This is a genomic window from Streptomyces sp. NPDC039423 (assembly GCF_055598725.1).
On sequence record NZ_JBVKAH010000009.1, the window covers coordinates 169,870 to 224,545 of the forward strand.

54 protein-coding genes and 2 pseudogenes (2 of these 56 running past the window's edge) are annotated in these 54,676 nt (G+C 73.8%); 29 read left to right on the plus strand and 27 right to left on the minus strand.

The features are described from left to right. Together ACZ7LK_RS26670 and ACZ7LK_RS26675 are read left to right on the plus strand one after the other, a co-directional pair. Positions 1-170, plus strand: partial view of an ArsR/SmtB family transcription factor gene (locus ACZ7LK_RS26670; protein WP_392277164.1) — the end only. 196 nt of this gene lie to the left of the window's left edge; the window shows 170 of its 366 coding nt (coding positions 197-366); the start codon falls outside the window, past its left edge; its stop codon occupies positions 168-170. After that, the gene (locus ACZ7LK_RS26675) at positions 167-661 is read left to right on the plus strand and encodes a GNAT family N-acetyltransferase (protein WP_392277165.1); all 495 of its coding nucleotides are present in this window, start codon (positions 167-169) and stop codon (positions 659-661) included. Before ACZ7LK_RS26670 ends, ACZ7LK_RS26675 begins: the two co-directional genes overlap by 4 nt. Before the next feature lie 81 nt (positions 662-742). Here the strand turns inward: ACZ7LK_RS26675 and ACZ7LK_RS26680 are convergent, their stop codons facing one another. From ACZ7LK_RS26680 to ACZ7LK_RS26690, 3 genes are read right to left on the minus strand one after another with little or no spacing between them, the layout of a single operon-like run. Continuing rightward, positions 743-1,801 (minus strand): ArsO family NAD(P)H-dependent flavin-containing monooxygenase, encoded by a 1,059-nt coding sequence (locus ACZ7LK_RS26680; RefSeq protein ID WP_471143817.1) that lies wholly within the window; start codon positions 1,799-1,801, stop codon positions 743-745. Beyond that, positions 1,798-2,592: an aquaporin gene (locus ACZ7LK_RS26685; protein WP_469464134.1), complete on the minus strand. Its 795-nt coding sequence runs from the start codon at positions 2,590-2,592 to the stop codon at positions 1,798-1,800. Before ACZ7LK_RS26685 ends, ACZ7LK_RS26680 begins: the two co-directional genes overlap by 4 nt. 37 nt (positions 2,593-2,629) lie before the next feature. After that, positions 2,630-2,944: an ArsR/SmtB family transcription factor gene (locus ACZ7LK_RS26690; RefSeq protein WP_392277168.1), complete on the minus strand. Its 315-nt coding sequence runs from the start codon at positions 2,942-2,944 to the stop codon at positions 2,630-2,632. Between the two features lie 225 nt (positions 2,945-3,169). On the opposite strand from ACZ7LK_RS26690, the gene ACZ7LK_RS26695 reads away from it, so the two are divergent. Then, complete coding sequence (locus ACZ7LK_RS26695; RefSeq protein WP_471143819.1) at positions 3,170-3,589, plus strand: arsenate reductase ArsC; 420 nt, start codon at positions 3,170-3,172, stop codon at positions 3,587-3,589. Positions 3,590-3,824: 235 nt separating this feature from the next. On the opposite strand, the gene ACZ7LK_RS26700 is transcribed toward ACZ7LK_RS26695, so the two are convergent. After that, positions 3,825-4,688 (minus strand): alpha/beta fold hydrolase, encoded by an 864-nt coding sequence (locus ACZ7LK_RS26700; protein ID WP_471143821.1) that lies wholly within the window; start codon positions 4,686-4,688, stop codon positions 3,825-3,827. A gap of 385 nt (positions 4,689-5,073) precedes the next feature. Here ACZ7LK_RS26700 and ACZ7LK_RS26705 point away from each other — a divergent pair, with 385 nt between their 5' ends. Then, positions 5,074-5,559 carry a hypothetical protein gene (locus tag ACZ7LK_RS26705; RefSeq protein WP_471143823.1) on the plus strand — a complete coding sequence of 162 codons (486 nt, stop codon included), beginning with the start codon at positions 5,074-5,076 and terminating at the stop codon, positions 5,557-5,559. 152 nt (positions 5,560-5,711) lie between these two features. Here the strand turns inward: ACZ7LK_RS26705 and ACZ7LK_RS26710 are convergent, their stop codons facing one another. Continuing rightward, positions 5,712-5,897, minus strand: a complete 186-nt coding sequence (locus ACZ7LK_RS26710; protein WP_392277172.1) for a DUF1737 domain-containing protein — start codon at positions 5,895-5,897, stop codon at positions 5,712-5,714. A gap of 31 nt (positions 5,898-5,928) precedes the next feature. Further along, a complete protein-coding gene (locus ACZ7LK_RS26715; RefSeq protein WP_471143824.1) occupies positions 5,929-7,119 on the minus strand; it encodes an FAD-dependent monooxygenase in 1,191 nt (396 codons plus the stop codon). Positions 7,120-7,226: 107 nt separating this feature from the next. Between ACZ7LK_RS26715 and ACZ7LK_RS26720 the strand changes: the two genes are divergently transcribed. The 3 genes from ACZ7LK_RS26720 (at position 7,227) to ACZ7LK_RS26730 (ending at position 9,335) form a co-directional block, all read left to right on the plus strand. Next, the gene (locus ACZ7LK_RS26720) at positions 7,227-7,943 is read left to right on the plus strand and encodes a TetR/AcrR family transcriptional regulator (RefSeq protein WP_471143826.1); all 717 of its coding nucleotides are present in this window, start codon (positions 7,227-7,229) and stop codon (positions 7,941-7,943) included. A gap of 208 nt (positions 7,944-8,151) precedes the next feature. Further along, positions 8,152-8,661 carry a DinB family protein gene (locus tag ACZ7LK_RS26725; protein WP_392277175.1) on the plus strand — a complete coding sequence of 170 codons (510 nt, stop codon included), beginning with the start codon at positions 8,152-8,154 and terminating at the stop codon, positions 8,659-8,661. A gap of 494 nt (positions 8,662-9,155) precedes the next feature. Then, complete coding sequence (locus tag ACZ7LK_RS26730) at positions 9,156-9,335, plus strand: hypothetical protein (RefSeq protein ID WP_469464140.1); 180 nt, start codon at positions 9,156-9,158, stop codon at positions 9,333-9,335. 152 nt (positions 9,336-9,487) lie between these two features. On the opposite strand, the gene ACZ7LK_RS26735 is transcribed toward ACZ7LK_RS26730, so the two are convergent. Both ACZ7LK_RS26735 and ACZ7LK_RS26740 read right to left on the minus strand, forming a co-directional pair. Next, positions 9,488-9,904 (minus strand): CBS domain-containing protein, encoded by a 417-nt coding sequence (locus tag ACZ7LK_RS26735; RefSeq protein ID WP_392277178.1) that lies wholly within the window; start codon positions 9,902-9,904, stop codon positions 9,488-9,490. Between the two features lie 295 nt (positions 9,905-10,199). After that, positions 10,200-10,640, minus strand: coding sequence for an ATP-binding protein (locus ACZ7LK_RS26740; protein ID WP_471143828.1), 441 nt, complete (start codon positions 10,638-10,640; stop codon positions 10,200-10,202). Between the two features lie 210 nt (positions 10,641-10,850). On the opposite strand from ACZ7LK_RS26740, the gene ACZ7LK_RS26745 reads away from it, so the two are divergent. After that, positions 10,851-11,216 carry an STAS domain-containing protein gene (locus ACZ7LK_RS26745; RefSeq protein WP_392277180.1) on the plus strand — a complete coding sequence of 122 codons (366 nt, stop codon included), beginning with the start codon at positions 10,851-10,853 and terminating at the stop codon, positions 11,214-11,216. A gap of 27 nt (positions 11,217-11,243) precedes the next feature. On the opposite strand, the gene ACZ7LK_RS26750 is transcribed toward ACZ7LK_RS26745, so the two are convergent. Beyond that, positions 11,244-12,230 carry an aldo/keto reductase gene (locus tag ACZ7LK_RS26750; RefSeq protein ID WP_471143831.1) on the minus strand — a complete coding sequence of 329 codons (987 nt, stop codon included), beginning with the start codon at positions 12,228-12,230 and terminating at the stop codon, positions 11,244-11,246. 130 nt (positions 12,231-12,360) lie between these two features. On the opposite strand from ACZ7LK_RS26750, the gene ACZ7LK_RS26755 reads away from it, so the two are divergent. After that, positions 12,361-13,230, plus strand: coding sequence for a hypothetical protein (locus ACZ7LK_RS26755; protein WP_471143832.1), 870 nt, complete (start codon positions 12,361-12,363; stop codon positions 13,228-13,230). Positions 13,231-13,386: 156 nt separating this feature from the next. On the opposite strand, the gene ACZ7LK_RS26760 is transcribed toward ACZ7LK_RS26755, so the two are convergent. The 4 genes from ACZ7LK_RS26760 to ACZ7LK_RS26775 form a co-directional block, all read right to left on the minus strand. Beyond that, a complete protein-coding gene (locus ACZ7LK_RS26760) occupies positions 13,387-14,586 on the minus strand; it encodes an NAD(P)/FAD-dependent oxidoreductase (protein WP_392277183.1) in 1,200 nt (399 codons plus the stop codon). Between the two features lie 133 nt (positions 14,587-14,719). Then, the gene (locus ACZ7LK_RS26765) at positions 14,720-15,664 is read right to left on the minus strand and encodes an RNA polymerase sigma-70 factor (RefSeq protein ID WP_471143834.1); all 945 of its coding nucleotides are present in this window, start codon (positions 15,662-15,664) and stop codon (positions 14,720-14,722) included. Positions 15,665-15,835: 171 nt separating this feature from the next. Next, entirely contained in the window at positions 15,836-16,150 is a 315-nt protein-coding gene (locus ACZ7LK_RS26770; protein WP_392277185.1) for a hypothetical protein, read from the minus strand. Positions 16,151-16,361: 211 nt separating this feature from the next. Beyond that, positions 16,362-17,345 carry a helix-turn-helix transcriptional regulator gene (locus ACZ7LK_RS26775; protein ID WP_471143836.1) on the minus strand — a complete coding sequence of 328 codons (984 nt, stop codon included), beginning with the start codon at positions 17,343-17,345 and terminating at the stop codon, positions 16,362-16,364. Between the two features lie 62 nt (positions 17,346-17,407). Here ACZ7LK_RS26775 and ACZ7LK_RS26780 point away from each other — a divergent pair, with 62 nt between their 5' ends. Next, positions 17,408-18,658 carry an epoxide hydrolase family protein gene (locus ACZ7LK_RS26780; protein ID WP_471143837.1) on the plus strand — a complete coding sequence of 417 codons (1,251 nt, stop codon included), beginning with the start codon at positions 17,408-17,410 and terminating at the stop codon, positions 18,656-18,658. 134 nt (positions 18,659-18,792) lie between these two features. Here the strand turns inward: ACZ7LK_RS26780 and ACZ7LK_RS26785 are convergent, their stop codons facing one another. Further along, positions 18,793-19,749, minus strand: a complete 957-nt coding sequence (locus ACZ7LK_RS26785; RefSeq protein WP_469464147.1) for an ArsR family transcriptional regulator — start codon at positions 19,747-19,749, stop codon at positions 18,793-18,795. A 79-nt stretch (positions 19,750-19,828) separates the two neighbouring features. Between ACZ7LK_RS26785 and ACZ7LK_RS26790 the strand changes: the two genes are divergently transcribed. Beyond that, complete coding sequence (locus ACZ7LK_RS26790; protein ID WP_471143838.1) at positions 19,829-20,899, plus strand: alpha/beta hydrolase family protein; 1,071 nt, start codon at positions 19,829-19,831, stop codon at positions 20,897-20,899. Between the two features lie 57 nt (positions 20,900-20,956). Further along, complete coding sequence (locus ACZ7LK_RS26795; protein WP_392277190.1) at positions 20,957-21,379, plus strand: VOC family protein; 423 nt, start codon at positions 20,957-20,959, stop codon at positions 21,377-21,379. A gap of 119 nt (positions 21,380-21,498) precedes the next feature. Here the strand turns inward: ACZ7LK_RS26795 and ACZ7LK_RS26800 are convergent, their stop codons facing one another. Further along, positions 21,499-21,876 carry a hypothetical protein gene (locus ACZ7LK_RS26800; protein ID WP_471143840.1) on the minus strand — a complete coding sequence of 126 codons (378 nt, stop codon included), beginning with the start codon at positions 21,874-21,876 and terminating at the stop codon, positions 21,499-21,501. A gap of 110 nt (positions 21,877-21,986) precedes the next feature. On the opposite strand from ACZ7LK_RS26800, the gene ACZ7LK_RS26805 reads away from it, so the two are divergent. The 3 genes from ACZ7LK_RS26805 to ACZ7LK_RS26815 all read left to right on the plus strand — a co-directional run bounded on the left by ACZ7LK_RS26805 (position 21,987) and on the right by ACZ7LK_RS26815 (position 25,458). Further along, a complete protein-coding gene (locus tag ACZ7LK_RS26805) occupies positions 21,987-22,613 on the plus strand; it encodes a TetR/AcrR family transcriptional regulator (protein WP_471143868.1) in 627 nt (208 codons plus the stop codon). A gap of 169 nt (positions 22,614-22,782) precedes the next feature. Continuing rightward, positions 22,783-24,099, plus strand: coding sequence for a PP2C family protein-serine/threonine phosphatase (locus tag ACZ7LK_RS26810; protein WP_469464150.1), 1,317 nt, complete (start codon positions 22,783-22,785; stop codon positions 24,097-24,099). A gap of 480 nt (positions 24,100-24,579) precedes the next feature. Then, entirely contained in the window at positions 24,580-25,458 is an 879-nt protein-coding gene (locus tag ACZ7LK_RS26815; protein WP_469464151.1) for an AraC family transcriptional regulator, read from the plus strand. A 45-nt stretch (positions 25,459-25,503) separates the two neighbouring features. Here the strand turns inward: ACZ7LK_RS26815 and ACZ7LK_RS26820 are convergent, their stop codons facing one another. Together ACZ7LK_RS26820 and ACZ7LK_RS26825 are read right to left on the minus strand one after the other, a co-directional pair. Further along, entirely contained in the window at positions 25,504-25,764 is a 261-nt protein-coding gene (locus tag ACZ7LK_RS26820; protein WP_392277195.1) for a hypothetical protein, read from the minus strand. Between the two features lie 78 nt (positions 25,765-25,842). Then, positions 25,843-26,283 (minus strand): MarR family winged helix-turn-helix transcriptional regulator, encoded by a 441-nt coding sequence (locus tag ACZ7LK_RS26825; protein WP_469464159.1) that lies wholly within the window; start codon positions 26,281-26,283, stop codon positions 25,843-25,845. A gap of 143 nt (positions 26,284-26,426) precedes the next feature. Here ACZ7LK_RS26825 and ACZ7LK_RS26830 point away from each other — a divergent pair, with 143 nt between their 5' ends. Next, positions 26,427-28,544 carry an MMPL family transporter gene (locus tag ACZ7LK_RS26830; RefSeq protein ID WP_471143843.1) on the plus strand — a complete coding sequence of 706 codons (2,118 nt, stop codon included), beginning with the start codon at positions 26,427-26,429 and terminating at the stop codon, positions 28,542-28,544. On the opposite strand, the gene ACZ7LK_RS26835 is transcribed toward ACZ7LK_RS26830, so the two are convergent. The 4 genes from ACZ7LK_RS26835 to ACZ7LK_RS26850 form a co-directional block, all read right to left on the minus strand. Then, positions 28,541-28,885, minus strand: coding sequence for an STAS domain-containing protein (locus ACZ7LK_RS26835; protein ID WP_469464153.1), 345 nt, complete (start codon positions 28,883-28,885; stop codon positions 28,541-28,543). The two genes, ACZ7LK_RS26830 and ACZ7LK_RS26835, sit on opposite strands and share 4 nt — an antisense overlap. Before the next feature lie 118 nt (positions 28,886-29,003). Beyond that, positions 29,004-30,257 carry a PP2C family protein-serine/threonine phosphatase gene (locus tag ACZ7LK_RS26840; RefSeq protein ID WP_471143845.1) on the minus strand — a complete coding sequence of 418 codons (1,254 nt, stop codon included), beginning with the start codon at positions 30,255-30,257 and terminating at the stop codon, positions 29,004-29,006. After that, positions 30,257-31,060 carry an alpha/beta fold hydrolase gene (locus ACZ7LK_RS26845; protein WP_471143847.1) on the minus strand — a complete coding sequence of 268 codons (804 nt, stop codon included), beginning with the start codon at positions 31,058-31,060 and terminating at the stop codon, positions 30,257-30,259. The genes ACZ7LK_RS26840 and ACZ7LK_RS26845 overlap by 1 nt, the downstream gene beginning before the upstream one ends. A 207-nt stretch (positions 31,061-31,267) precedes the next feature. Beyond that, positions 31,268-32,224: a quinone oxidoreductase family protein gene (locus ACZ7LK_RS26850; RefSeq protein WP_392277200.1), complete on the minus strand. Its 957-nt coding sequence runs from the start codon at positions 32,222-32,224 to the stop codon at positions 31,268-31,270. A gap of 454 nt (positions 32,225-32,678) precedes the next feature. Here ACZ7LK_RS26850 and ACZ7LK_RS26855 point away from each other — a divergent pair, with 454 nt between their 5' ends. The 3 genes from ACZ7LK_RS26855 (at position 32,679) to ACZ7LK_RS26865 (ending at position 36,204) form a co-directional block, all read left to right on the plus strand. Continuing rightward, complete coding sequence (locus ACZ7LK_RS26855; protein WP_471143849.1) at positions 32,679-34,742, plus strand: RICIN domain-containing protein; 2,064 nt, start codon at positions 32,679-32,681, stop codon at positions 34,740-34,742. Between the two features lie 113 nt (positions 34,743-34,855). Beyond that, entirely contained in the window at positions 34,856-35,494 is a 639-nt protein-coding gene (locus tag ACZ7LK_RS26860; RefSeq protein WP_392277202.1) for a hypothetical protein, read from the plus strand. 314 nt (positions 35,495-35,808) lie between these two features. After that, positions 35,809-36,204 carry a VOC family protein gene (locus tag ACZ7LK_RS26865; protein WP_471143851.1) on the plus strand — a complete coding sequence of 132 codons (396 nt, stop codon included), beginning with the start codon at positions 35,809-35,811 and terminating at the stop codon, positions 36,202-36,204. A 94-nt stretch (positions 36,205-36,298) separates the two neighbouring features. On the opposite strand, the gene ACZ7LK_RS26870 is transcribed toward ACZ7LK_RS26865, so the two are convergent. After that, on the minus strand, positions 36,299-36,532 hold the full coding sequence (locus ACZ7LK_RS26870; protein ID WP_392277203.1) for a hypothetical protein: 234 nt from the start codon (positions 36,530-36,532) through the stop codon (positions 36,299-36,301). 448 nt (positions 36,533-36,980) lie between these two features. On the opposite strand from ACZ7LK_RS26870, the pseudogene ACZ7LK_RS26875 reads away from it, so the two are divergent. The 3 genes and pseudogenes from ACZ7LK_RS26875 to ACZ7LK_RS26885 form a co-directional block, all read left to right on the plus strand. Beyond that, a pseudogene (locus tag ACZ7LK_RS26875) lies at positions 36,981-37,262 on the plus strand (DUF6817 domain-containing protein); the annotation flags it as partial. A 270-nt stretch (positions 37,263-37,532) separates the two neighbouring features. Continuing rightward, positions 37,533-38,441: a ketopantoate reductase family protein gene (locus ACZ7LK_RS26880; protein WP_471143869.1), complete on the plus strand. Its 909-nt coding sequence runs from the start codon at positions 37,533-37,535 to the stop codon at positions 38,439-38,441. Between the two features lie 163 nt (positions 38,442-38,604). Next, the gene (locus ACZ7LK_RS26885; protein ID WP_471143853.1) at positions 38,605-39,555 is read left to right on the plus strand and encodes an SCO6745 family protein; all 951 of its coding nucleotides are present in this window, start codon (positions 38,605-38,607) and stop codon (positions 39,553-39,555) included. 16 nt (positions 39,556-39,571) lie between these two features. On the opposite strand, the gene ACZ7LK_RS26890 is transcribed toward ACZ7LK_RS26885, so the two are convergent. After that, positions 39,572-40,621 carry an aldo/keto reductase gene (locus ACZ7LK_RS26890; RefSeq protein WP_392277205.1) on the minus strand — a complete coding sequence of 350 codons (1,050 nt, stop codon included), beginning with the start codon at positions 40,619-40,621 and terminating at the stop codon, positions 39,572-39,574. A 239-nt stretch (positions 40,622-40,860) separates the two neighbouring features. Here ACZ7LK_RS26890 and ACZ7LK_RS26895 point away from each other — a divergent pair, with 239 nt between their 5' ends. Next, entirely contained in the window at positions 40,861-41,751 is an 891-nt protein-coding gene (locus ACZ7LK_RS26895; protein WP_392277206.1) for an SDR family oxidoreductase, read from the plus strand. Positions 41,752-41,889: 138 nt separating this feature from the next. Here the strand turns inward: ACZ7LK_RS26895 and ACZ7LK_RS26900 are convergent, their stop codons facing one another. Together ACZ7LK_RS26900 and ACZ7LK_RS26905 are read right to left on the minus strand one after the other, a co-directional pair. After that, positions 41,890-43,470 (minus strand): M4 family metallopeptidase, encoded by a 1,581-nt coding sequence (locus tag ACZ7LK_RS26900; protein WP_469465016.1) that lies wholly within the window; start codon positions 43,468-43,470, stop codon positions 41,890-41,892. A 485-nt stretch (positions 43,471-43,955) separates the two neighbouring features. Then, the gene (locus ACZ7LK_RS26905) at positions 43,956-44,966 is read right to left on the minus strand and encodes a ketopantoate reductase family protein (protein ID WP_392277207.1); all 1,011 of its coding nucleotides are present in this window, start codon (positions 44,964-44,966) and stop codon (positions 43,956-43,958) included. A 217-nt stretch (positions 44,967-45,183) separates the two neighbouring features. Between ACZ7LK_RS26905 and ACZ7LK_RS26910 the strand changes: the two genes are divergently transcribed. The 6 genes and pseudogenes from ACZ7LK_RS26910 (at position 45,184) to ACZ7LK_RS26935 (ending at position 49,986) form a co-directional block, all read left to right on the plus strand. Then, positions 45,184-45,882 (plus strand): class I SAM-dependent methyltransferase, encoded by a 699-nt coding sequence (locus ACZ7LK_RS26910; protein ID WP_471143855.1) that lies wholly within the window; start codon positions 45,184-45,186, stop codon positions 45,880-45,882. 74 nt (positions 45,883-45,956) lie between these two features. Further along, positions 45,957-46,811 (plus strand): DMT family transporter, encoded by an 855-nt coding sequence (locus ACZ7LK_RS26915; RefSeq protein WP_392277209.1) that lies wholly within the window; start codon positions 45,957-45,959, stop codon positions 46,809-46,811. A 276-nt stretch (positions 46,812-47,087) separates the two neighbouring features. Further along, positions 47,088-48,506 (plus strand): D-glucuronyl C5-epimerase family protein, encoded by a 1,419-nt coding sequence (locus ACZ7LK_RS26920; RefSeq protein WP_469465008.1) that lies wholly within the window; start codon positions 47,088-47,090, stop codon positions 48,504-48,506. 277 nt (positions 48,507-48,783) lie between these two features. Beyond that, the gene (locus tag ACZ7LK_RS26925) at positions 48,784-48,990 is read left to right on the plus strand and encodes a hypothetical protein (RefSeq protein ID WP_392277211.1); all 207 of its coding nucleotides are present in this window, start codon (positions 48,784-48,786) and stop codon (positions 48,988-48,990) included. A 92-nt stretch (positions 48,991-49,082) separates the two neighbouring features. Beyond that, a pseudogene (locus ACZ7LK_RS26930) lies at positions 49,083-49,392 on the plus strand (dienelactone hydrolase family protein); the annotation flags it as partial. A 123-nt stretch (positions 49,393-49,515) separates the two neighbouring features. Then, positions 49,516-49,986, plus strand: a complete 471-nt coding sequence (locus ACZ7LK_RS26935; protein WP_392277222.1) for a hypothetical protein — start codon at positions 49,516-49,518, stop codon at positions 49,984-49,986. A 96-nt stretch (positions 49,987-50,082) separates the two neighbouring features. On the opposite strand, the gene ACZ7LK_RS26940 is transcribed toward ACZ7LK_RS26935, so the two are convergent. Then, the gene (locus ACZ7LK_RS26940; RefSeq protein WP_471143856.1) at positions 50,083-52,101 is read right to left on the minus strand and encodes a hypothetical protein; all 2,019 of its coding nucleotides are present in this window, start codon (positions 52,099-52,101) and stop codon (positions 50,083-50,085) included. Next, positions 52,098-54,676, minus strand: partial view of a vWA domain-containing protein gene (locus ACZ7LK_RS26945; protein WP_471143857.1) — the 3' portion only. 1,351 nt of this gene lie beyond the right edge of the window; only the last 2,579 of its 3,930 coding nucleotides appear in the window; the start codon falls outside the window, past its right edge — the gene reads right to left on this strand; it ends in the stop codon at positions 52,098-52,100. Before ACZ7LK_RS26945 ends, ACZ7LK_RS26940 begins: the two co-directional genes overlap by 4 nt.

Consider the following 54,676-nt stretch of genomic DNA (forward strand, 5'->3'; position numbering starts at 1 on the left):
ACATCTCCGACGTCGGCGTCTCCCAGCCCACCGTCTCCCACCACCTGAAGAAGCTGCGCGAGGCGGGGCTGCTGTCCTCCGAGCGGCGCGGCACCTGGGTCTACTACCGGGTCGAGCCCGCGGTGCTCGCCGCCATGGGACAGATCCTGACCCGCGCGGCCGCCGTATGAGCATCACCATCGCGCCGCTGGCCGAAGCACACGCGGATCAGGTCCTGGGGATCTACCAGGCCGGGATCGACGAGGGCAATGCCACCTTCGAGACCAGCGCCCCCACCTGGCAGGTGTTCGAGGCGGGCAAGCTGCCCGAGCACCGCTTCGCCGCCGTCGACGACGACGGCAAGGTACTGGGCTGGGTCGCGGCGAGCGCGGTCTCGGACCGGTGTGCGTATGCGGGCGTGGTCGAGCACTCCGTCTACGTCCACCCCGCCGCCCGTGGGCAAGGGGTCGCCATGCAACTCCTCACGGCACTGATCGGCTCGACGGAGGCCGCGGGAATCTGGACCATCCAGTCCGGCATCTTCCCCGAGAACCGCGCGAGCCTCGCCCTCCATCAGCGGGCCGGCTTCCGGGTCATCGGCACCCGCGAGCGCATCGGCCGCCACCACGGCGTGTGGCGAGATGTCGTACTCCTGGAACGCCGCAGCCCCGCCATCGACTGACGAGGCCCCAGCGGCTCGGATTCATGGTCTGCCTCGCGGGCATGGCCGTGATCATGTACGCGCCGCCACTGAGTACGGCCCTCATGGCGTGAGCAGCGAGGCGATCTCGCGGGCGGCGTCGCGGGCGGGACGGCCGACACCGATGAGGGTGGCGGAGGCGGGGCCGGTCCAGTCGCCGTAGCCGAGCAAGTGCAGGCGCGGTTCGTCGACGGACCGGGTTCCGGCGGTGGCGATGTGGCCGCGCGTGCCGCGCAGGCGCATGGAGGTGAAGGGGGCGAGGGCGGGGCGGAAGCCGGTGCACCAGACGACCGCGTCCGCGTCCGCGGTAGTGCCGTCGGCCCATTGCACCCCGGTTTCGGTGAGGCGACTGAACATCGGCTTCGCGTGCAGGAGACCGGCGTCCCGGGCCGCGCGGACCGGAGGCACGGCGACGATGTCGCCGAGGGAGGCCACGCCGCCCGTGTCGGTGCGGCCGGCGTCCAGCGCCTGGCGGCGGGCCGTCGCGGCGTCGAAGAGCGCCCGGCCGTCGATGTCGTCCGCGAGGTAGCGGGGCGGGCGCTGGGTGACCCAGGTCGACTCCGCCGTCCCCGCGAGGTCGGCCGCGATCTGGGCGCCCGAGTTGCCGCCGCCGACCACGATCACCCGCTGCCCGGCGAACTCGGCGGGACTGCGGTACTGCACGGTGTGCAGCTGGCGACCGGTGTACTCGCGTCGGCCGGCCACGGCGGGCAGGAAGGGACGGGTCCAGGTACCGGTGGCGCTGATGACCGCCCGGGCCCGCCAAGGGCCGCGATCGGTCTCCACCCGCAGAAAGGGGCCGTCGCGGTGGACGGCGTCGACCGACACGCCCCGCTGGACCGGCAGGTCGTAGCGCTTCTCGTAGTCGGCCAGGTAGTCGACGACGTGGGCGGCGTCCGGATAGAGCTCGCCCGGTTGGGACGGCATGAGCCGCCCGGGCAGGGACGAGTACTGGGCCGGGGAGAAGAGGCGCAGGGACTCCCAGGTGTGCTGCCACGCCCCGCCGGGCGCCGTCCGGGCGTCGAGGATGACCTGCTCGATGCCCAGGCGGCGCAAGTGGTAACCGGCGGCGAGCCCGGACTGGCCGCCGCCGATCACCACCACGTCCGTGCGCTGCGTCATGTCGAGGGCGTTCCGTTGTCCGTCTTGCCGCGCATGAAGATGACCGCCACCAGGGCCAGGCCCGCTGCGACGCCGATGAGCTGCATGGCGATGAAGCCGGGCACAGAGGCCGGGGCGATGCCCGCGAAGGTGTCGGTGAAGGCGCGGCCGATGGTGACGGCCGGGTTGGCGAAGGAGGTGGAGGAGGTGAACCAGTAGGCGGCGCCGATGTACGAGGCGACGGCGACGGGCGCGAAGCGGAGCCTGTCGGTGCGGGCCAGGCCGAAGATCAGCAGGATCAGCCCGGCCGTCGCCACGACCTCGCCGAGGAGGAGGTTCCCGGCGGAGCGGTCCTGGGTCGACCACTTGACCAGCGGCTCACCGAACATCGCGTCCGCCAGGATCGCGCCCGCGATCGCACCGACGATCTGCGACGGCACGTACACGGCCGGCTCGCGGACGGTGACGCCGGCGCCGCCACGGCGGGCGGTCCACCATTCGGCCAGGGTGACGGCCGGGTTGAAGTGCGCTCCGGAGACCGGCCCGAGGAGCGTGATGAGGACGCCGAGCCCGAAGACCGTGGCGGTGGAGTTGGCCAGCAGCTGCAACGCCACGTCGTCGGTGAGGTCGGCGGCCTGGATGCCGGAGCCGACCACCACCGCGACGAGAGCGGCCGTACCGACCAGCTCGGCGGCCGCGCGGGCGACCAGCGGGGCTCTGGGCGGGGTGGCGCCGGGCGCCGGGCGCGGAGCGTCGGCGGTTATGGCGGACTCCGCGGCGGGGGCGGTGTCGGCGGGCACGGTGGCGGTCAAGGCAGGTTCTCCTCGGGCAGGTGAGGCAGGATGCGGGTTAGGGGCAGGCCCGCTTGAGGTTCGCTTCCGCGGTGGCCCGCGCGGTCCGAGCGAGGTCGGCGAACTGACCGGCGAGGGCTTCGACGACCTCCGGGCACAGGCGGTAGTAGATGTACCGGCCGCATGGCTCCGTCTCCACGACCCCCGCTTCCCGCAGCACCCTCATGTGGTTGGAGAGGTTCGTCTGCTTCGCGCCCGTCTCCTCCACCAGGTGGGTGGTGCAGAGCGTCTCGCGGGCGAGCAGGGTCACGATCCGGAGCCTGAGGGGGTCGGCCAGAACCCGCATCAGATCAGTGTCGACTGACGTCATCATGGGCTGATACTGTCACATCAGTCGAGGCTGACACCAGCCTGCACTGACCTGTGCGGTTCCTTGAACGGGATCGCCATGCCCACGCCCTCCTCGCCCAAGGAGCGGGCGAGCGCGTCACCGTCTCCTCCGCGGGCGCCCGCCCCGCAGACGAGGTGGCGGCCGCAGCTCGCTCCCCAGCAGCCCCACGCATCCCCACCGCAGTCGCCTCACCTCAAGGAAGAACAGATGTCCTCCGCTCCTGCCGCCTCCGTCCTGTTCGTCTGCATCCACAACGCGGGCCGCTCCCAGATGGCGGCCGGGTTCCTGCGCCACCTCGCCGGCGACCGCGTCGAGGTCCGCTCCGCCGGCTCGATGCCCGGCGAGCAGATCAACCCCTCCGCAGTCGCCGCCATGGCCGAGCTGGGCATCGACATCTCCGACCAGAAGCCGAAGGTCCTCACCCCCGAGGCCGCCCGGGCGTCGGACTACATCATCACCATGGGCTGCGGCGACGCCTGCCCCTACTTCCCCGGCAAGACCTACCTCGACTGGCAGCTCGAGGACCCGGCCGGCCAGGGCGTCGAAGCCGTCCGCCCCATCCGCGACGAGATCGAGAACCTTGTCGAGGGCCTGATCGCCGAGATCGACGCCAAGCCGAAGGCCTGAGGCACCTGACGTACCTTTCGCCGGCCGGTCGCGTGCCCCTGGCACGCCGAAGGCCGCACCCGGGGGCGGCCGACGGTGGCGGCCAACGCTCCCGCAGTGCCGGCGGTGCCCCCGCCGGCCGCGCTGCCGACATGGCGATCGAGGCACGTGTTACCGAAGGTGGCATTGCCGAGTCCCGACAGCGCGCGGCCGCGGCGGCAGGGCGTGATGCTCCTTGCGGCGGGGGGGCCGGCGCCTACCGGCCCTGGAGGAAGTCGACGAGGGCGGAGGCGAGGGCCTCGGGTGCCTCTTCGGCGACGTGGTGGCCGGAATCGATGCCGTGTCCGCGTACGTCGGGAGCCCAGCGGCGCCAGATGGTGACGGGGTCGCCGTACAACTGCTCCAGGTCGTCCCGGAGCGACCAGAGGACCAGCGTCGGACAGGTGATGCGCCGGCCGGCTTCGCGGTCGGCCTCCTCGTGGCGGCGGTCGACGGTGAGGCCGGCACGGTAGTCCTCCAGCATCGCCCGCACCACGTCCGGGTCGCGGACGGCCCGGCGCCATTCGTCGTGGTTCTCCGGTCCCATGACCGTGGGGTCGCCGTGGTACCAGCCGTCCGGGTCGGCGGTGATGACGCGTTCGGGAACGTCCGGCTGGGCGAAGAAGAACCAGTGCCACCACTGGGTGGCGAACTCGACGGTGATCCGCGACAGATGCTCCGTCAGCGGCAGGCAGTCCACGAAGGCCGCCCGCGGGACGGCCTCGGGGTGGTCGAGCGTGAGGCGCAGCGCCACGCTGCCGCCCCGGTCGTGCCCGGCGACGGCGAACCGTTCGTGTCCGAGGTGGCGCATCACGGCCACCACGTCCCCGGCGACCGCGCGCTTGGAGTATCCGGCGTGGTCGGCCGTGAATCGTGGTCCTCGGGAGCGGCCGTAACCCCGCAGGTCCGGGCAGACGACGGTGTGCCCGGCCGCGACGAGGCGGGGCGCGACCCGGTGCCACGTCGCCGACGTACGGGGATGGCCGTGCAGGAGCACCACCGGTGGCCCCTCCCCGCCGAAGCGGACGAAGACGGACGCCTCTCCGACGTCGATCCTCGTCTCCTCGAAGCCCTCGAACACCGCGGCCTCCCTCGGGCTCGTCCCCCGCGCACCGGCTCCGGCCGGCCGGCGGAGCCGGTTCTCCCTGTTCCCCGGTCGGCGACGGTCATGCGTACCGCCGCCCCGGGAAGCGGGCGGAGGGCCGGGGGCCAGGCCGCCACCGGCCGCGCGGAGGGCGGGCGGTCAACCACGGCGGTACCGCGGAAGTTGCAGGAACCGCCCGCCTACGGCCCGGGGTTGCGCACGAGGTCAACCCGGTGCCGGATGCCGCCGGGGCCGGGCGTCCGTAGTTTCTTGACCAGCACCACGGCGCCCGGCCGACCACCGCGGCGCCACACGGACCACGGGTCGACACGGGGTACCCAACGGGGGGCCCGGCCAGTGGTCCAGGAAGGAAGAAGACACCATGCACGCACGCAAGAGCCTCGCTCTCGCGACGGCCACGGTGGCCCTGGGCTCCGGCCTCGCGCTGGCGGCACCCGCCGCCCAGGCGGAACCGGCGCACCAGCCGGTCCTCGCCGAGCGGGCCGTCGCCGCGGCCGCCCCGGCCAACGCCGCCAACGCCGCCGCGGCCAAGGCGAGCTGGCACCTGATCTGGGGGCCGAAGAGCCACGCGCCCACCAAGTACTGGGCCACGCCCGACTTCGTTCCGCGCAGCAGCACGCTCGGGGTGAACGCGCGCTGCTGGAACGGCGGCGACGGCACCAAGTACAAGATCGACATCGTCCGCACCCGCGACAAGAAGGTCGTCAAGAAGGGGGGCTGGGGGTACTGCTCCGGCAACTGGATGACCGTCAAGACCGCCGCGGCGAACGGCACCGCGTACTACATGCGCATCTACCTGAAGGGCCGGGCGCACACCGTCGAGGCCAAGGCCTACTACTACCGCTAGCGGCGGCCATGCGGCTCCGGCCGTAGGCGCCCGGGCTCGCGAGCGACCGCATGAAAGCGGCGGCCCGGCACCCTCCTCGGGGTGCCGGGCCGCCCGCCGTACGCGACACGGCGGAGCAGCGGCCCGTGGGCCGGCGGTTCCTCCGGGTATCCCTAGGGACGGGCCGGCCAGATCACGGCCTGCGCGACGATGACGCTCTCACCGTTGAAGGTGACGGCGGGGCTTCCGTGCAGCTCGTAGCCGAGACCGAGCGCTTCGCTCACGCGCCGGCAGAAGTCGGCGTCGTCGGGGCCCGTCAGCACGCGGTAGAGGGGGAGTCCGTCCGGGGGTGTGGTCATGGCGGGCAGGATCGCACACGCGCTCGTCCCGTCACGCGCCGACCCGGCCGAGCTCGGTCTCGTAGTCGGGCAGGGCGATGGTGCTGACCTTCTGACCCTCTTTGAGCATCCGGTCCATGACGAAGCGCCGGCGCAGCAGGCCGTTGCGGATGCGGAGACCGCGCGTGGTCGCTGGGGCGAGGAACGCGCCGGTGCGGTCGCCGCCCTTCTGGCAGCGCCGGGCGTGGCGGCGGAGCCGGTGCTCGTAGCGGGCGAAGGCCGTACGGTGGTCGCCGCGGGACAGGGCCAGTTCACCGGCCAGCACATAGGCGGCCACCACTCCGGTCCCGGTGCCCATGCCTCCGATGGTGGCACCGCAGGCGGCGTCTCCGACGAGGCCGATCCGTCCGGTGGACCAGGTCGGCACGTCCACCCGGCTGATCGAGTCGAAGTACAGGTCCGGGGCGTCCCGGAGGGAGTCGAGCAGCCGGGGCACCTCCCAGCCGAGGCCGGTGAAGGCATCGGCGACCAGGGCCTTCTGCTGCGTCACGTCCTGGCGGTCGTAGGTGAGCCGAGGCGCGGCGAAGACGAAGAAGGCGCCGGCCTTCGCCGGGTCCCGGTGGTCGCCCCCGACGGCGGCGAGCCGGCCGGGGGCGTTGTACCCGACCGAACCCGGGGCGGCGCCGAGGTGGTTGGGCAGCCGCCAGGTGGCGGCGTAGTGGCCGAGGTGGCGGACGAACCCTTCCTCCGGGCCGAACGCGAGCCGGCGCACGGTGGAGTGCAGTCCGTCCGCGCCGATCACGAGGTCGAACGCGCGCGGCGCGCCGTGCCGGAACGTGACCTCCACTCCCCCGCCGGTCTCGGTGAGTCCGGTGACCGAGTCGCCGAACACGTACTCGGCGTACGGGAGGCTGTGCCGGTGGAGCAGACGGGCCAGGTCGCCGCGGAGCACCTCCACGTCTCCCCCGGCGAACTCGGCCGGCAGGCGCAGCAGTTCGCGCCCGTGTTCGTCGACGAACGTCATCGGGCTGCCGCCGGTCTCGATGCGGCGCAGCTCGGCGAGCAGTCCCATGCGCGCCAGCACGGTCAGGTGGGTCTCTCCGCGGAAGTCGACGGCCTGGCCGCCGTCGCGCAGGACCGGCGCCAGTTCGACCACCGTGGGCTCGAAGCCGAAGCGACCGAGCCAGTACGCGAGCGCCGGGCCGGCCACCCCGGCACCGGAGATGAGCACGCTCTTCGCCATCAGGAACCACTCCCCCGTAAAACTGTGTCCGTCGGACACTGATGATGGATGTGTACGGTAGACGCAGTTTTTGGAGCGCGCAAGACCGGACAGAGGAGCGGCGACAGGTGAGCGACGAGCGGAGCGAGGCCGTACGACTGCTCTGGGGCCCGCACACCAAGCCCTCACGCGGCCCCCGGCCGGCTCTCGACCTGGACCGCATCGCGCGGGCCGGCATCGAGGTCGCCGACGCCGAAGGGCTGGCCGCGGTGTCCATGCAGCGGGTGGCCGGGCTGCTCGGCGTCACCAAGATGGCCCTCTACCGCTACATGCCCGGCAAGGCCGAGCTGGTCGCGGTCATGGTGGAGACGGCGATCGACGAGCCCCCGCCAGGGAAGGGACCGCGTCAGGAGTGGCGGGACCGCCTGGGTGACTGGGCCCGTCACCTGGCCACCGTCTTCCACCGCCACCCCTGGCTGCTCGACGCCACCGTGGGCCCCAGGGTCATGGGCCCACGGGAGCTGGGCTGGATGGAGCAGGCCCTCGCCGCCCTGGACGGCACCGGCCTCACCGGCGCCGAGCGCATGGACGCCGTCGTCCTGCTCGCCGGGCATGTGCGCGGCATCGCGCTACAGGCCCGCGCCACGGGCCCGGCGGGCAGCCCCGAAGCCCGATTCGCCGCCACGCTCGGGCAACTGATGCGCACCCACGGCGAGCGCTACCCCGCTCTGACCGCCGCCCTCGCCTCGGCCGCCCGATCCGGCGGCCAGGACCAGGCGCTGGAGTTCGGCCTGCACCGCATCCTGGACGGCCTGGGCCTCCTCATCACCGAGAGGTCGGACTGACACCGCTGCCCGCGGCCGCGAGCACCCCCGCCCCGAAGCCTCCCGGGCTCGTACGATCGAGGGCCCCCGGCCCGGCCGGACACGCCGGCGCTCCGCTCACGGTGGCCGCAACGACCCGTGGCCGAATGTCACTTGGCCGGTCCCCGTGGGAGGCGGGCATTCCGGTGCCGGGTGCCGGGGTGGGGGGTGGGCGGCTTATCGTGGCGGCATGGTTGTGCATCCGTCGGCGGAACCCGCCGTCTTCCACGCGGCTCTCCGCGATCAGTTCGAGGCGTTCCTCGATGAGCACCGGCTCGCGCTGCACGACAGCCTGGACGGGCTGACCGAGGAACAGGCGCGCCGGTCGCTGGTGGCGTCGAAGACCACGCTGTTGGGGCTGGTCAAGCACGCCACGGTCGTCGAGAAGGTGTGGTTCGACGAGGCCGTCACCTGCCGGTCCCGCGCCGAGATCGGCATCCCCGAGACACCCGACGAGTCCTTCGACCTCGACGAGAGTGACACGATCGCCTCGATCCAGCGGGCCTACCGGGAGGCGTGCGAGGCATCGCGGCGGAGGACGGAGGGGCTGACGCTGGACGACCTTGTGCGGGGCAACCGGCGGGGTCCGCTGCCGCTGCGGTGGGTGTACCTCCACACGCTGCGTGAGCTCGCCCAGCACTGCGGTCATGCCGACATCCTCCGCGAGCAGGTGCTCGGGGGTCCGTCGCACGGCGGCTGAGCGGCGGTCATACCGGCGGTATCGGCAAGGTGGCGATCGTGCGTCGGGACGGGGCCGTGGCATCGCCCGGGGCCCCGTCGTCGTGTTGCGGCAGGCATGAGTCCTCTCAGCCACGTGGTACTGGACGGCGCCTACCGGCTCGACGCCGACGGCCGGCCCTGCTCGCACTGGCCGGCCCGCTGTCCTCCGGCGGGTTCCGCGACAGGGCCGCGGAGCCGCCTCCCTCCGGCGGCCGGGAGACCGGCGGGGTGGCGGTGGGGCCGGCCGCACCCGTGCCGGGCCGCCCATGACGGCCGTCCGGGCCGAGGGAGGAGGCCGGAGCTTTCCGGCCATCGATGCCGCGCCGCCGCATGCCTCACGCGTTCCGGGGAACCAGAACCTCGACCCGAGCTCGGCCGACCCATCCCCCGACCGTCGCCGAGCACCACCCGGCCCCGTCGCTCCCCGAGCGGCGGGGCCGTACGGCGTGCCGGGAACGGCGTACGGCACGGGTGGTGATGCGGTCCGCCGAGACGGAGGTGGCGGACTTCGCCGTGGACTGTCCGGAGGGGGCCGTGGGCGTCCGGTCCGTGACCATGGACCCCGGTGTCGTACGTCCCGGGTCGTTCACCGTGGGCGTCGACGCTTCCGGCGACACCGTGCGCTGGGCGCCGACGGTCACTCAGCCGGAGTAGTCGCCGTCCGAGCGGGCGGCCCCGGCTCCGGCTCCGGCTCCGGCTCCGGCTCCGGCTCCGGCTCCGGCTCCGGCTCCGGCTCCGGCTCCGGCTCCGGCTCCGGCTCCGGGGCGGCGGGCAACGCCCTCGCCGCCCCGTACCGGGCGCGCGGCTCAGTCGGAGGACAGGGCCTGGAGGAGGTCGCCGACCTTGGGGTCGGGCAGGGCCCGGGCGACGTCGGCCTGGGCGACGATGCCGACCAGGCGGTGGCCGTCGATCACGGGCAGGCGGCGGACCTTGTGTTCGGTCATCGTCCGCAGGATCTCCTCGGCGTCGTCGTCGGCCCCGATGGTCACCGCCTCGCCCTGGGCGAGCTCGCCCGCCTTGACGGTGCCGGGGTCCTTGCCCACGCCGAGGACCTTCACCACGATGTCCCGGTCGGTCAGCATGCCCTTGAGCTTGTCGTCCGTGCCGCAGATCGGCAGGGCGCCGACCCCGAGCCGGACCATCTTCTTCGCGGCGTCCAGCACCGTCTCCTCGGCGCCGACGCATTCGGCGCCTTCGGTCATGATTTCGCGAGCGGTGGTCATCCGGCATCCTCCCTGGTGCAGTGGTGGTCCGTCGTGTACCGGTGTTGCCCGGCCGGCCGGTCGACGCGGCCCGGGCGCAAGACAGGTGCCCTCTGCGCATCGCTTGTAACACCATCGACCGGTCATCCACTCGCGGGCGGGAGCGCGCCGGGGTAGGTGGCGGACACCTGCCGTCCACCGGTAAGGACCGGTACGGTCACGCGCCCGGGAGGGGCGGACACCGGCCGGCCGCCCGGTCCGGGCGGGGGCGGCCGGTCACCCGGAAGGGGCGGACATCGGCCGTCCGCCGGGCCGGTTACTGGGGGCCGCGTCCGGAGAGGGCGCCCCCGGGGTCGTCGGGCAGGGCGATCCGGGCGGTGATGCGCTTGCCGACCGGATCGCGCTGGGCCTCGAAGCCCTGGGCGATGGCCATGACGATCTCCAGGCCGTGCTGCCCGACCCGGCCCGGGTCGGCGGCGCGGGCCACCGGCAGGACCGGATCGCTGTCCCAGACGACGACCTCCACCAGGTCCCCGGCGATCCGCAGCTCCATCAGCACCGGGCCTGGCGCGTACTTGCGGGCATTGGTGACCAGCTCGCTGACGACCAACTGGGTCAGGTCCATGGCACGGGCCGACACCGGCAGCCCGTGCTCGGCCTGCACGCGGGTGAGGAAGGCCACCGCACGGTGGCGTGCCTCAGCGATGCACGAGCCGTCCCCTTCCAACGCGACGACGTCCCGGAGGATATCGGGCATCACGCCTTCACCGTCCGCGGCTGACTCCACTGGGTCCACAACCGTTCCCCCATTCACGCCGCGCTCCTACCCGCGAAGGCGCCCCCCATACATACGCCACCACGTTCCGGGGTAGGCACCCGCAGTGGGTGCATGCCTTACCTCGTCGTGGCAGGCTATCGGTGCACGTCATGACCCGAGTCCGGACCAGCGAACACGGTTGAGGAATCTGTGACACACACCCCCGAAGCAGCCCAGCCCGGTCGGCTGTCGATCGACGCCGGTGATATCGACGGTGTCCGGGTCGTGGCCGTGCACGGCGAGATCGACCACACCGTCCGTGACACCCTCACCCATGAGCTGATCCGGTTCGAGCCCGCGGCGAGGCCCCGGACGGTCATCGACCTCAGTGACGTGTCGTTCATGGATTCGAGCGGCATCAACGTCCTGATCGCCGCCCACCGGGCCGCCACGAAGGCCGAGGGCTGGCTGCGCCTCGTCGGCCCGCAGGGTCCGGTGCTCCGTGTCATGGAGCTGGTCGGCATCAACACCGTCATCCCCTGCTACCCGAGTACGCGCCACGCCCTGGACGCCTGACCAGCCGGCCAGGCCAGGCGCCTGGGGTCAGGCGTCGACGAAGGCGAGGCCGGCCGCGTCGTAACGGGGGCCCGCGATCCGGCCCGGCGGGACGGCGGCCTCGATGGCGGCGATGTCCTCGGGGGTGAGCTCGACGGTCAGTGCCGCCAGGTTCTCCTCCAGGTAGCGCTGCCGTCGCGTACCGGGGATCGGCACGACGTCGTCCCCCTGGTGCTGCAACCAGGCCAGGGCGAGCCGGCCGGCGCTGACCCCCTTGGCGGCGGCGAGCCCGTCCAGCCTGGCGACGACGGCGGCGTTCCGTTCGATGTTGCCGTCGGCGAAGCGCGGCTGGGTGCGTCGTACGTCGGTCTCGTCCAGCCCAGCGACCGAGGTGTACCGGCCGGTCAGGAAGCCTCGGCCGAGCGGGGAGAACGGAACCAGTCCGATGCCCAGTTCGCGGCAGGTCGGGACGGTCTCCGCCTCCAGATCGCGGGTCCACAGCGACCATTCGCTCTGGAGCGCGGCGATCGGGTGCACCGCGTGCGCCCGCCGGATTGTGCCCGGGCCGGCCTCGGACAGCCCGAGGTGGCGGACCTTACCCTCCCGTACCAGCTCGGCCATGGCTCCGACGGTCTCCTCGATCGGTACCCGTGGGTCGACCCGGTGCTGGTAGTAGAGGTCGATGTGGTCGACCCCGAGCCGGCGCAGGGACGCCTCGCACGCCTGCCGTACGTAGGCGGCGTCGCCCCGGATGCGGGTGGGCTCGCCGAGGCGGTTGGCGAAGCCGAACTTGGTGGCGAGCACCACGTCGTCGCGGCGTCCGGCGACGGCCCGGCCGATCAGTTCCTCGTTGTGGCCGGCGCCGTAGAAGTCGGCGGTGTCGAGCAGGGTCACCCCGAGTTCGAGGGCGCGGCGCAGGGTCGCGATCGACTGCTCGTCGTCCGTGGCGCCGTAGCCGTGGCTCATGCCCATGCACCCCAGGCCCTGGGCGGAGACCTCCAGAGCGCCGAGGCGCCGGGTGGGGACGTCGGTCATGCTGCTGCCTCCTGTGTCGGTGTCCTGAACGGTGCTCAGGACGCTAGGTGTTGAAGCGCACTCCATGTCAACGCCGCCGGTCCGGCACCCGGACCGGGGTGGCGACCGCGGGCGGGTGCACACTGGCCGTATGACGCGGACGACCAGGACGAGGACGACCAGCGCGACCAGGGCGACCAGGGCGACCAGGGAGCCGTCGGCGGGGACCGGGCTCGTCCTCGCCGTGCCGGGAGGCGGGCCCGTACCGCCGCCGTTGCGCTTCGAGCGCCCGTCCGAGGAGCGGCTGACGCTCCGTCAAGGGGCCCGTACGTTGTTCGACGGCCGGCTGGAGGGGGAAGGGTGCTGCCGCCATCTGCGGCTGCGCCGGCTGCCCGGTCATCGTTCACCGCTGCCGCCGCTGCGCGCCGAGGAGTCGCGGTCCCGTACCGACTGGACGCACCGGTACGCGCGGTGGCTGGAGGAATCGGCGTACGGGCCGCTCACCGAGGGGCGTTGGGGGCTGACCCGCCGCGGCGTCTTCCCGCCGGGCGTCTGGACCTCGGACCTGGTCCGGGACTGGCCGCGCGCCACGCTCGAACTGTTCTGCGGGGGCGGCTGGCACGGCGTCCTGCCGTTGCGGCCGCTGTCCGCTCCCGACGCACCTCGTGTGAAGGCGTACCGCAAGCACGTCCGCGAGGGCACCCTCGCACCCGTCCTGCTGTGGTGGGTGTCGTTCCTCGACGGCTGGGTGGTCCTCGACGGCCACGACCGGGCCGCCGCGGCACTGGCGGAGGGTGCGGAGCCGGAGGGCGTGGAACTGGCGCGGCTGCCGGACGACGCGGAGTGGCGGCGGGAGGACGCGGAGTTGGCCGTGGCGTACGAGGAACGGTGGGCCGCCCAGGCCGCCCGCCACCCGGACGAGCGGCAGCGGGCGGCCCTGGAGCGCGGACACGCCGACGCGGTGGCCGCCCTGCCGTACGAGGCGGCCGCCACGCCGGTGTTCGACGCCGCCCGGGACTGACGGCCACACTCCACTGCCCGTGTCCGCGCCGGTGGAGTCCATCTCCGTGGAATCCGCCCCCGTGGAGTCCGCGGACGGCCCGGCCCTGGGCCGGCCCGGCCCTGGGCTCGTGTGGCGCGGGCGCCCCGGCCGACGGGACCCGCGCCTCCGCGTGCGTCAGGCCGAGACCCGCACCGCCGCGCCCGTCCGGGCACCGTCCCGTACCACCCGTCGGCGACGGCTCGGCAGGCCCATCGTCGGATGGGCGACGCCCCAGGCCGCGCCCTTGCAGACCAGCTCCTTGTACGTGGCGGCGAACCGCCCGGTCAGGGCGGCGCTCACGGCGCGGTCGTCGGCGGTGACGTACTGGATGAGCCCTTCCCGCCGGCCCAGCGAGATGCACTGGTTGAAGTAGCGCACCGGGATGCTCGGGACCTTGCCGCCGGTCAGGCGGGCCGCGATGGCGTCGGCGGCCTGCCAGGCGGTGGGGACGCCCGAGGCGCAGGACATGCGCAGGGGCTTGTCGCCGGGGCCGATGACGAGGGCGGCGTCGCCGACGGCGTACACGTCCGGGTGCGAGACCGAGCGCATGGTCCTGTCCACCACGATCTGGCCCGTGGGGCCGGCCTCCAGGGTGGTGGCGCCCGCGAGGGGGTGGACGGCGAAGCCGGTGGTCCACACGGTGACGTCGGCCGGGACGGCCGTGCCGTCGGCGGTGGTGATCCGGTCGGCCTCCACGGCGGTGACGTCCGTGTGCTCGTGCACGGTGATGCCGAGCGTGCCGAAGACCTTGCGCAGGTACCCGCGGCCCTTGTCCGAGAGCCAGTCACCGAGTCCGCCGCGGGCGACGAGGGAGACGGCGAGGTCGGGGCGGGTCTCGGCGATCTCGGTCGCGGCCTCCAGGCCGGTGAGTCCGCCGCCCACGACGACCACGGGCCGTCCGGCCTCCAGCCCCGCCAGGCGCTCGCGCAGCCGGAGCGCCCCGGGCCGGCTCGCGACCTCATGGGCGTGCTCGACGACTCCGGGAACGCCCTGGTCGTTCCAGCCGCTGCCGAGGGCGTAGACCAGGGTGTCGTACGCCAGTTCCTCGGCACCGCCGTCCGCGCCGGCGACGGAGACGGCCTTGCGGTCGACGTCGATCCCGGTGACCGTCCCGAGCCGCAGCCGGACGCCGGTGCCCGCGAACATCTCGTCGAACGGCCGGGGCGTGAGGTCCTGGCCGGCCGCGAGCTGGTGCAGCCGGACGCGCTCGACGAAGTCGGGCTCGGGGTTGACGAGGGTGATGGTGACGTCGTCGCGGTGGAGCCGCTTGGCGAGCCGGCCGGCGGCGGTCGCTCCGGTGTAGCCGGCGCCGAGGACGATGATGCGGTGCTGCATGTTCCTGCTCCTGTCTGCGGGTCCGCCCCTTGTCTTGCGCGGTGTCGCCCCTTGAACCGGGCAGCCCGCCGATTCCTGACAGGAACGCGATGTGAAGCACCTCACACCCGCCGGCCGGCGTCCGGGGCGGCGGTCAGAAGGCGTGGAAAAGGGGTTCTCCGTGTTCGGCGGACGCCCACACCTCGGTCGCGCGTTCGAGCTTGTCGGGGTTGACCTGGCTGCGGAAGGCGACGATGCCCTCGGCGGTGACCTGCGGGCACAGGACGCCGATGACCCGGCCGTCGAGGACCACCACGACGGCGGGGGCGCCGTTGGCGCGCGCGAGGTGGATCGCGGGCGACCCCCCGACCAGGACGCGCTTGGCCTTGCTGGGCTTGAACAGCCCCCGCATGAACTTCGCGACGGCGGACGCGCCTTCGAACGCCTTGGTGCGGGCCGGGACCTTTCCGCCGCCGTCCCCGACCGCGATGACGTCGGCGGTGAGCAGCCGCACGAGCGGTTCGGTCCTGCCGGTGGTGGCGGCCGTCAGGAACTCCTCGACGATCCGCCGGGCCGCGGCCTCGTCGATCTCGGCGCGGGCCTTGCCGTCGGTGATGTGCTTCTTGGCGCGGTGGTACAGCTGCTGACTGGAGGTCTCGGTGATGTCGAGGATGGCGGCGATCTCCCGGTGCGGGTAGTCGAAGGCCTCCCTCAGCACATACACCGCCCGCTCGCTGGGCGACAGCCGTTCCATCAGGGTGAGCACCGCGTACGAGACCGACTCGCGCTGTTCGGCGGTCTCGGCCGGCCCGAGCATCGGGTCGCCGTCGAGCAGCGGTTCGGGGAGCCACTGGCCCACGTAGCTCTCGCGCCGCGCGCGGGCCGAAGTGAGCTGGTTCAGGCACAGGTTGGTGAGGACCTTGGTCAGCCACGCCTCGGGCACCTCGATGCGCCCGACGTCGGCGGCCTGCCAGCGCAGGAACGTTTCCTGTACGGCGTCCTCGGCCTCGCTCGCCGAGCCGAGGAGGCGGTAGGCGATGGCGTCCAGACGCGGCCTCGCGGCCTCGAACCGGTTCACGTCCTTCATGGTCAGCGGCATGCCCGGATCCTAGCCGGGCGCGGCCGGACACGGTCGGGCCGCCGGGGTCCCGGCCGGGCGCGGTCGTGGTGGGGCACCACGGATCCGGTGGGGCGCGTCCGTGCCGCCGGGGCGCGCCGGGACGTGGCCGGGCGGCTCGGTCCCGGTGGGGATCGTGCCGGCCGGGCGGGTTCAGTCCTCGTCCAGCGCGGCCAGGCCCTCGCGCCAGCGTGCGCGCCGCTCCGCCTCGCTCTGCTCCCACCACGGTGCGCCGCGCTCCCCGAGCGCGACCTTCGCGGTGTGCACCCGGCTGCGGGCGGCGCCCTCCGCCCGCGGGTCGCCGGCCCGCCTGGCCGCGCCGACCGCACGCCGGGCGGCCATCAGATGGGCGCGCAGCCGCGCGGCGGCGTCCTCCGGGATCGCCGGGTCGGTGGCCCGCCAGCGGCGTCCGCCGATGATGACGTGGTGCCCGTCGGGCGTGCGGGGCGGTGGCTGTTCGTGCGTCACCGTTCCCACTGTGCCAGCGCCCGCGGCGGCCGGCGGGATCCGGACGGTCCGCCATGCCCGCAGGGGGCTTCGGCCGCCGTTCCGTGGTCTCCTTCGGCGCCCCGGGTCGTACGTCCGCGGGGCTCCCGCACCGCGGAACCGGTGGTCGCACGGGCACACTCCGCCACCCTGACCAGTTGCTCCTCGCCCCGGGCCGCCCTGTGACCGGTGGTCAGGAACCCGTCCTCGGGCCCGTCGACCGTCGTACGGCATCGAGGCAGCGGGTGGCCTGCGCGCGAAGGGCTTCGGCGAGTTCGGCCGGGGCGTCGACAAGGGTGAAGCCGGTATCCACCGAGGTGATCATCCAGGCGAGGTCGCGGGCGGTGTCGGCCCCCAGGTGCAACAAGCAACTGCGGGCGTCGACCGGCTCGATGACCCCCATGCCGGGCCAGACGCGGTCGGCGACCTCGGTGGCGGATTCGTGCAGCATGACAGTCGCCTGGCAGGGCCATGCCTGCGCGGACAGACGGCGGGCCAGGTAGGCGGCCACGTCGTTGCCGGGGAGTTCGCGAGGGGTGAACCGCGGGCCGAGCGGAGTGCGGGGGACGAGCCGGTCGACGCGGAAGGTGCGCCAGTCCGCGCGGTCGGTGTCCCAGGCGACCAGGTACCAGTGACGGTCGAAGATCACCAGGCTGTGGGGCTCGACCGAGCGGATGCTGGGTCCGGCATGCGGGCTGGTGTAGTCGAAACGCAACCGCTCATGCCGGCGGCATGCCTCGGCGATCACCATGAGGGTGTCCGCGGAGACCCCGGGGGCGGGGGCCGTGCCGGCCCGGACCGTGGCGGCATGCAGGGTGCCGACCCGGTGCCGCAGCCGGGAGGGCAGCACATGCTCCAGCTTCGTCAGGGCACGCAGGGCGTGCTCCTCGATTCCCGCGACCGAGCTGTCGGCCCCGGTACGCAGACACACGACGACGGCCACGGCTTCCTGATCGTCGAGCAACAGCGGTGGCAGCTTGGCCCCGGCGCCCAGCCGGTAGCCGGCTGTGCCCTGGGTCGCGTGGACCGGGTAGCCGAGGTCGCGCAGACGCTGGACGTCACGGCGCAGTGTGCGCCGGCTGACGCCGAGACGCTGGGCGAGCTCGGTCCCGGACCACTCGCGAGGGGACTGCAGCAGGGACAGCAGTTTCAGCAGCCGCCCGGAGGTTTCGATCATGGCCCCAGAGTGCCGCAGCCTTAGGAACGGAAGTGACCTAAGGATTCCGTAGCGTCACCGCCATGACCGACACGACCCCTGATCTCCGACCGTTCCGTATCGATGTCCCGCAGGACCAGCTCGACGATCTCCGGTCCCGCCTTGCCGCCACCCGCTGGCCGGACGAGCTGCCCGGTGTCGGCTGGAGCCGCGGCGTCCCGCTGACCTATCTCCAGGGTCTGGCCGAGTACTGGCGGACCGCTTACGACTGGCGGGCACACGAGGCAGCGCTCAACGCGTTCCCCCAGTACCTGACCACCATCGACGGGCAGAACGTCCACTTCCTGCATGTACGGTCTCCCGAGCCGGGCGCCACGCCACTGATGCTGCTGCACGGCTGGCCCGGGTCGGTGGCGGACTTCCTCGACGTCATCGGCCCGCTGTCCGATCCGCGGGCCCATGGCGGCGATCCCGCGGACGCCTTCGACCTGGTCATTCCCTCACTGCCGGGGTTCGGCTTCTCCACGCCGCTGGCGGGGCCGGGAATGGACTCGGCCCGCATGGCAGCGGTCCTCACCCGGTTGATGTCCCGTCTGGGCTACACGCGTTACGGCGTTCACGGTTACGACACCGGATCGTGGGTGGCCCCTCGGATGGGCGAGCAGGACCCGGAGCACGTCATAGGGATCCACGTCAGCGCCATGATCACGTTCCCGGTCGGGGAAGAGGGCGAGACGGACGGCCTCACCGAGGCCGAACAGCGTCGCTGGCAGGCCATGCAGGACTTCAACGACGGATATCTGCAGTGCAACTCCAAGCGTCCGCAGACGGTGGCCTACGCCCTCACGGACTCGCCGGTCGGTCAACTGGCGTGGGTGGTGGAGAAGTTCAAGGAGCTCACCGATCCGGAGGACGGGCTGCCCGAGGACAGCGTCGACCGGGACCGCGTCCTGACCGAGGTCTCCCTGTACTGGCTGACCGGCACCGCCGCCTCGGCCGCCCAGATCTACTACGAGGAGATTTCCGCGAACACGTGGGGTGAGGGTGATTGGGCGGCCGGCGACCCGGGCACCGGTTCGGACACCGCAGACACCGCGCACGACTCCGGGTGGGGCGACGGACAGGACGACCGGGCCGCCGGTCAGCGCGGAACAGTGCCGACCGCCGTGCTGCTCTCCACCCATGACGTGACCATCCGCCGCTGGGCCGAACGGGACCACAACATCGTCCGGTGGACCGAACTCGACCGCGGGGGCCACTTCCTGGCGATGGAAGCCCCGGGCTCGCTCATCGACGACGTACGCGCGTTCTTCGCCACGCCCCCATCGCGGTAGGCGGGGATGCCCATGGGCCGCGTACGCTCATCCTCTGTCGCAGCGCGGTAGGTCGAGGCACCTCCTCCGCGAGCGCGGTCAGGCACGTCACCGGCGTGGCGGGGCCGGCTCCGTCCCGTGGCGGACCCCGGCGGTCAGGCGCCCGCGACCAACGCGCCGAGGGCGGTGCGCCGGTGAGTGACCGAGCGGCCCGTGCGGGTCGTCGTCACCATGCCGGCCGATCTGAGCGCCGCCGCGTGGGACGAGGCCGTCGCGGTGCTGACGTGGAGGGCGCGGGCCAGGGACGTCGTGGTGTGAGGCTCGGCGAGGAGGCGCAGGGCCTCCAGCCGGGTGCGGCCCAGGACGGCGGCCGGGCTCCCGGCGGGGACGGCCGGGCGCCCCGCGATGAGCGGGAGCCCGGGACCGGCCGGGTACGTCAGGACCGCGGGATGGCCCGGGGTGTCCTGAAGAAGCGGGCCCGCCGGGTGGTGGAAGGTGGGCAGCAGGACCAGGCCGTGCCCGTCGAGGCGGACGTCGCGGTCCGGCGCCGCGCCGGGCCATTCCCACACACCCTCGTGGAGCCGGCTGCCCGGGGCCAGGCCGGTCAGCGTGGCGGCCACACCGTGCTCGGCGACCGTCAGTGCGTAACGGGTGAACTCCGCACGGTGCAGGTCCTGTACGACGGACCAGACCGGGGCGAGGACCGTCTCGTACGCGGCACGCTGAGCGTGACGCAGGGTGCGCCAGGCCGTCTCGTCACCCGCGTGCAGGCCGCGGATCCAGCGAGGCGCGGGCATCGTCCCGTAGACCCGCTCCAGCTCGGAGCGGACCAGACCGGGGCCGGTGGCGCGGATCCGTTCGAAGCTGTTGGCCATGGTGTCGCCGAGGACGTCGAGGAAGGAGGGCGGGCGGCCCGCCGGAACCAGGTCGGCGAGCGGGTCGGACGAGGCCGGGAGGGAGCGCAGGACGCGGCCGCGCCACGGCGCGAACAGCGGCCCGCCGTGCTGGGCCACGGCTGTCGTCAGAGCGGCGTGGAGCTCCTGGAGCGGCGCCGGGCGGGGTGCGAAGCGGATCCGGGCGAAGTCCTCGGCGGTGAAGTGGATTCGCAGCACCCTCACAGCTCCTCGTCCAGCCTTTTGGCCAGGGCCTGAACCTTCGCCTCGTGACGGCTCCCGCCCCAAGGATGTTCGTATGATTTCTCGACGCACTCTTGTGAAAGGCACCCTATGCGGGAGTGCCGCCGTCCTGCTGCCCACGGCTGCGTCCGCCTCCGGTGACGGCTCGGTCCTCCGCCTGCCCGCGCCCGCCGGCCCGCACCCCGTGGGCATGCGGACGGTCCATCTCACGGACCCGGCCCGTACCGACCCTTGGGTGGGCGGCGTGCGGGAGTTGATGCTGACCGTCCTGTACCCGGCCCGATCGGTACGCGGCTTCACCCGGGCCCCGCAGCTCACCCCGGACGAGGCCGGGGTGTTCGCCGCGTACGCGCCGCGCGTCCGTCCGGGACTGCCGGAGCCGGGAGCGGTGGACTGGGGCGCGGTCCTCACCCACGGGTACGTGGGCGCGCCGCCGCTGCCCGGACGTCGACCGGTACTGGTGTACTCGCCCGGCGGCGGTGACTCCCGCACGCTCGGCACGACCCTCGCCGAGGACCTGGCGAGCCACGGCCGCGTGGTCGTCCTCGTGGACCACCCCGGTGACGCTTCTCAGGTGGAGCTGCCCACCGGGATGCGGACGACCGTGCTGACCGGACCGCCGGACCCGGCGACCTTCCGCACGATGGTGGACACCCGGACCGCGGACCTCCGCCTGGTCCTGGACCGGCTCGGCGACCTGCCGCTCGCACCGTTCATGGACTCCCGCCGGGTCGGGTTGTACGGGCACTCCGCAGGCGGCACGGCGGCGGTGTACGCGGCCCGTGGCGACCGCCGGGTCGGCGCGGTGGCGAACCTGGAGGGCTATCTCGACCTGTACCCGCCGGTCGGCATCGATCGGCCGCTGCTGCTGTTCCGCACCGACGGTTTCGAGGGCGCCGCCCGTATCGAGGCCTCGTGGACGGGCCTCCCCGGCCGCCGCGTGCTGCTCCCCCACGCGAACCACTGGGCGTTCACCGACTACGGCTCCCTCGTCGCACGGCTCCGGTCCGCCGGTCTTGTGACAGCGGCAGCCCGAGCCGCGCTCACCGGCACCGGCGACCCGGCGGTGACACTCGCTCATGTACGGAGCCGGGTGGGGGCCTTCTTCGCCCACCATCTGCGGTAACGGAACCAGGGCCTGCGTCGAAGTCCGGCTCATCCGATCTTGTGGCAAGATCGCGAGATGCTTCGACTAACCGACTTCATCATCGATTGCCCGGACACGATGAAGCTGGCAGGCTTCTACTCCGAGGTGACGGGGCTCCCGGTCAAGGAGGGCAGTAACGAGAACTGGGCCGGCATCCGGTTCGGCGAGATCGAACTGGCTTTCATCCAGGTGGAGGACTACCGCGCCCCGCAGTGGCCCGACCCCGAGCATCCCAAGCAGTTCCACCTCGACTTCGAGGTCGACGACCTCGAGGCCGAACAGCGCCGCGTCCTGGCTCTCGGCGCGACCCTGCGGCGGGACTGCACCGAGCCCGACGGCTACGGCTTCCGCGTCTACGCCGACCCCATCGGCCACCCCTTCTGCCTCTGCCGCAACAAGGGTGTCATCTGGACCGATCAGGGCCTCATCTGGCCTCAGCGTGAGCAAGGCACGGTGTGAGTGAGCTGAGCGGCGGCGTGGCCTGATCGGGAAGGAGTGGAGGTCTCCGGTAAGGGTTCATCGACCAGGAAGAACCGGACACCGGAGACCTCGTGGCCACCTCAGCGGTGACGCGGCGGTCAGTCCTTCGCGTGGTTGTCCGAGGCCGGCGGCACGGGGGCGGCGGCCAGCAGCAGCGCGGCGAACACCAGGGGGGCGGCTGCCTGGTACCCGATCCACACTTCGCCCCCAGTACCGCCCTCCCGCCATGCCACCAGTAAGCCGACGAGCGCCGTCAGCACCCAGCCACCGTCGTAGGCGACCATGAGCCGCATGTGGGTGCGGATCGGGCGGCTGCGCACTGACGTGATCTCGATCCCGCCGCCGATCAGCAGGGCGACACCGGAGACGACCATCAGCCAGGTGGACACCCCCAGCAGATCGCCGAGCCAGGAAGCGCCCATCACGTAGGCGGCACCGAGCACCACCTTGCAGACACCGTCGGCGGTGACCCCCATCAAGCCACGCGTCGCTGACGATGTCACAGCCTGGGCCTCAGTCATGAGCGTTCCTCCCTGCGCCGGTCCAACTCCCGTAACTTCATTACTAGAATAATGGAATTATGAGAATGACGAGAGCCGAGACCAAGGAACGCAACCGCCGCGCCCTGCTGGATGCCGCCCTTCACGTCGTCTCACGGGATGGGCACCGCGCCAGGCTTGACGAGATCGCCGAGGAGGCCGGCCTCACGACCGGCGCCATCTACTCACTGTTCGGCAGCAAGGGCGGCCTGGTGGCCGCCCTGGTCACCGACTACCTGCGGCCGCACTACGAGGAGATCGAGCAGGCGCTTCCCCCCGGGATGGATCTCCTGGAAGCGGTTGACGCCCTCGCCCGGTACTACCGGCGCAGTTGTGACGCCTCGGCCGCGACCTCCGCCCTGTCGTTGCAGATCACCCTGCTGGACATGGCCCTGCACGATTCCGCACTCGGTGCCCGGCTCGCCGCGTCCGTCCGGACGCAGGAGAGCCACCTGATCGCCTTGTTCACCGGTCGATCGCACTACGGGAAGGCGGTGACGTCGCATCAGGCGCAACGTCTGGTCACCGCGCTCAGGGCCCTGTTCGTCGGTCTCACGCAGGGCGTCATCCTCGGCCTCGCCCCGGACGCCGACGAGCAGTACTTCGCCGACACCGCCCGCGCCCTGGCGTCCGGCGCGACCCTCATCGAGAGGGATGCCGACGTCCCTGGGTGATGCGGCGGCGTCGGTTCGGAGTCGAGCCGCCCCCTGGGGCCTTGTGCCGGACCCGGGTGCCCCAGCGGTCGAACCGCAGGATGTCGGCGGGCGGTCCGGGCGCCACCCGGGGGGTGGATCTGCCCGCGGGAACGAGGCGGGCCCGGCCGTGCCGGGAAGGGATGGGGGCATGGATCGCTTCGAGGTCGACGAGGTGGTGCAGCAGGCACTGGACCGGCTCACCCTGCTGGCGGAGACCACCACCGCCATGACCAGCACTCTGGACCCTTACGAGGGAGTGCAGCGGGTGTGCCGCATCGTCGTGCCGCAACTGGCCGACTGGTGCGCCGTCGACCTGCTCGAGGACGACGGCCGGGCGCACCGGGTGAGCGTGGTCCACCGCGACCCGGAGATGCTGCCGGTCGGGGGCCTGGCGGGGCCGCTGCCCGAGGTCCCCGAGGCCCCCTCGGGGCCGCTGGCCCGTGTCCTCGCCGGCGCGGGTCCCCTGCTGCTGACCGCCGACGACCTTCCCGTCCCCGGTATGCCGGCCGACACGCCGCCCGCCCTGCAACTCGAACTGTTCGACCAGTTGGGGGCGCACACCGCCGTCGTCGCCCCCGTGCGCGCCCGCCGGCAGGTGCTGGGCGCGCTGACCATCGGCCGTACCGCCGAGCGCGCCCCGCTGACCCTGGAGGACCTCGCCACCGTCGAGGACCTCACCCACCGCGTGGCGCTCGGGGTCGACAACGCCCGCCTGTACCGCGAGACCCAGCACATCGCCGAACGGCTCCAGCGGTCACTGCTGCCGACCCTGCCGAAGACCGGCCCCCTCCAGCTTGCCGCCCGTTACGCGCCGGCCGCCACGACCGCCGAGGTGGGGGGTGACTGGTACGACAGCTTCCCCCTGCCCAACGGCAGCACCACGATGATCATCGGGGATGTCACCGGCCACGACCTGCGGGCCGCGATCACCATGAGCCAGCTACGGAACATGCTGCGCGGCATCGGCTGCGACCGTCAGGAGCCACCCGGGCACATCCTGCGGCGCCTGGACATGGCGCACCACAGCCTCTACCCCCACTCGACCGCCACCTGCCTGTACTCGCTGCTGGACCAGGACGACGAAGGGAGGTGGACGCTCTCGTACTCCAGCGCCGGGCATCCGCCGCCGCTGCTGATCACCTACGAGGGCGACACCCGCTTCCTGAAGGACGGTCAGGGGCTGCTCCTGGGGGTCGATCCCCGGGTGGAGCGCCCGCACGCCACCGCGCGGCTGCCCGCCCGGTCCACCGTCCTGTTGTACACGGACGGCCTCACCGAGCGCCGGGGCGAGGACCTCACCCACGGCATGACCCGTCTGCGCCAGCACGCCGCCGCGCTCGCCCGCCAGCCGGTGCACACCTTCTGCGACGAACTGCTCGCCGGCCTGGCCGCCGACCACGCCGACGACGTCGCCCTGCTGGCGGCCAGGCTGCCACCGGACCCGCTCCGCCCACGAGCGGACTGACCCGTCGTGCGGCCGTCCGCCCGGATCCGCGTGCCCGGACGCTCATGCCGCAACGGCACGCCCGGCGTCGTACGCCGTCGCCTGCCGCGCCGTCACCCGGTCGGCGCAGTGTGCCGCGGGAGGGGCCGGGCAGGCGCGGTGTCAGCGGGCCGGCCCACTCCTCCGTGCCCGTGGTGCGGGAAGTGCCGCAACCGGTGTCCTGGGCGGTTGCGGCACGCCCTCCTCAGCCCCGGCCGGGACCGCCGGGGGCGCTCCGTACCGCTCCGCCGCCGTGCCTCGCATCCCGCCTTCCGCCCCCGCCCTCCGTTCCGTTGCGTCCCCCGGCCACACCGCGCGGCGGGGACACCGGCAGGATCGTCGTGCGGGCCCGGAGGGAGGGCCCCGCCGCAGACCGGCAGCCGACCCGACCGGGCGCGGGATGCCGGGTCCGATGGGACACGTGCCGCCCGGCGTGGTGGCACCGAGTAAGGAGGGCCGGGAGTGCTGGAGCGGCTCAACCAGGCCATGGGGCACATCGAGGACCGCCTGGACCAGGTGCTCGACGTGGCCGCGGTGGCGCGTGTCGCCGCCACGTCGGAGTACCACCTGCGCCGGATGTTCTCCGCGCTCGCGGGCATGCCGCTGTCGGAGTACGTCCGGCGCCGGCGGCTCACCGTCGCGGGCGCCGAGGTGCTCGCGGGGCGCGAGCCGCTGCTGGACATCGCGGTGCGGTACGGGTACGGGTCGGGCGAGGCGTTCGCGCGGGCGTTCCGCGCCATGCACGGTGTGGGCCCGGGTGAGGCCCGGCGCACCGGTGCCGCGCTCGTCTCCCAGCCCCGGCTGTCGTTCCGGCTCACCGTCGAGGGGAACAGCAGCATGCGCTACCGGGTGGTGGACCGGCCGGCCTTCACCGTCGTCGGCCCGAGGGCCCGGGTGCCCCTGGTGCACGCCGGGCCCAACCAGGCGATCATCGACTTCGTCCGGGGGATCGACCCGGGGACCCTCAAGCGGCTGGAGGAACTGTCCGACCAGGAGCCGCGCGGCGTCGTGGCGGTCTGCGACGACCTCGACCCCAGCCGCGCCGAGGGCACCGGGCTCGACTACTACCACGGGGTGATCACCTCGGCGCTCCCCTCCGCGCCCGGCCCCCGGGGCACCACGGCCCTGCCCGTGCCGGCCGGCACGTGGGCGGTGTTCACCACCTCCGGTCCGGCACCCCGGGCCATCCAGGAGCTGTGGCGGGACGTGTTCGTGGAGTGGTTCCCCTCCAACCCGTACCGCGGTCGCCCCGGCCCGGAGATCCTGCGCGTCCGCCCCTCCCCGGACGGGGCGTCGGCCGAAGCCGAGCTGTGGCTGCCGGTGGAGCGGGAGGCGGGCTGACCGAGTCGCCGGTTCCGGGCCGCGTGTTCGGCCCGCGGGGCCGGTTCAGGTGACCGTGACGCGCAGGACGTACCGCTCGCCGGTGCTGATCGCCTCGGCCTGTTCGAGCAGGTCGGCGTGGCTGAACTCCAGCAGCGCCCGGTCGGCGGCGCGGCGCAGCAGGGGCACGATGTCGGCGGGGGGCCTGCCCCGGTGGGTGTCGGCGAGCTCGGCGAAGGCCCGCTGGTAGGGGGCGCCGTACGAGGCGCCGGCACTGTCGGCGAGCAGCCGGTCCAGGTGCTGCCTCTCCACACTGATCTCGCCCATGGCCCGCTCCTGTCCTCCCGGGGCCCGGCCGTTCCGCGCCCACGTCCTCGACGGTACGAGGGGGGTCTGACAACGGGGCTAGAGCGGGCCGTCCCCCCGGACGCGGGTGAGTTCGCTGTTCATGGCGGCGAGGAACCGCACCACCGTGTGCAGCTCCTCGTCGCTGAACCTGCCGCGCGCGGCGTCGGTGGCCCGGGCCAGGGGGGCGAAGAACGCGCGGGCCACCTCCCGGCCGCGCGGTTCGTAGCGCAGGTGGACCACGCGGCGGTCGGTGGCCTCGCGCACCCGGCGGATGTGGCCCGCCTTCTCCAGGCGGTCGAGGCAGGCGGTGACGGCGCCGGAGGTCAGCCGCAGGTGTTCGCGGAGCACCCCGGGGGTGACGGGCGGCCGTGCGGAGGTGCCGTCGAGCGGGTCGGGGGCGGCTCCGTCCAGGATGAGGATCAGCGCCTGGACGTCGGTGGGGTGCAGCCCGTAGGTCTGGGCGAAGTCGTGGGCGATCCGGTCGAACTCGGACGTCATCCGGCGCAGGAGGACGGCGAAGGTCTGCAGGTCGGTGGGCTCCACAGCCTTACCCTACAGAAATCTCAATCATTGAGATTCTTGGGCCTCGAGACGGGTAGCCGGGCCCAGGACCGGCGGATCCCTGTGGTGGAGGACTTCTCATGGCAGCTCGACCGGGTCGTTGGCGATGGCTCGCCCCCGTTCTGGCCGTTCTCGTATGGCTCGTGGCCGGCGCGGCGCTGGGCCCGTACGCCGGCAAGCTCGGGGAGGTGTCCACCAACGACCGGGCCGCCTTCCTGCCGGAGGGTGCGGAGTCGACCCGGGTGGGCGAGCTCCGGCGGTCGTTCGAGAAGGACAGAACGGTGCCCGTGATCCTCGTCTGGGTCGCCGGGGAGGGAAAGGTCACCGCCGCGCAGCGCGCCGGGGCGCAGGCGGCTCTGAAGGAGGCCGCGGCCGTGGAGGGGGCGACCGGGCGGACGGGGCCGGCGCTCCCGTCCGAGGACGGCAGGGCCGTGCAGGGCGTCGTGCCGCTCAGGGCGGATCTCGGGGAGGACGCGGACCGGACGGTCGACGCCGTGCGCCGGGCCGCCGGGGGCGTCGAGGGGACCCGGCTGTACGTGACGGGACCGGCGGCGACCCAGGCCGACCTCTCGGAGGCCTTCGCGGGGATCGACGGGCTGCTGCTGGGCGTGGCCCTGGCGATGGTGCTGCTGATCCTGCTGGTGGTCTACCGCAGCGTGCTGCTGCCGCTGATCGTGATCGTCAGCGCCGTGTTCGCCCTGGCACTCGCCTCGGCCGTGGTGTACGTCCTGGCCGACCATGACGTCGTACGGGTCGACGGGCAGGTCCAGGGCATCCTGTTCATCCTCGTCATCGGCGCGGCCACCGACTACGCGCTGCTGCTGACGGCCCGCTTCCGCGAGGAACTGGCGGCCGGCCGGGAGCGGTTCACCGCGATGCGCGCCGCCTGGCGCCGCTCGCTGGGCGCCATCACCGCCAGCGCGGCCACGGTCGCCCTCGGCCTGCTGGCCCTGCTGCTCAGCGATCTGGCCAACAACCAGGCCCTCGGCCCCGTCGGCGCCATCGGCGTCGTCTGCGCGGTCGTGTCGGCCCTCACCTTCCTGCCGGCCGTGCTGGTGCTCCTGGGCCGGGGCGCCTACTGGCCCGCCCGCCCGCGGGCCGCCGGGGACCGGGCCGGCGGGGACCCGTCCGGCGGGGAGCCGTCCGGCGGGGAGCCGGGGAAGCGGGGCCTGTGGGACAGGATCGCCGCGCTGGTCGACGCCCGGCCGCGCCGTGTCTGGGCCGCCACCCTTCTGGCGCTGGTCGCCTGCGCGGCGTTCTCGCCCCTGCTCAAGGCACAGGGTGTGCCGCTGAACGAGACGTTCGTCAACGACGCCCCCTCGGTGGCCGGTCAGCAGGCCCTGGGGGAGCACTTTCCGGGCGGGTCCGGCAATCCGGCCGTCGTCGTCGCCGACGCCCGGTACGTCCGGCAGGTCACCGAGGCCGCCCGCGCCACCCCGGGCGTCGCCTCGGCGCTCCCGGTCTCCGAGGGCGGCCGGCCCGGCGGGGGTACGCCCGCGGTGGTCGAGGGGCGCGTCCGCGTCGACGTCACGCTGAGCGCCGCCGCCGACAGCGAGGCGGCGAAGGACACCGTTCCCCGGCTGCGCGCGGCCGTCCACCGGGTCGACGGGGCGAACGCGCTGGTGGGCGGCTACACCGCCGAGCAGTACGACACCCAGCGGACCGCCGCCCGCGACCGCGCCCTCATCGTTCCCGTCGTCCTCGGCATCATCCTGCTGATCCTCGTCGGCTTGCTGAGGTGCCTGTTGCTGCCGGTGCTCCTGGTGGCCACCGTCGCCCTGAACTACCTGGCCACCCTGGGTGTCTCGGCCCTCGTCTTCACCCATGCCCTCGGCTTCACGGGCACCGACGCCTCCGTACCGCTGTACGGCTTCGTCTTCCTCGTGGCCCTGGGCGTCGACTACAACATCTTCCTGATGACCCGGGTACGGGAGGAGGCCCGCCGCCACGGCACGCGCGCCGGTGTGCTCAGGGGCCTCACCGCCACCGGAGGCGTCATCACGTCCGCCGGCGTCGTCCTGGCCGCCACCTTCGCCGCCCTCGTCGTCATCCCGCTGTCGTTCCTGGCCCAGATCGCCTTCATCGTCGCCTTCGGCGTGCTGCTCGACACCCTCGTCGTCCGTTCGCTCCTCGTCCCGGCTCTGGTGCGCCACATCGGCCCGACCGTGTGGTGGCCCGACCGCACCTTCCGGACCTAGGTTGTGTCTTTCCGGTCCTGGCCGGGGCCGGGACTGATGGTGAAGACCTGGTCGAGGCCGGCGATGCGCAGGGTGCGCAGAGTGCGGGCGGGTACGGCGACCAGGGAGAGCCGCGCGCCGGCGGCGTTCGCGTGGTGGTGGGCGACGATGAGGGCGGTGATGCCGCTGGAGTCGCAGAAGTCCATGCGGCCCAGGTCGAGGACCAGTCGTCGGCCCGGTTCGAGGGACAGGCTCTCCACGGCCTCGCGCAGGCGGGGCGCGGTGTCGTAGTCCAGCTCGCCGACGACCTCGAGTACGGGACCGGCGTCGGTGTCCCGTGCGGTTACTGTCAGCGGAGTCATACGGGGTCCGGGCTCACGGGACGGGGGCTCACGCGGTCGGGGGGCATCGGTTCCGGGCGCGGGGGGACGGGACACGGGGGGCGGGGACTCACCGGGTCGGGGGGCATCGGGCGGTGACTCATCGATCGCGGGCCGGCACGCCGAGGGCGAGCAGGGCGGTGTCGTCATCGAGGCCGTCCCCGAAGCCCTCGAGCAGACCGGTGAGGGCGGTGATCACCTCGGGGGCTCCGGCCGGTGCCAGGCCGGAGACGAAGCCGAGCAGGGCCTCGTCGCCGTAGAGGGCGCGCTCCTCGCCGACCCGGGCCTCGGTCAGCCCGTCGGTGTAGAGCAGGAGCGTGTCCCCCGGTCCGAGCACCGTTGTCGCGGGGGTGAACCGGGGCGTGGGGAGGATGCCCACCAGGAGCCCGCCGGGCGTGGGGAGGTATTCCGCCCGGCCGTCGGCCCGCAGCGCGAGGGCCGGGGGGTGGCCGCCGGAGGCGAGGTGCACCGTGGCGGAGTCACCGTGGGGTTCCACGGTGCCGAATATCGCGGTGCAGTAGCGGGGGTCGCCGGCGGCGTAGCGCTCGTGCAGCACCGTGTTGAGGGTGGCGAGGACGGCGACCGGGTCGGGGTCGTGCAGCGCGGCGGCACGGAGGGTGTAGCGGGTCAGTGAGGTGACGGCGGCCGCCTGGGGGCCCTTGCCGCAGACGTCGCCGAGGAAGAAGGCCCAGCGGTCGCCGTCCAGGGGGAACAGGTCGTAGAAGTCTCCGCCGAGCCGGACCGGCGATGCCGTGTGGTAGTAGCAGGCGGCCCGTACGCCTGGCACCTCGGGGAGGGCGGCGGGCAGCAGGCTCTGCTGGAGTACGGCGAGGGCTTCCCGGAGCTGTTCGCGGTCGGCCTCGGCCTGCCTGCGGGCCTCTTCGGCGGCCTTGCGGCCACGGAGGAGTTCCGTCTCATAGGCGCGTCGTTCACGGGCGTCGAAGACGGTGGTGCGGATCAGCAGGGGGTCGCCGTCGCCGCTGGTCTTGACGGTGGAGGTGACCAGTACGGGGTGCCGGCCGCCGTCGGCGGACTTGAGCTCCAGGGCGATCTCGTTGACGCGGCCCTGCATCCGCAGCAGCGGGCCGAAGTGGGTGTCGTAGTAGATCTTGCCGCCGACGGTGAGGAGGTCGGCGAACCGGACGCGGCCCACCACTTCTTCCCGGGTCCGGCCCAGCCAGCCCAGCAGGGTGCTGTTGATCTTGGCGATGGTGCCGTCCATGAGGGTGGAGAGGTAGCCGCAGGGCGCCGACTCGTACAGCTCCTCGGCGCTGTCCTCCAGCAGGGCCGAGAAGGCCGCGTCGTCGGCCTCGTGGTTCTCCGGCTGTTCGGGGCCCTGCGCCGTCCGGCACATCACCTCAGTGTCCGTACGAAGGCGAGGATCGCCCCGGCGGTGGCCTCGGGCGCGCTGAGCTGAGGGCAGTGGCCGGTCGCGTCGAGGGTGACGAGCGTGCTGCCGGCGATCGCGGCGTGCACGTAGGCGCCCACCTCGCGGGGCGCGATCGCGTCCTGGGAGCACTCCAGCACCAGCGTGGGCACCGTCACGCCACGCAGGTCCTCGCGGCTGTCGGAGAGGAAGGTGGTGCGGGCGAAGACGCGGGCGATGTCGGGGTCGGTGGCGCAGAAGCTGTTCGTCAGCTCCTCGCCGAGTTCCGGGCGGTCGGGATTGCCCATGATGACCGGTGCCATGGCCGCGGACCAGCCCAGGTAGTTGGCCTCCAGCGACTCCAGGAGCTCGTCGATGTCGGCGGCGCTGAAGCCGCCGCGGTAGCCGGCGTCGTCGATGTAGCAGGGCGAGGGGCCGACCATCACCAGGGAGCCGATGCGCCCGGGCGCGGCGGCGGCCGCGAGGACGCCGACCATGGCGCTGACCGAGTGCCCGACGAACACCACGTCGCGGAGGTCCAGTTCCTCGCAGATCTCCACGACGTCACGGGCGTAACCGTCGAGGGAGGCGTAGCGGTCCTCGCTCCACGCCGACAGGTCGGAGCGCCCGGAACCCACGTAGTCGAACAGCACCACCCGGTGGTCCTTCGCGAGTTCCGGCACCACCAGGCGCCACATGTTCTGGTCGCAGCCGAAGCCGTGCGCCAGCATGAGCACCGGAGCGTTCTCGCGCCCGGTCACGGTCACGTTGTTTCTGCCGCGTATGTCCATGCGGGCATCCTCCCATCCCGCCGCGCCCTGCCCGACGTGCGGTTTCGACGCGTGCGCGGCCCCTGTCGCCCCGCTCGGGTCATCCGTGCGGGGATCAGGGGGGAGTGCCCCGGCGCGCGGTGGGCAATCCCACCGGGACGCGTGTCGAAGGTCTCACCCGGCCGGGGTGCCCGCCCCGCCGCGCGCGGCGGGGCTGCCCGGGGACGCTCAGCGGGAGGTGTCGAGGATCAGCTTGCCGACGGTACGGCGGGCGCGGAGGTCCTCGTGGGCGCGGGCCGCCTCGGCCAGCGGGTAGACGCCGCCGACCCGCGGCACCAGGCGGCCGTCACCGACCATGGCCAGCAGCTCGGCCATCGGCTCCCGGTACATGCCGGGGCGGCCGACGGCGTGCATCAGCCAGAAGCCGACGACCGCACGCGAGCGGCCCATCAGGTGCGCGGCGTGGACGGGTTCGGGTGCCTGGCGGCCGGCCATGCCGTACGTCACGAGCCGGCCGAAGGGCGCGAGCGCGGCGAGGGAGGCGTCGAAGACCGGGCCGCCGGTCATCTCGAGGACGACGTCGACCTTCCTGCCCCCGTTGGCCTCCGTCAGCCGGTCCTTGAGTCCCTCCGCCCCGGAGTCGACGGCGACGTCCGCGCCGAGCGACAGGGCGAGGTCACGCTTCTCCGGGGTGGAGGCGGTGGCGATGACCCGTCCGGCGCCGAACTCCTTCGCGAGCTGGACGGCGAGCGAGCCGGTGCCGCCGGCGGCGGCGTGCACGACGACCGACTCGCCCGGGGCGACGCGCCCCGCGGTGCGCAGCAGGTGCCAGGCGGTGAGGCCCTGCACGATCAGGGCCAGGGCCTGGCCGTCGCTCACCGATTCGGGGATGTCGATGGCCAGGTCCTCGCGCACGGACGCCTTCTCGGCGTAGCCGCCGTAGTTGTCCGCGAGGGCGACGACCCGGCGCCCGTCCTCGGTACGCCCGGCGACCTCGCCGCCCGGGATCATCGGCAGGACGGAACGGGACAGGTAGGAGTCCTCGACCGCGTGCGTGTCGGCGTAGTTGATGCCGGCCGCCGAGACGTCGATCAGCAGGCGGCCGGGCTCCGGCCGGGGCTCGGGCACCTCCACGGGTCGCAGCACTTCCGGTCCGCCGAATTCGGTGACGTGTATCGCACGCACGGTCGCTCCTCACTTCCCTGGCCTGTCCTGCGGGCTCCTGTGGAGCCCACGGCGTCACGGTCCCACCAGGCAGGGAAGATTACCAACTGCTCAGTATGTGAGCTGCGCCACGCTCGCCGCTCCGGATGGCTTATGGATTCCCCAAGTATCCGTTTCACCCGCCACACCATGCGTAAGGGCGGGATTTCTTTGGAGTGAGGGATTCCGTTGACAGGCCGTCGAATAGCGCTCGCTCTTATCTCAATCGGATAACGAGGACTTCCGAATGGGCTGGACCAATTCACTCGTGAGCACCCAACTGACCTGTTAGAAGCGGATTTTGAGTCATCGTCAATTCGAACCATCAGGTAACGGAACGCACATATTCTTTCGGCCCCTCTATGTCTGAAATTTCCTCCCCCGGCGTTCTGGCAGGCTTCCGCGCACCGTTCCCCGATCAAGGAAGAGGTGCCCCGTGTCAGGACGTCGAAGACTCGAGCCGCAGCGCCGCAGGAGGCCACGGCTCATACTCGTCACGGCCGCCGTCGCGGCCATGGCGGTCATGGGAGGCGTGGCGTACGAGACCACCCGGCCGGCCGGGGGGACGGACGACCGCCCCCTGCCGCTGGCCCAGCCCGCCGGCACCCCGGCCGCGGCCCCCGAACCGGCCGCCGCACCCACCCGGGACGACGAACCGGAGCCCCTCCCCAAGAAGCCGAAGAGCGAGCCCGACCGCGGCCTGGTCTACGAAGGCCTGACGCCCGCGCCCGAGGGGGATCCGTGCGCCGGCGTCTACCGCACCACGACCGGCCACTGCACGCACGGCCCGGACGCCCCGCCGAAGGGCGTCGACATCAAGAAGGACACGCCCCCCGCCGTCCGGACGACCACCCCCGCCGCGGACCCCGCGGAGCCCGGGCGCGGCGCGTCCGGCGACGAGCCGGCCGGTCCCGCACTGCCCCGGACCGCCACCCCCGCGCTCGACGCCACCGCGCCCAAGGCGGGCGGACCCCCCGCGGCGGCCGGCTCCGGCGCCCGCAAGGCGCCCGCCGACGGCCCCGCCGGCCAGACCGTGCAGTGCGACGGTGACGGCACGACCGGCAACCGGGTGCAGGTCGTCTACGCCCACGCCCCCGGAACGGACCGGTACGCCACGTACCTGGCGTCGTTCCGCAAGTGGGCGGCCGACGCCGACCTGATCTTCTCCGAGAGCGCCAAGGACACCGGCGGAGTGCGGCACATCCGTTACGTCACCGGTTCCGACTGCGTGCCGACGGTGCTGAACATCGAGCTCCCCGCCTCCGCGCTGGGCGAGTTCAGCGCCATGAACCGGGCGCTGGCCGCCCGGGGCCTGGACCGCCGGGACCGCAAGTACATGGTCTTCGCCGACACCCAGGTGTACTGCGGCATCGGCACCTTCGCGGGTGACGAGCGGCCCGCCCAGAACAACCTCAGCAACTTCGGCCCCTCCTACGGCCGTACGGACACGGGCTGCTGGGGCGGTCACACCGCCGCCCACGAACTGGGCCACAACCTCGGCGCGGTGAACAACAGCGCGCCCAACACCAGCCGCGGCGCGCACTGCACGGACGAGTGGGACGTGATGTGCTACTCGGACAGCCCGTACTACCCGCGGATGCGTTCCGTCTGCCAGGACGGCGCCTACGAGAACCGGCTGGACTGCAACCACGACGACTACTTCCACACCAGTCCCCGGCCCGGCAGCTACCTGGCCACGCACTGGAACATCGCCGACAGCCAGTTCCTGATGCGCAACCGGGGCACCGACCGGCCCGATCCGGCACCGACGCCCACCCCCACACCGACGGGCGGGCCGACGACCGGGCCGTCCACGGCACCCGTGGTCACGGTCGGACAGATCGCGCCGGACTCCGCGGTGGCCACCTGGCCGGCCGTCACCGGCGCCACCTGGTACCAGATCTTCCTGGACGGCAAGCCCATCGGGTGGGTGCAGACCACCAGCGCCCGCGTCTACAACCTGCGGCCCGGCACCGACCACACCCTCGCCGTCTCCGTACGGGACAAATCCGGGCGTGACAGCGGTCCCGGCAGGGCCACGTCCTTCCGCACGGCGGGCAACGGCGGCGGTACCGCGCCGAACACGCGCTACCTGCTCACCAACGGCCCCACCGGTACGGCCGCGGAGGTGTGGGGCGGCAGGACCGCCGACGGCACCGTCCTCGTCGGATCGCAGCGCAACGGCTACGCCCAGCAGCAGTGGTACGTCGACGACGCGGGCAGCGGTTTCAGCCGTCTGCGCTCGGCCGCGACGGGGAAGTGCCTCCAGACCGGCGGTACGGCCGGCCCCGGCATGTGGGTGTCCCAGCAGCGGTGCGGCGACGTCGCCGCGCAGCGGTGGAGGATCGCCCCCGGCGGCGGCGGTGTGACGATCACCGCCGGGACGAGCGGCTTCGTGCTGGGCGTCAGCAACCGCCCGTACTACGGCTCGTGGCTGATCGAGCTCCAGCACGCGGTGTCCGGACCGGCGCAGGTCTGGACGGTCGAGAAGGCCGCGTGACCCCCACCCGCCGGCTCCGGCCGGCCTGAACGACGGCCGGCGGGCGGCAACCGACCGCCCGCCGGCCCCGCTCCCCTCGGAGGACGACTGTGCAAGCGCACCGACCGGCGGCCGTGACCACCGCTGCCGCCCGGGCCCTGGCGGTGACCGTGCTGACGGTCCTCGCCACCGCCGCCGCCACCGGTGCCGCCCGGGCCCACGGCGGCACCCTGGCGGTCGACATCGCCGGACACCGGCAGGGACACGTGACCGCCCGGGTCACCTGGGAGAACGACGCGGACCCCCTGGACGAGCGGGTGGCCGCCACCGTCAACGCCGTCAGCGCCGACGGCAGCCGCACCGCCGGGCCGTGGCTCCTGATACCCGACCCCGTGGACGACGGGCGTTTCACCACCGCCGAGGCGTTGCCTCCCGGCCGCTGGACCGTGGTGGTGGAGGCGGGCCACCCGGGCCTCGGCCGCGACACGGCGGACCTCACCGTGCCCGCCGCCGCACCGGCGTCGCCCGCGCCCGCCGCGCCCGCGCGCGGAGCCGCGGGGGCCGCCGGTCCGACCGCACCCGCCGAAAGCGCGGGCGGGACGACGCCCACCACCACGAGGGCGACCGCGGAGGCGGCGGCCACGTCGGCGGCGGACTCCGGCGTGCCGGGCGGGACTCCCCTCGTCCCGGTCGCCGCGGCGGGCGTCCTGCTGACCGGCGGCGCGGCCGCCTTCCTCGCCGTACGCAACGCGCGCCGGCGCGGCAGGACGTAGCCTCGCCGTTTCGGTCGGCGTGCGGCCGATTGCTGGCCGGGAAGGCGAAAGTGCCTTCCGAGCTGGGACGATAAAATTGTCGCCAGGGCCAGGTCGCAGATGTCCGAAGGTGGAGACGGCGGCAGCCCGGCCACCTGCGGCTTGCCAGCCGGTTCACGCACGGCACAGAACGGATTCGCTTGCCGTCCTCTCGACTGGCCCCGCCACTCTTCCAGCCGGGTCCGGAGCCCGCCCACGGCGACCGTGCCCCCGCAAACGAGCGGTCGCCTCTAGGGTGCGTAGCGTGAAGGTCCACCGATCGGCCCGGAGGTGCCATGCCCCTGCGGATGAAGTTGACCGCGATAACACTCGACTGCCCTGATCCGGTGGCTCTGGCGTTGTTCTATCAGCAGGCCACCGGACTCGAACCCCACCCGAAATCAGACGCCGATTTTGCCGGTCTCAGTGGTGAGGACGGACTCTTCATCGGCTTTCAACGGGTCGACGACTACCGGGCTCCGCGCTGGCCGGACCAAGCCGTTCCCCAGCAGTTCCACCTCGACTTCGAGGTCGAGGACCTGGACGAGGCCGAGGCCCGGCTGCTGGAGCTGGGTGCGGGCAAGCCGGATCACCAGCCGGGTGAGGAGAGGTGGAGGGTCTTCACAGATCCGGCTGGTCATCCCTTCTGCCTGGTCGAAGGCAAAGAGAGCGAGCCGGCCCAAGGCAGTTGAGGACCCGGGCACCCGGGGCGCGCCCTCGCACGTTGACCCGGTCGAAGCGCGTCGTCGAGACGCTTCGTCGGGCGGCGCACGGAGCCCACGCCGGTCAGGAAAGCAGGTGGCGGACCGCAGTGATGCCGGAGGCGATGGCGCGATCGGCGACGTTGCCGAAGCCCAGCACCAGTTGTGCGGGGGTCGTGGCGTGCGTCGAGCGGTACAGGCTCATGCCGTAGAGGCCGACGGACCGGGCCCGCGCGGCGGTGACAACGGCCTGCTCGTCGGCCAGGGGGCTGAGATGCGCGATCGCGTGGAAGCCGGCGGCCAGGCGCGACGCGGGCATGGGCCTCGGCGCGGTGGGTTTCGCGCTGCTCGCGGACCGGACCGGCTACCCCCTGGCGTTCGCCCTCAGCGCCGTACTGATGCTGAGCGCCGTGGTCCCGGCATGGCGCGACCGCGGCGACAGGGGGGGCAGGACCGGCCGGGTCGGCCCTCCGCTGCCGGAGGCCCCGCCCCAGCCAGGAGCCGGGGGCAGCGGCCCTCGGGGAGGGGTGGGGACCGGTAGGCGCGACGTTCGGCAACCATACGTAGGCGTCCATCCCGCGGACACCCAAGGCAAGACTTAGGACCGGAGAAGCAAACCCTAGGATTGACTGGGGTGTTGGGGCGCTCGATGATCAGTAAGGGGTCGGCCCAGGGCGGCAACCCGCCTCCGCGCCTTCGCGACGAATCGCACCTGAAGGCGGGGGGAGGCGGGTGCCGACCCGCCCACACAGAGAGGACCACCTCCCTTGTCCACATCACCCCCGGCCTTCGCCCACGCCATCGCGCTCCTTCGCGAGCTCGGTGCCGCAGATCTCGATCACCCGGGCGGCACCCTCCTCGCCCACCTGACACGCGTACAGGAACGACTCGCCGCGTGGGGCGCTCGTCCCGCTCTGCAACTGGCCGGCCTGTGCCACGCGTTCTACGGAACCAACGGCTTTCCCACGGCGTTGCTGCCACCGGACCGCCGAAGTGAACTGGCCGCGGTGATCGGAACCGAGGCCGAAGAGCTCGTCTACGCCTATGCCGGCTGCGACCGGGACGCCTCCTACCCGAACCTGGCCCAGACCGATGCCCCGATCCGGGACCGGTTCACCGGCCGCGTCTTCACCCCCAGCCTTGAGCTGAGGCGGGACCTTGCCGAACTGACCGCAGCCAACGAACTGGACATCGCCCATGGCGACCCTGACTTCCGCCTGAAGTGGGGGCCCGGTCTCCTCACCCTGTTCACGCGCTTCGGACCACTGCTGACCGCATCCGCATGGAAGGATTGCCGCGCCGTGCTCACACCCTCCCCGCTGGTTACGGAAGTCTCAGCCCGCGCGTGGACCGTGGCCGTCCTCGGACCGGGAGGCGTCGGCGGCCTGCTGGCCGCGCTGCTGTCCCGCGCCGGACACCGGGTGATCTGCTTGGCGGGAGAGGCAACGGCACATGCGCTGCGGCGGGACGGCCTCCACGTGCGCAGCGCTCAGTTCGGTGACTTCGACGCCCAGGTTGAGGTGGACACCGAGCTGCGCGAGCCGGTCGATCTGTGCCTGGTCACCGTCAAGCAGACCGCCCTCGAAGAGGCACTGGTTCGGGTACCGCTCGGTTTCGTCCAGGATGGCCTTGTGCTGCCATTGCTCAACGGCATCGAGCACACGGCCGCGCTGCGTCGGCGCTACGGCGCACAGCCGGTCGTCCCCGGCGCCATCCGCGTCGAATCGACCCGCGTCGCTCCGGGGAGCATCGAGCACGGCAGCCCGTTCACCGAGATCGACCTCGCCGGACCGGCGGCACGCCTTGCTCCGCTGGCGACGATGCTCACAGCCGCCGGCGTGCACGTCCGCGTGAGTGAGGACGAGAGTGCCACTCTCTGGGGCAAGTTCGCCTTCCTCGCCCCCTTCGCGCTGCTCACCACCCGCTACGGACTCACCATCGGCGGTGTACGGACGCGGCACCGCAAGGAACTGGTGGCTCTCGTCGAGGAGGCCGCAGCCGTCAGCTCTGCCAGCGGCGCACCGGTCGACCCGGCCCAAACCCTCACGAGGTACGACGCGTTTCCGCCGGACAGCAAGTCTTCGATGCAGCGAGACGCCGAGGCCGGCCGGCCGCTGGAACTGGACGCGATCGGCGGGGCGTTGCTGCGCGCAGCAGCGCGGCACGCGGTCGCCGTGCCGGTCACGGCACGGCTGGTGGACGAGCTCACGAAGGCACCCCATCCGTGACCTTCTGTACCCACCGCCCGGGGTCCGGGGATCACTGGTCAAGGACGCTGGTGAGGAGTCCGTTCATCAGCAGGCACACCGCACCGTGTTCCGGCGGCGGCCCGGGGCACGTTGTCCGGGAACCGCTGGTGCGGTGCCGGGCGCCCGGCACAGAATGCGGGGCATGGACCCCGCCACGGACACCGCCCCCGCCTCCCCGGACCCCGCCACGGACACCGCCCCCGCCTCCCCGGACCTCGCCACGGACACCGCCCCCGCCTCCCCGGCCGAGCGCACCGCCCGTCTGGTGTGGACGCTGGCCGAACCGGTGCACGCGGTCACGTACTTCGCGCCGGAGTGCCGCGCGGCGTTCGAGGAGGCGGGGCTTCGTGGCTTCTGGCGCGGCTACTTCGCCGGCCGGGCGGCTCCGCTGGGCGCGGTGGGGCCGGCGCCGGTCACCGCCGCCTTCTTCTCGTTCGCGCCCGGCATGGTGGCCCGGGCCCTGCCGTCCGTCTGGGACACCGTCACCCCGGAGAAGGCGCTGCACATACGGGCCGAAGGTGCCCGGGCGGCGCTCACCCGGCTGCTCGCGGGCCGGGAGCGGGAGGCGGAGCACGCGGCCGCCTCGCTGGCCCGGTACGTGACCGGCCTGGACTGCGCCGGCCGCCCGCTCGCCGCGGTGAACGCGGCACTGCGCCGCCCGGACGACCCGCTCGCCCTGCTGTGGCACGCGGCGACCGTCCTGCGCGAGCACCGGGGTGACGGCCATGTGGCCGCGCTCGTCGCGGCGGACCTGGACGGTTGCGAGGCGCTGGTGCTGCGGGCCGGAACCGACCTGCCGCGCGCCGAGCTGCAACCGTACCGGGGCTGGACGGACGGGGAGTGGGAGGCCGCGGCCGCGCGGCTGGCCGGTCGCGGGCTGCTGGACGCCGCCACGGGGCGGGCCACGGCCGCGGGCCGCCGCGCCCACGCGTCCGTGGAGGCGGCGACCGACCGCGCGGCGGCCCGTCCGTGGCACGCCCTGCCCCCGCACGAGGCCACGGGGCTCCTGGCCGCGCTCACCCCGCTCTCGGAAGCCTGCGCGACGGCGCTGCGCTTCCCCAACCCGATCGGCCTGCCCGACCGCCGCGCGTGACGCCCGGGGGGCGGGTTCAGACGGCGGACCTGGATCCGGCCGGGCGCCGCCGCAGCGCCGGCGTGGTGAGCGACGGCGGGGCCCAGACACCGTCCGGAGGGTAGACGTCGGTCCCGGGCGGGACGATGGCGTCGATCCTGTCGAGGGCGGCGTCGTCCAGCCGTACGGACGCTCCGTCGAGGGTGTCGCGCAGTTGCCCCATCGTGCGCGGGCCGATGATCACCGAGGTGACGGCGGGGTGGGCGAGCGGGAAGGCGACGGCCAGGTGCGGCAGGGAGCAGCCCAGGTCCTCGGCCACGGCGACGAGCCGCTCGACGGCGTCCAGTTTGGCCGCGGTGCGTGGTGCCGCCGGATCGAAGCGGTCCGGGTGCAGGGTGGGGCGTCCGCTGCTCATATCGACGGCCCGGCCCTTGCGGTAACGGCCCGTCAGGAAGCCCGAGGCCAGCGGGCTCCACGTGAGCACGCCCATGCCCAGCCGCTGCGCCACGGGCAGTACGTGCCGCTCGACGCCCCTCGCCAGCAGCGAGTAGGGCGGCTGCTCGGTGCGGAACCGCTGGAGACCGCGGCGGTCGGCCACGTGGTACGCCTCGACGATCTGGTCCGCGGGGAAGGTGGAGCAGCCGAACGCCCTGATCTTCCCCTGGCGCACCAGATCGGTCAGGGCGGAGAGCGTCTCCTCCACGTCGGTGGTGTGGTCCGGCCGGTGCACCTGGTACAGGTCTATCCAGTCCGTTCCCAGCCGGCGCAGGCTCTCCTCCACCTCCCGGACGATCCAGCGCCGTGAGTTGCCGCCCCGGCCGGGCCCGTCCCCCATGGGGAAGTGCACCTTGGTGGCGAGCACCACGTCGTCGCGCCGGCCCTTGAGCGCCTTGCCGACGATGGTCTCGGACTCCCCCGCCGAGTACATGTCGGCGGTGTCGACGAAGTTGATGCCCGCGTCCAGCGCGGCGTGGACGATCCGGACGCACTCGTCGTGGTCGGTGTTGCCGACGGCTCCGAACATCATGGTGCCGAGGCAGTAGGGGCTGACCGTGATGCCGGTCCCGCCCAGTACGCGGTGGCGCATGCGACTCTCCCTGGAATCGTCCCTCGTGGCTGTCCCTCGGGGGCTGTCCCTCGGGGCTGTCCCTCGGGGGCTGCCGGTGACCCTACGAGTTGGAGTCCGCTCCATGGCAAGCCCCGCCTCGCGGGGGACACGGCGCCCGGCGCTGCGGGTGCGGTCGCCGGGACCGGCCGTCAGGCTGGGAGCCGGTGGGCCGGTGGGCGGTGGGCCGGTGGATCACATGGAGGAGCGGGAGTCGTCGTATGGGAACGCAGGAGAGCCCGTTGTACGGCCGTACGGCGGTCGTGACGGGGGCGGCCCGGGGTCTGGGCGAGGCGATCGCGGTGCGGCTGGCCGAGCGCGGGGCGCGGGTGGCCCTGCTCGGGCGTGAGGAAGGGACCCTGGCGGCGGTACGCGAACGCCTCCCGACCGAGTCGGTGTGCTGGGAGGTCGACATCACGGACGACACCCGGATGGCCGAGGTCGCCGCGGAGGTGACGGAGCGGCTGGGACCGCCGTCCGTGGTCGTGGCGAACGCCGGACTGGCGGAGGGAGGGCCCTTCCACCGCTCGGACCCCGCCGTCTGGCGGCGGGTCGTCGAGGTGAACCTGGTGGGCAGCGCCATCACCGCGCGCGTGCACCTGCCGGCGCTGTTCGAGACCCGGGGCTACTTCCTCCAGGTCGCGTCGCTGGCCTCCATCGGTGCCTCGCCGATGATGAGCGCGTACTGCGCCTCCAAGGCGGGCGTGGAGTCGTTCTGCCACTCGCTGCGCGCCGAGGTCGCCCACCGCCGTGTGGCCGTCGGCATCGCGTACATCAACTGGACGGACACGGACATGATCCGGGACGTCGACGCCCACGCGGTGCTGCGGGAGCTGCGCGGCCACATGCCGCCCCCGGCCAGGAAGGTGTACCCGGCGCCCTACGTCGCCGAGCGGCTGGTCCGCGCGGTCGAACGGCGGCGTCCCTCGGTCTACGTACCGTCCTGGCTGCGCGCGACGCAGCTCGTGCGGGCCGCGATGCCGCCGGTGGTGACGGCGCTGTCGCGCCGGGAGCTGCCCCGGCTGGCCAGGGAGCACCCGTTCGAGGCCACCGGTCTCCTCGGCGCGGGCGGCGAGGCCGACGCCTCGGCGTCCCGCCCTCCCGGACGCTGACGTCCCGGGCGCGCGGCGAGCGCCAGGGCCGGTGCGCCGCCGACCGGGATCACACCGAGGTGGTCCTCCACGGGTACGGCGGCGCGGGGACCGTGCCGCCGTACCCCGGTGGACCGTCGGCGAACCGGCGGTGAACCGTTACTTCACGTTGACGGCCGCCCAAGCGCGGTTGACGGCCTGGTACTCGGCGCTGTTCGCGCCGTACAGGTCCGTCGCCGCCTGGAGCGTGGCCGTGCGGGCGCCGGCGTAACCCGTGGTGGACGTCATGTAGGTCGTCAGGGCCTTGTACCAGACGTGGTAGGCCTTGGCGCGGCCGATGCCGGTGACCGAGCCCCCGTCGTAGGTGGGCGAGTTGTAGCTCACGCCGTTGATCGTCTTGGCGCCGCTGCCCTCCGACAGGAGGTAGAAGAAGTGGTTGGCGACACCCGACGAGTGGTGCACGTCGAGCCGGCCCACGGACTTCGACCAGTTGTCGGCGGAGCTGCCGTCCTTGCTCGGCTTGTCCATGTAGCGCAGCGGGGTGCCGTCGCCCCGGATGTCGATCTTCTCGCCGATGAGGTAGTCGCCGGTGTCGTTGGCGTTGTTGGCGAAGAACTCGACGGAGGTGCCGATGATGTCGCTGGTCGCCTCGTTGAGACCGCCCGATTCGCCGCTGTAGCGGAGGCCGGCGGTGCGGGAGGTCAGGCCGTGGGTCATCTCGTGGCCGGCCACGTCGATGGAGGTGAGCGGCCGGCTGTTGCCGGCGCCGTCCCCGTACGTCATGCAGAAGCACTGGTCGGACCAGAAGGCGTTGACGTACGCGTTGCCGTAGTGGACGCGGGAGTAGGCGGCCTTGCCGTCGCCGGCGATGCCGTTGCGCCCCAGCTCGTTCTTGTAGAAGTCCCAGGTGAGGGCAGCGCCGTAGTGGGCGTCGGCGGCGGCGGTCTGGCGGTTGGAGGCCAGGCCGTTGCCCCAGACGTCGTCGGCGTCGGTGAACAGGGTGCCGGTGCCGGTGGTGCCGCCGTTCAGGTCGTACGTCTTGTGGCCGCCGCGGGCACCGTCGGTGAGGGTGTAGCCGGAGGTGCCGGGCGTGGTGCCGAGCGGGACGGTGCCGCTGTACTGGCTGGTGCCCGTACCGGTCTCGATCGCCTCGTAGGTGTGCAGCCGCTTGCCCGTGGTGGCGTCGGTGATGACGTGCAGTTCGCTCGGGGTGCCGTCGTGCTGGAGCCCGTGGACGACGGTCTCGTAGGCGAGGGTGGGCTTGCCGGTGGCAGCCCACACCACCTTGCGGGGCGCGTCGGTGGTGGCCTTCGCCGCCGGGGCGTCCTCGGCGGCGGCGGTCAGCGCGCCCTTGCGGGCGCCGGCCGGAGTGACGGCCGCGTCGGTGCTCGCGACGGCGATACGGGCGCCGGTCGCCTTGGTGACGCCCTTGTTCCTGCCGTCCTTGGCGGTGTGGACGACGAGGTCACCGCCGAGCACGGGCAGGCCGGCGTAGGTGCGCTCGTAGCGGGTGTGCACCGTGCCGTCGGCGTCCTTGACGACGTCGCGGACGACGAGCTTCTCGACCGCGGTGTCCAGGCCGATGGTCCGGGCGGTGGTGGGAGCGCCGGCCTGGGCCTGCTGGAGGGCGGCCACCCGCTGGGAGGCGCTGAGCGGGGCGGCGGCGCCCGGGGCCGGGGCGCCCCCTTCGCGGTCCACGGAGGCGGTGGCGGTGCCCGCCTGGACACCGACGACGACCATGGCGGCGGAGGCGGCGAGGGCGGCGGCGCGTATGGAAACGCGGGAGGTGCGGGAGTACGGGGACACGATGGTCTCCTTCTCTCGGTCCGTGGGGGTGGTGGGGATGGCTGCGAGAGTGCCAGGAGATGACCATCGGTTGACAGATATTGATCAAGTATTTGACCAGCTCTTGTCCTAAGGGCGCAGACCAACGTTCGCTATGCGGACAGGAGTTGGTGTGTTCCCCGTGTTTGCGCCCAACCGCTCACAGGTGTCCGGGTTGCGGCCCTCTGCGATGGTGACGGCTGATCCGGCCGTCCTCGGGCGAGGCGTGCTCTTCTCACTCCCCAACTCCCCCAACTCCGCCACGGGGCCGGGCGCGTACGGCGGCAGCGGTCCGGGGCGGCCGATGGGGAGACGGCGCGGTCAGGAGGGGACCACGCGGTCGAGGGAGGCTGCGGCGGAGTCAGGTGGTGGCGGCGCGGTCGACGGAGGCGGTGACGCGGTCAGCTGGTGGCGGCGCGGCCCGCCGCCTCGTCGGCGAGGGCGGTGAGGTCCCGCACGGACATGGCGCCCGGCGGGAGACCCTTGCGGGCGAAGATGTTGGCGGCGTGGCGCAGCACGTCGTTCACCGGGGTCGGTACGCCGTGCAGCCGGCCGAGCAGCGAGATCTCGCCGTTCAGGTAGTCCGCCTCGATGGAGCCGGTGCCGCGGGCCAGGCTCTGCCAGGACGAGCCGCCCCGGACACCCGGCGGCTGGTCCACCCTGCCGTCGCGCGCCCGGGACTGCTCCTCCCGGGAGGCGTACGCGATGCCCGCCGCCGCGAAGGCCGCCTCGGCCTCCTCGACGGCCCGCCGCAGCAGCGCCGTTTTGGCCGGGTCCGGTTCCGGGCCGGTGGTGGCCTGGATCGCGTTGCCCAGGTTGTCGAGCAGCTTGGCGTACTTCCACCGCATCACGTCGTCGACGACCGGCGCCCCGAAGCCGGCGGCGACGAGGTCGTCCGCCACCCGCCCCGCCAGCGGATCGCTGCCGCCGGCCGCGAGCCCGACGTGCAGGATGCCGGTCAGGGGCGCGCACAGGGCGGACACGGCACCCGGCCGCAGGAACGTCGACGGGAGCCAGACGCACACCCCGTACACCCGGGCGAACCGCCGCAGCGCGAGCCGTTCGCTCTCCACGCCGTTCTGGAGACAGAACACCGGCAGCCGCTGGGCCGCCGTGCCACCGCCCGCCACTTCCGCCTCGCCCCACGTGTCGAGCGCGTCGAGGGCGTGCTGGGTCTTCACCGCGAGCAGGAGTACGTCGTCGCGCCGCAGAGCCCCCAGGTCGGCGGGGCCGGTCGCGACCGGCGGCCGGTGCACACGGGTGCCGTCCGCGGTGGTGAGCCGCAGCCCGTCCGCCCGCAGGGCCTCCGCCTGTGCGCCCCGCGCCACCAGGACGACGTCCTTGCCGGCCTGGACGAGCCGGCCGCCGACCGTGGCGCCGACCGCGCCCGCACCGATGATGATGTACCGCATGGGGGTGAGCCTCGCACACCGCCCGCCGACGTCCTGCCGCGACTCCCCCGGTCCCGCGCCCGGCCCCGCGCCGGGCCCTGGCACCGCCCCGCCGCACGGCGCGGTCGGCGGGGACCCTGGCCGGTGGCGGGGACCGCGGATACCGTCGGGTCCCGGGCCCCGCGTCCGGTTCCCGGTCCGGTTCCGGTCCGGACCCGGGTGACACGGAGGAGGACGGGTGGGCGAGAGCCGAAGCCAGGGACGGGGCGAGGGCGAGGGCGACCGTGTGGGGGAGGGCCAGGCGCCACGGTCCGCGAGGGTGTCCGCCGCCGACGTGTTCGACGCGGTGGGCGCCCGTTACGAGGAGGTCTTCGCCGGCGTACCGGGCCAACTGGCCGCCCTGGACTGGCTCACCGGCTGCCTGCCGCCCGGCGCGCGCGTCCTGGACGTGGGCAGCGGCACCGGCCGGCCCGTCGCCGAAACCCTGGCCGGGGCGGGGTTCGCGGTCACCGGGATCGACGTGTCGGCGGAGATGGTCCGGCTGGCCCGGGAGCGGGTCCCGGCCGCCTCCTTCGAGCAGGCGGACGTGCGCGCCTACCGGCCGCCGGAGGGCGGGTACGACGCGGTGTGCGCGTTCTTCCCCCTGCTGGTGATGGACCAGCCCGAGGTGGAACGGTCCCTGGCACGGATGGCGTCCTGGGTGGTTCCGGGCGGTGCGTTCGCCATGGCCACCGTGCCCGGGGACATCAGGGGCCTGGACATCGTGTGGATGGGCCATCCGGTCACCGTCAGCAGCCTCGCCACCGAGGACCAGCTGCGGGTGCTGCGGGAGGCCGGGCTGGAGGTCGTCCACCACCACACCGCGCTCTACCGGCCGCACGGTCCCGGCGCGGAACCCGAACCCCATCTCTACGTCCACGCCCGGCGTCCCGGGTAACCCTCCGGCGACGCGGCCGGGGCCCGGCCGTGTCGTGACCGCCGGCGGGCCCCGCGTCCGACGAGGATCGGTGGATGGGCGTCCTCCTCCCCACCCTCTTCGCGCTGTGCGCGGCGGCCGCCAACGCCGTCGCCACCGTCCTCCAGCGGCGCGCCACCCTGACCGTCCCCCAGGCACAGGGCCTCCGCCCGCGGATGCTGCTCGACCTGCTGCGACGCCCCGTCTGGCTGGCCGGCATCCTGGCCGTCATCGTCGCCGGCGTCGGCCAGGCGGCCGCCCTGGCGACCGGTCCGCTGACTCTGGTGCAGCCGCTGTTCATCATGGAACTGCCGCTCGCCCTGCTCATCGGCTCCCTGGCGGACCGTCAGCGGCTCCCGCCCCGACTGTGGGGCGCCGTGGCCGCCGTGGTCGTGGGCCTGGTGGTCGCCCTGCTGGCGGCCTCGCCGAGCGGCAACCGCACACGGGTGCCGCTCGACCGGTGGATCCCCACGCTGGCGGTCTGCGCCGTGGTGGTACTGGTCCTCACGGCCGCCGCCCTGCGGAGGCCGCCGGGGGTGGCGCGCGCCGCCTGCCTCGGGGCGGCCACCGCGGTGTGCTACGCCCTGACGGCCACGCTGATGAAGACCTCGATGCACATCCTCGACGACGAGGGCGTGGGCGCGTTCTTCAGCACCTGGCACACCTACGCCTTCGCGCTCTGCGGAATCTGCGCGCTCCTGCTCCTCGAACACGCCCTGCAAGGCGGGCCGCTCGTGGCGTCCCAGCCCGCGCTCACCCTCGGGGACGCGACCGTCAGCCTGACCCTGGGCGTGCTGCTGTACGAGGAACACGTACGCACGGGCTGGTGGCTCGTGCCGGAACTGGCCGCGGTCGCGCTCATCGTCGCCGGGGTGTTCGCCCTGGCCCGCGCCGGCGCCACCGCCGCCTGAGCGCCGCCCGGGCGGGCGGTGGGGGTGCGCGGCTTCACCCGGATGCCCGGGCCCACCGTGGAGGTCCCACACCTGTACGACGGGGGCGGATACGCTCGATTCCGCGCGAGGCCCTCCCCCCGAGCGAGCCTCCGTACTCCCCTCCCCTCACCTCCCCTCACGGCTCCGGCTCCCGCTCTGCCACACCCGGCCGCGGCCGCTCCCCCCACAGCCCCGATGGCCGACGACGGCCCCGATGAACCCCATGGGCGGGGCCTTCCTCTGTCCGGAGACTCCATGAAACAGGCCGGCTACCGGCTCGTCACCGATCTGCCCGACGGCTTGCGTCCCTGGCGGGACCGCCCGGTCAAGTGGGCCAACGTCTCACCGTCGACCGGCCCCTACCGGCTGGACGCGGCCGGTGTGTACCGGTACTTCCCGGGTGGCGGCAGCGTCGGCCACGACCATCCCGTCGGTCAGGCGCAGTTCGGACTCGGCTGCGTCGCAAGCCACCGCACCGAGCCCGACCCCGCCCGCAAGGCCCTGTTCCTCACCCGGGCCCGGGCGCAGGCCGACCGGCTCATCGCCCGGCGCAAGGAGGCGCGCGGCGCCTGGTGGTTCCCCTACGGCTTCGACTTCACGCACCAGGTCCACTCCGGGGTCGACTACCGGGCCCCCTGGTACTCCGGCATGGCCCAGGGCGAGGTGCTCAGCCTGTTCGTGCAGCTCGCCCAACTGGACACCCTCGGCGCCGCCGACCGGGACCGGTACCGCCAGGCCGCGGACCGCACGTTCCCCTCGCTCCAGGTCCTCGACGACGGCGTCCCGTGGGCCGTGAACGTCGACAACGCGGGCTACGCGTGGATCCAGGAGTACCCGGGCGCGCAGCCGGACGCCGGGGACTACACGTACAACGGGATGATCTTCGCGATGTTCGGGCTGTACGACTACCACGTCGCCACGGGCAGCGGCCCCGCGGCCGACCTGTACGACGCGTGCGCGACGACCATCGCCCGGTACTTCCCGCTGCTGCGGAACAAGCGCTGGTACTCGTACTACTGCCAGACCCACCGCATCCCCGCGCCCACCTACCACCAGCACCACATCCACCTGTTCCAGCAGCTGCACCGGCAGACCGGCAGCCCCGACTTCGCCGAGCACGTCGACCGGCTCGTGGACGACTTCCCGGCGCCCGGTGTGCGCGGCACGATCGCGTTCCGGGCGGGCACGCACACGCTCCTGCGGTTCGACACGGCGCCCGGCGGCGCCTGGACGTCGGGCGGGGACGACGTCCAGCTCAAGCGGCGCACGGTCATGTTCTCCCGCGACACCCGGGCGCCGGCCGCCATGCGGCGCCGGATCCGGGGGCGCGGCGTCCACTACCTGATCGGCGCCGGATCCTACGCCGGCTGGTGGGTCGGCGAGTTCTGGCCGAAGAGCTACCTGCTCGGCGAGCTGCTGCCCACTCCGTACCGGCCCACGCGCGCGCTGACCTTCCCCGGCGGCGACGTACCGGTGGAGACGTACCGGATCACCGCCGACGGCACCGTGGCGGCCACCGAGACGGTCGCTTCCTCCGAGCCGGTACAGGTGCAGGCCGACCGGCGGTCCGTGGTCAACGGCCGGGCCATGTTCCGGATCGCCGCCGGCGGCCCCACCGGCCACTGGGTACCGGCCGCGTCCGTCACGGCGGACACCCGGCCCGCCGTCGGCTGAGACGGCCGGAACGGGCGGGGCGCGCGATCGGCCGGAACAGGCGGAGGGCCGTCGGCCGGGGCGCGTGATGCGACCTTGCCGAGCACGTGAGCGTTTTTCGGTCGTGACCCTGTTGCGTGGCCGAAACCGATGCCATGCTGTGGGTCGCGCGACCGCCCGGCGTCCCGCCGGACGGCAGTGCGACGGCCCCGCCCGGGGTGCAGCCATGGGTGGGGCCGCGCCGCCTCCCGGCTCCCCACGGGAGGCCAGGCGCGTGTGCCCCGACGTGGAGGTGCTGATGAGCGACGAGTACGGCTTCCGGTCCCCCTCACCCGCCGACCGGTGCGCCGTCCGCACCGTGGTGCCGGTGTCCGAAAGGCCCCTGACCGACGAGGACCTCCTGGCGAGGTACCCGGCCTTGCGCGAGGTCGCGGAGCGCTGGGCGGCCCAGGAGCGTCCGCCCGGGCGGGCGGGAACCCGCTCGCCCGACTCCGCGTGGCACTGACCCGCACCCACCCCGCTCACGCGTGACCGAGCCGTTCCGCCGAGGGTGAAGAACGGCCCGCGCGGGTGCGGCGGCGACAACGGTCCGTCGGCATGACCACGGTCACCACTCGCACGGTCACCACTCGCACGGTCACCTACCCGGCCGACGGCCTGGCGATGGTCGGGCACCTCTCGCTCCCCGACGGCGCGGACCGCCGGCCGGCGGTCCTGATCGGGCCCGAGGGGCCCGGCCTGAACGACTTCCAGCGCCGCCGGGCCGACGCCCTCGCCGAACCGGGCTACGCCGTACCGGCGTTCGGCATCAACGGGAGGCGCTGGTTCACCGACCCAGGAGATGCCGGCGTACGTCACCCCGCTGCTCGCCGGCCCCGACCGGATGCGGGGCCTCGGCCGGGCGGCCGGCCACGCCCCCGGCCCGTACGACGGCCCGCGCACCCCCCGGGCGGGGTGGTGCGGACCGGCTGCGGGAGCGCGGCGGACGTGCGAACCTGGACATGAGCCCACGGACGAGGCGGGTCGTCGGATGGACATCGAACTCACCTATCACAGAGGGCTGTGGCGCCGGATCGGCGACGTGGACATCACGTACGGCCGGCGGGCGTGGCTGGACAGCCGGCCCCGCGGCCTGGGCGCGTGGACCCTCGAGTACGACTCGCTCGGTTCCCGGCTGCGAGCCGTGGGGGACGCCGAGATCACCTACCGCAGGTGGAGCAACCAGCCGCTCACGGTCGGAGGGTGGACCTGCGAGCACAGCAGGTTCGGCGCGCGCCTGCTGCGCATCGGACCGCACGAGCTGCGGTACAACCGGCTCGGCAGCCGGGTGTGCGGCGTCGGCCCGCTCGAGGTCCTCTACGACCGGTTCGGCAGCCGCCCCATCCGCGTACGGCTGGGCGGCGGCGCCGAGTCGCTGACGGGCGACCTCCTCCTGGCACTGTTCCTCGCGCTGTACTGGCAGGAGGAGGCCTGGGAGGCGGCCCGCCGGTCCCGAAGCTGACCGGTGCGCCGCGCGACCGGCCCCCGGCCTCCCCGGGAGGCCGGCCGGCGGGGCCTGGGGCACGCGCTGCGCCGGGCGAGACGTCGCGGACACGACCTAGTGCCTCGCCCAGGACGCGGCGACCAGGGAACGCTCCGCCGCCGCCAGGTGGGTGGCCACGGCCAGCCAGGCACGGGCGTAGGCGTCGGTGCCCGGGTCGGTGAGGCGGCCGAAGGCGTCACGGGTCCGCCGGCCCGCCTCGGCGACCAGCGCGCCGGCCCGTTCGGCGGCGGCGGTCAGCCCGGCGCGGCGCAGCGGCACCAGGCTGCCGGCCACCGCACCGTCGCGGGCCGCTTCGGCGACCGCCCGCCGGCCGCCCGACAGTCCCGTCTCCAGCAGCCCGCGCATCCGCCACAGGGGTGAGTCGGCGAGCGGATCGGGGACCGGGCCGGCGGGTCCCGCCGGGTCGTCGGCCGGCCGGCGGTCCCCGGTCGGCAGGTGGACGCCCTGGAGCCGGTCGTAGCCGAGGTCCGCCCGGCCGAGCCACTCCTCCGGCAGGCGCAGCGTGTACTCCGCGCCGGGCACCGGGCCCACCGCCAGCGCGCGCAGCGTCGCCGCGCGGGACAGGTCCGGGCGGCCCAGCACCCGCAACCGCAGCCCGGGGCACGTACGGAGCCGGCGCAGGTTCTCCGTGTGGGCCAGCTCGGGGTGCGGGTGGCCGGGGAGCAGCCGCAGCAGCGGGGCGCCGGACCGTACCGCACCGTCCTCGGCCAGTTCTCGGACCAGCAGGTGGTCGCCCACGGCGGCCACCACGGCGACGTCGCAGCCGAGCAGCGCCTCGGGGGCGCCGTCGGGGTCCGCCGTCCGGGCCGCGACGACCTGGGCCGCGGGGTGGGCGAAGAGGGCCGCCGCGGGCTCCTCCGTCCACGGAACGCCCCGCAGCGGGGTGGCCTTGACCCCCCGCCCGCTGCCCAGCCGGCCGTCCGGTGAGACGGTGGCGCCCACCACCAGCAGGCCACCGCGGGCCAGTCCGGCGTGGTCGAGCGTGGCGCCGCCGAGCGCGACCGAGGCGGAACCGGCGCCGCGCGCCCGGGCCAGGCCGCCCGGCCGGACGTCGGACACCTGGAGCGGGGTGCCGTCCGGGGTGATCAGGTGGGTCACCACGCCCCCGTACCCGGTGGCGGAGAGCACGGGCTCCCGGCACAGGCCGTACGTGCGGAGGCTGCCGCCCTCGCGGTAGGCGCGCCGGGTGGTTCCGGTGAGGGCCGGGCCGCCGGTGCCGGCCGCGACCGACCCGGTGACGTGGAGCAGTTCGCGGAAGGACTCCGTGAGGGCGGACAGCCGCAGGGCGGCGCGGCGGTCCCGGGTGTTGCGCAGACCCCGCACCACCCGGAGGGCGGCGGCCTCCGCGCGGGGAAGCCCGGCGAGCCGCGCACCGTGCGCGGCCCGCAGCAACTCGGCCTGGACCACCGCTCCGGCGGCCGGCACCCCGCCGGCGAGCGCTCCGGCGGCCGCCTGCCACAGGGCGCTCGCCGCCCGCACCTGCGCGGCGGTCGGGGGCGCGGCGGGGACGGTCGCGGCGGTCGGGGGCGGGCCGGGGGCGGCCGCCGCGCCGGATGCCGTGCCCCGCGCCGGACCGGGATCCGGGTCGTCGTTCACGGCGGCGGCTTCGGTGCCGGGGCCCGTGCCGGGTCCGGGGCGGGGCGTCGCGTCGGCGCCCTGGGCGGGGTCCTGGTCCGGCCTCTGGTCCTGGTCCTGGTCCTGGTCCTGGTCGGGGCCGTCCTCCCCGTGCGGTTCGGCGGGCGGCAGGTCCTCGGGGCCGGCGAGCGGGGCGGCGCCGAGCACCGCGGCGCGGTGCAGGCAGCGGGGCGCCAGCAGGCAGGTGCACACGACCTGTTCGGCGCGCGTCACGACACCCGGCGGGCCGGGGTTCACCGTGACCTCGGCGTCCTCGCCGAAGCGGACCGTGAGGGTGCCGTCCGCGCCCGGCCGGGCCAGCTCGCCGCAGCTCTCGACGGCCGCGTCGAGCTTCTTGCGGAGCCGGCCGGTGAGCCCCTCGACGGCTTCCGCGAGGACCTCGGGAGCCACGGGCGGGAACGGCCCGGTGGCGGGGTCGAAGGTGCGGTCGGTGCTCAACGGGCTTCTCCACGGAGGCGGTCGCCCACCCAGCGGGCGAGGGCGAGGGGACTGAGGGCGGCCACCGGCATCCCGGCCGCGACGAGCTGCTTGGCCACGGGGACCGAATAGCGCGGGGTGCCCGTGTCGTCGAGGGCGGCACACCCGAGCAGGTGGGCGCCGGAGCCGGCCAGCGCGCGCACCTCGGCGAGCAGCCCGCCGAGCGGGGCACCCTCCTCGAAGTCGCTGACCACGACGACCAGGGTGCGGCTGGGCACCGTGATGAGCGTGCGGGCGTGCGCCAGGGCGGCCGCGATGTGGGTGCCGCCGCCGACGCGTACGTCGAGCAGCAGCGAGAGCGGGTCGTCGACCCGGTCGGTGAGGTCCACCACCTCGGTGGAGAAGGCGAGGAAGTGGGTGGACAGGGTCGGCACACCGCCCAGCACGGCGGCCGTCAGCGCGGACCACACGACCGAGGCCTCCATCGAACCGGAGACGTCGACCACGAGGACCAGCCGCCAGTCGGCCGCACGGCTCACCCGGGTGCTGAACACGGGCCGTTCGGGGACGACGACCGGGGTGCCGTCCTCCCGCAGCCGGGTGTGGGCCAGGTTGGCCCGTACGGTACGCGGCAGGTCCAGCCGCCCGCCGGGGCGGCGGGTCGGGCGGGGCGTGCTCAGTCCGGAGAGCGCCGGGCGCAACCGGGTCGCCAGCTCCCGCGACAGCTCCTCGACCAGCCGCTTCACCAGCGGGCGCAGACGCTGGAGTCGGCTTTCGGGCAGGCCGCCGGCGAGGGAGAGCACCGAGGTCAGCAGTTCCACGGACGGGCGCACGGAGGCAGGGTCCAGTTGGGTGAGCACATCGGTGCGGCCGGCGTCCGCCGCCTCGGCGAACACCTCCTCGCGGACGTCGGCACCGAACAGCGCCTCCAGTTCCTCGGACCATTCGCGGGCCGTGGGGAAGGAAGCCTCCAGCCCGCCACCACCACCGCCGGTGCCGATCTCGTCCGCGCCCTCGCCGCGCCCCGCGCCGTACAGCTCGTCGAGGGCGCGCGCGTAGCGGCAGGCGTCGGCCGGCAGCCGGTCGTGCTGCCGCCCGAGCAGCAGCCGCCAGCGGTCGGCCGGGGTGATCCGCCGCACGGCGGCGGCGGGTGCGGAGTCCTTCTCCGCCGGCGCGGTGCCACCGTCCTGATCGGTGCGTCGTACGGAGTCCGCTTCCCCGGCCGCGTCGGTCCCCGCCGGGGCCGTCGGGCGCAGGCCGGCCGGCAGTGCGGCCACGGCGGTCGCCCCCGCCGCGTCGGCGGCCGCCCACAGGGCGAGGAGGGCCGGCGGGGCGTCCAGCGACAGGTCGACGCGGTCACCGAGGCGGGCGGTGACCGTGTGCAGCAGACGGTCGCGCGCGGCCGGGCCGAGCGAGTCGAACCCCCCGCGCAGCGCCGGCAGCCGGTCCAGGAACTCCCCGTCGGGCAGGCCGTCCACCCGGTCCAGCAGGGGGTCCAGGGCGGCGGAGGACGACTCGATCAGCGGTCCGGCGGCGGACAGGAGCCCGCGCAGCCGCCGGATGAGCCGGCGCCTGCCGTCCGCGTCGGTGGCGGTGTCGAGCCATCCCGCGGCACGCCGGCCCAGTTCGGCGGCCCGGTCGAGGTCGAGCAGTACCCGTACCGCCAGCGCCGCCGCCTGCATCAGCGGCGAGCCGGTGGCGGCCAGCTCGCGCAGCGCCTCGTCCAGGCGGAGGCCGAGGAAGCGGCCCGCCGCCCGGTCCGCCAGCGCCACCAGGGCGGCCGCGTCGGCGTCGTCGTCGCTTCCGGCGAGGCCCGGCAGTGCGCCGACGGCGGATTCGAGCAGTTCGGCGGCGAGTGCCGACGCGGTGGCCCGGCTCTCGGGCCGCGTGCCGGGCAGGTGCCCGCGGTGCAGCGCCTCCAGCAGGTCGACGGCTTCGAGGAGTTCGGGCAGGGTCGCCAGGGCGGGCAGGACGGCGGCGGCCTCGACGAGCCGGTCGTCGACCAGTTCGGGCAGGTCGCAGCGGGCCGCCGCGGTCAGCCCGGTGAGGATCTGGGCGCAGGTCGCCCCGCCCCCGGCGGCCTCGCGGCGGGCGGTCTCCCGCAGGGTGCCGGCCGCGGCCATGGCCGCCGTCACCCCCCGTACGCCGGCCAGGTCGAGACGGGCCGGCACGGCGGGCGTCCAGGACAGCCGCCACCGGGTGCCCAGCGCGGTGCCGTCGCCGGTCGCCGCCACCGTGAGGGGTGTGCCGTAGCCCGCACCGCACGTGGCGAGACGCTGGAGCAGGATTTCGCGGCGGCCGTCGAGTGCGGAGCGCAGGGGGTCGAGGCGGACCTCCCGGGGGTCGGGGTTCTCGGGGCACGGCAGGCGCAGCCGCGCCAGCTCGGCCTCGACACTCGGGCCGAGGCCGGACCGGGGGGTGCGCGGGGAGAGCACCCCGCGCCCGGTGCCGACGAGCACCGTCTCCAGCGCGGCGGCCAGGGCCCGGCCCCGGCCCAGCGGTTCGCCGTGACCGAGCACGGTGGTGACGGCCTCGAGGAGCTCGCCCCGGCCGGGCGCGGGCAGCCCGCGCAGCCGGGCGAGGTCGCAGGCGAGGC

Bases quoted from the DNA above. Each gene is read 5' to 3' on its own strand.
- ACZ7LK_RS26845 (WP_471143847.1), bottom strand. From the start codon at position 31,060: ATGGACATACGCGGCAGAAACAACGTGACCGTGACCGGGCGCGAGAAC.
- ACZ7LK_RS26690 (WP_392277168.1), bottom strand. From the start codon at position 2,944: ATGATGACGTCAGTCGACACTGATCTGATGCGGGTTCTGGCCGACCCC.
- ACZ7LK_RS26805 (WP_471143868.1), top strand. From the start codon at position 21,987: ATGACGAGAGCCGAGACCAAGGAACGCAACCGCCGCGCCCTGCTGGAT.
- ACZ7LK_RS26795 (WP_392277190.1), top strand. From the start codon at position 20,957: ATGCTTCGACTAACCGACTTCATCATCGATTGCCCGGACACGATGAAG.
- ACZ7LK_RS26740 (WP_471143828.1), bottom strand. From the start codon at position 10,640: ATGCCCGATATCCTCCGGGACGTCGTCGCGTTGGAAGGGGACGGCTCG.
- ACZ7LK_RS26935 (WP_392277222.1), top strand. From the start codon at position 49,516: ATGGACATCGAACTCACCTATCACAGAGGGCTGTGGCGCCGGATCGGC.
- ACZ7LK_RS26705 (WP_471143823.1), top strand. From the start codon at position 5,074: ATGCACGCACGCAAGAGCCTCGCTCTCGCGACGGCCACGGTGGCCCTG.
- ACZ7LK_RS26800 (WP_471143840.1), bottom strand. From the start codon at position 21,876: ATGGGGGTCACCGCCGACGGTGTCTGCAAGGTGGTGCTCGGTGCCGCC.
- ACZ7LK_RS26915 (WP_392277209.1), top strand. From the start codon at position 45,957: ATGGGCGTCCTCCTCCCCACCCTCTTCGCGCTGTGCGCGGCGGCCGCC.
- ACZ7LK_RS26885 (WP_471143853.1), top strand. From the start codon at position 38,605: ATGGACCCCGCCACGGACACCGCCCCCGCCTCCCCGGACCCCGCCACG.
- ACZ7LK_RS26895 (WP_392277206.1), top strand. From the start codon at position 40,861: ATGGGAACGCAGGAGAGCCCGTTGTACGGCCGTACGGCGGTCGTGACG.
- ACZ7LK_RS26760 (WP_392277183.1), bottom strand. From the start codon at position 14,586: ATGCAGCACCGCATCATCGTCCTCGGCGCCGGCTACACCGGAGCGACC.
- ACZ7LK_RS26835 (WP_469464153.1), bottom strand. From the start codon at position 28,885: ATGACTCCGCTGACAGTAACCGCACGGGACACCGACGCCGGTCCCGTA.
- ACZ7LK_RS26920 (WP_469465008.1), top strand. From the start codon at position 47,088: ATGAAACAGGCCGGCTACCGGCTCGTCACCGATCTGCCCGACGGCTTG.
- ACZ7LK_RS26925 (WP_392277211.1), top strand. From the start codon at position 48,784: ATGAGCGACGAGTACGGCTTCCGGTCCCCCTCACCCGCCGACCGGTGC.
- ACZ7LK_RS26840 (WP_471143845.1), bottom strand. From the start codon at position 30,257: ATGTGCCGGACGGCGCAGGGCCCCGAACAGCCGGAGAACCACGAGGCC.
- ACZ7LK_RS26865 (WP_471143851.1), top strand. From the start codon at position 35,809: ATGCCCCTGCGGATGAAGTTGACCGCGATAACACTCGACTGCCCTGAT.
- ACZ7LK_RS26790 (WP_471143838.1), top strand. From the start codon at position 19,829: ATGATTTCTCGACGCACTCTTGTGAAAGGCACCCTATGCGGGAGTGCC.
- ACZ7LK_RS26780 (WP_471143837.1), top strand. From the start codon at position 17,408: ATGACCGACACGACCCCTGATCTCCGACCGTTCCGTATCGATGTCCCG.
- ACZ7LK_RS26870 (WP_392277203.1), bottom strand. From the start codon at position 36,532: ATGCCCGCGTCGCGCCTGGCCGCCGGCTTCCACGCGATCGCGCATCTC.
- ACZ7LK_RS26775 (WP_471143836.1), bottom strand. From the start codon at position 17,345: ATGATCGAAACCTCCGGGCGGCTGCTGAAACTGCTGTCCCTGCTGCAG.
- ACZ7LK_RS26695 (WP_471143819.1), top strand. From the start codon at position 3,170: ATGTCCTCCGCTCCTGCCGCCTCCGTCCTGTTCGTCTGCATCCACAAC.
- ACZ7LK_RS26715 (WP_471143824.1), bottom strand. From the start codon at position 7,119: ATGGCGAAGAGCGTGCTCATCTCCGGTGCCGGGGTGGCCGGCCCGGCG.
- ACZ7LK_RS26825 (WP_469464159.1), bottom strand. From the start codon at position 26,283: ATGACGTCCGAGTTCGACCGGATCGCCCACGACTTCGCCCAGACCTAC.
- ACZ7LK_RS26725 (WP_392277175.1), top strand. From the start codon at position 8,152: ATGGTTGTGCATCCGTCGGCGGAACCCGCCGTCTTCCACGCGGCTCTC.
- ACZ7LK_RS26755 (WP_471143832.1), top strand. From the start codon at position 12,361: ATGACGCGGACGACCAGGACGAGGACGACCAGCGCGACCAGGGCGACC.
- ACZ7LK_RS26765 (WP_471143834.1), bottom strand. From the start codon at position 15,664: ATGCCGCTGACCATGAAGGACGTGAACCGGTTCGAGGCCGCGAGGCCG.
- ACZ7LK_RS26680 (WP_471143817.1), bottom strand. From the start codon at position 1,801: ATGACGCAGCGCACGGACGTGGTGGTGATCGGCGGCGGCCAGTCCGGG.
- ACZ7LK_RS26830 (WP_471143843.1), top strand. From the start codon at position 26,427: ATGGCAGCTCGACCGGGTCGTTGGCGATGGCTCGCCCCCGTTCTGGCC.
- ACZ7LK_RS26710 (WP_392277172.1), bottom strand. From the start codon at position 5,897: ATGACCACACCCCCGGACGGACTCCCCCTCTACCGCGTGCTGACGGGC.
- ACZ7LK_RS26735 (WP_392277178.1), bottom strand. From the start codon at position 9,904: ATGACCACCGCTCGCGAAATCATGACCGAAGGCGCCGAATGCGTCGGC.
- ACZ7LK_RS26675 (WP_392277165.1), top strand. From the start codon at position 167: ATGAGCATCACCATCGCGCCGCTGGCCGAAGCACACGCGGATCAGGTC.
- ACZ7LK_RS26810 (WP_469464150.1), top strand. From the start codon at position 22,783: ATGGATCGCTTCGAGGTCGACGAGGTGGTGCAGCAGGCACTGGACCGG.
- ACZ7LK_RS26750 (WP_471143831.1), bottom strand. From the start codon at position 12,230: ATGACCGACGTCCCCACCCGGCGCCTCGGCGCTCTGGAGGTCTCCGCC.
- ACZ7LK_RS26900 (WP_469465016.1), bottom strand. From the start codon at position 43,470: ATGGTCGTCGTCGGTGTCCAGGCGGGCACCGCCACCGCCTCCGTGGAC.
- ACZ7LK_RS26890 (WP_392277205.1), bottom strand. From the start codon at position 40,621: ATGCGCCACCGCGTACTGGGCGGGACCGGCATCACGGTCAGCCCCTAC.
- ACZ7LK_RS26820 (WP_392277195.1), bottom strand. From the start codon at position 25,764: ATGGGCGAGATCAGTGTGGAGAGGCAGCACCTGGACCGGCTGCTCGCC.
- ACZ7LK_RS26905 (WP_392277207.1), bottom strand. From the start codon at position 44,966: ATGCGGTACATCATCATCGGTGCGGGCGCGGTCGGCGCCACGGTCGGC.